The sequence below is a fragment of the Aeromonas sp. CU5 genome, from assembly GCF_002586745.1.
GTDB classification, from domain to species: Bacteria; Pseudomonadota; Gammaproteobacteria; order Enterobacterales; family Aeromonadaceae; genus Aeromonas; species Aeromonas sobria.
This window is the reverse complement of sequence record NZ_CP023817.1, coordinates 3631843-3672500: the sequence shown is the minus strand read 5'-3', so window position 1 is coordinate 3672500 and position 40658 is coordinate 3631843. Positions and strand designations below refer to the sequence as shown.

Here is a 40658-nt window from a genome sequence, read left to right as displayed (position 1 = left end):
GATAGCCCCGTACATGAAAACGACCTTGAAGTGAAATCGAGTAGGGCGGGACACGTGACATCCTGTCTGAATATGGGGGGACCATCCTCCAAGGCTAAATACTCCTGACTGACCGATAGTGAACCAGTACCGTGAGGGAAAGGCGAAAAGAACCCCTGTGAGGGGAGTGAAATAGAACCTGAAACCGTGTACGTACAAGCAGTGGGAGCCCTTCGGGGTGACTGCGTACCTTTTGTATAATGGGTCAGCGACTTACATTTTGTAGCGAGGTTAACCGTATAGGGGAGCCGTAGGGAAACCGAGTCTTAACTGGGCGTCTAGTTGCAAGGTGTAGACCCGAAACCGGGTGATCTAGCCATGGGCAGGTTGAAGGTTGAGTAACATCAACTGGAGGACCGAACCCACTAACGTTGCAAAGTTAGGGGATGACCTGTGGCTGGGGGTGAAAGGCCAATCAAACTCGGAGATAGCTGGTTCTCCCCGAAAGCTATTTAGGTAGCGCCTCGGACGAATACTACTGGGGGTAGAGCACTGTTTGGACTAGGGGGTCATCCCGACTTACCAACTCCATGCAAACTCCGAATACCAGTAAGTAATATCCGGGAGACACACGGCGGGTGCTAACGTCCGTCGTGAAGAGGGAAACAACCCAGACCGCCAGCTAAGGTCCCAAAGTTCTGGTTAAGTGGGAAACGATGTGGGAAGGCTCAGACAGCTAGGATGTTGGCTTAGAAGCAGCCATCATTTAAAGAAAGCGTAATAGCTCACTAGTCGAGTCGGCCTGCGCGGAAGATGTAACGGGGCTCAAACCAGGCACCGAAGCTGCGGATTCAATCTTATGATTGAGTGGTAGGGGAGCGTTCTGTAAGTCTGCGAAGGTGTATCGAGAGGTATGCTGGAGATATCAGAAGTGCGAATGCTGACGTAAGTAACGATAAAGGGGGTGAAAAACCTCCTCGCCGGAAGACCAAGGGTTCCTGTCCAACGTTAATCGGGGCAGGGTGAGTCGACCCCTAAGGTGAGGCCGAAAGGCGTAATCGATGGGAAGCAGGTTAATATTCCTGCACGACTTGTAATTGCGATGGGGGGACGGAGAAGGCTAGGTGGGCCAGGCGACGGTTGTCCTGGTGAAAGTGCGTAGGCGGTATTTCTAGGCAAATCCGGAGATACAACGCTGAGACACGAGACGAACGCACTACGGTGCGGAAGCCATTGATGCCATGCTTCCAGGAAAAGCCTCTAAGCTTCAGATTACAAGTCATCGTACCCCAAACCGACACAGGTGGTCGGGTAGAGAATACCAAGGCGCTTGAGAGAACTCGGGTGAAGGAACTAGGCAAAATAGAACCGTAACTTCGGGAGAAGGTTCGCTCTTGACAGTGAAGTCCCTTGCGGATGGAGCAGTTGGGAGTCGCAGTGACCAGATGGCTGGGACTGTTTATCAAAAACACAGCACTCTGCAAACACGAAAGTGGACGTATAGGGTGTGACACCTGCCCGGTGCCGGAAGGTTAATTGATGGGGTTAGCGCAAGCGAAGCTCTTGATCGAAGCCCCGGTAAACGGCGGCCGTAACTATAACGGTCCTAAGGTAGCGAAATTCCTTGTCGGGTAAGTTCCGACCTGCACGAATGGTGTAACCATGGCCATGCTGTCTCCACCCGAGACTCAGTGAAATCGAATTCGCCGTGAAGATGCGGTGTACCCGCGGCTAGACGGAAAGACCCCGTGAACCTTTACTACAGCTTGGCACTGAACATTGAACCTACATGTGTAGGATAGGTGGGAGGCTTTGAAGCGATAACGCTAGTTGTCGTGGAGCCGTCCTTGAAATACCACCCTTGTATGTTTGATGTTCTAACGCAGGGCCCTGAATCGGGCTCGCGGACAGTGCCTGGTGGGTAGTTTGACTGGGGCGGTCTCCTCCCAAAGAGTAACGGAGGAGCACGAAGGTTGGCTAATCCTGGTCGGACATCAGGAGGTTAGTGCAATGGCATAAGCCAGCTTAACTGCGAGACGGACAGGTCGAGCAGGTACGAAAGTAGGTCATAGTGATCCGGTGGTTCTGAATGGAAGGGCCATCGCTCAACGGATAAAAGGTACTCCGGGGATAACAGGCTGATACCGCCCAAGAGTTCATATCGACGGCGGTGTTTGGCACCTCGATGTCGGCTCATCACATCCTGGGGCTGAAGTCGGTCCCAAGGGTATGGCTGTTCGCCATTTAAAGTGGTACGCGAGCTGGGTTCAGAACGTCGTGAGACAGTTCGGTCCCTATCTGCCGTGGGCGTTGGATGATTGAAGGGAGTTGCTCCTAGTACGAGAGGACCGGAGTGAACGAACCTCTGGTGTTCGGGTTGTCACGCCAGTGGCACTGCCCGGTAGCTAAGTTCGGAATCGATAACCGCTGAAAGCATCTAAGCGGGAAGCGAGCCCTGAGATGAGTCATCCCTGACCCCTTGAGGGTCCTAAAGGGCCGTTGGAGACCACAACGTTGATAGGTGGGGTGTGTAAGCGCGGCGACGTGTTGAGCTAACCCATACTAATTACCCGTGAGGCTTAACCATACAACACCCAAGAAGTGTTTCTGGCCTTGTAGCAAGTGCATGAACTACTTAAAAATTCAGTGATAGTGATGAAGCCACGAGCGACATCATTACTCACGTCAGCTTTCTCAGATTGAATTAATTTGCCTGGCGGCCATAGCGCCGTGGAACCACCTGATCCCATGCCGAACTCAGAAGTGAAACGCGGTAGCGCCGATGGTAGTGTGGCATTCGCCATGCGAGAGTAGGACACTGCCAGGCTTTAATTAAGCAACTACAGCGATGTGGTTGGTCGCAATACAACGTCAGGTTGTATTGGACAGAAGATTTAGATAACGCACACAGTGTGTTCTTTACCGGTTAGTGTGCTGATATGGCTCAGTTGGTAGAGCGCATCCTTGGTAAGGATGAGGTCCCCAGTTCGACTCTGGGTATCAGCACCAGTATTAAGTAATAAAGCTTTTGCCTGACGGCAATAGCGCCGTGGAACCACCTGATCCCATGCCGAACTCAGAAGTGAAACGCGGTAGCGCCGATGGTAGTGTGGCATTCGCCATGCGAGAGTAGGACACTGTCAGGCACCTATTTAGAAGAGGCCTCCCATTCGGGAGGCCTTTTTGCATTTGCGCTTTCCCAAATCCGCCCTGCTGCCGGCATTTTAGTAAAAATGCTGGGCTATCAAGGGATTGCCCGTTACTCTTTAGCCGTTACCGATTAACAAGTGATGCTGCCAGAGAGGTATTGATGGCTACGTTGAAGGAAATTGCACAGGAGGCGGGGGTGTCGCTCGCCACGGTATCCCGGGTACTGAACGAGGATCCCAGCCTGAGCGTCAAGGAAGAGACCCGGCAGCGGATCTTCGAGATTGCCGAACGGCTGGAGTACAAGACCAGCAGCGCCCGCAAGGGGGTTCACAAGAGCAAACTGCACTTTCTGGTGGTCTACTCCTACCCGCAGAGTACCGAGGTTAACGATCCCTACTATCTCGCCATTCGTTATGGCATCGAGACCCAGAGTGCCCGCCTCAATATCGAACTGACCCACCTCTACAACTGTGGTGAAGGGCGCGAGCTGGCCGCAGTGGATGGCATCCTGGTGGTGGGGAGTCTCTCTGCCGAGCGTCTGGCGCAGCTGCGAACCTGCTCCAGCATGCTGGTCTTTGTCGATTCCCGTGCCATGGAGGAGTTTGACTCGGTCGATGTGGATCTCGCCCTGATCAGCCAGCAAGTGGTCGATTACTTTATCGCTCAGGGGCACCAGCGCATCGGCTATATCGGTGGTCAGGATGAGAACCCGGATCTGCGTGAGCTGGCCTTTATGGATTATGGCCAGCGGTTGGGGGTAGTGCAGGAGAGCGATCTCTATCGCGGCGACTTCTCCAGTGCTTCCGGCTACCGCTTGGCAAAAGAGATGCTGGCGGGAGATTGGCCCAAGGCGCTGTTCGTCGCCTCCGACTCCATCGCCATCGGGGTGCTGCGTGCCATCCACGAGAAGGGACTGGCCATTCCCCAGCAAATTGAGCTGATCAGCGTTAACGATATTCCGACCGCCAAATTTACCTTTCCGCCGCTCTCTACGGTGCGGATCCACTCCGAGTTGATGGGCTCCCAGGGGGTCAATCTGCTGGTCGAACGGCTGCGTGACGAGCGTGACATTCCCCTGCGGGTACTAGTGCCGAGTCATCTGACTCTGCGTGGCACAACTCGTTAGTTTTACTAAAACCCTGCATTATCTTGGCTACATCATGGCATTCATGATGTAGCCAATCCCGCCTACATTCCCCACACCTATCAAATAAACCCCTTTACAATCAGTCTATTACCATCAGATTTTAGTTAAATACATCAATAACCGTGCCATATCTGTTCTGGTTGGTGCGCTTTAAGTCAGTAATCCGAGATAGCTCACAAAGTGGGTCATCGGATGTGATCTGGTTAAAAGTTTACCAATCATTCGCTGATATTTAGTAAATGTTTATCTAAAGTTTACCCAGTCAAAGTTGCCTTGTTCCGGGAGGACATGTGAATAACTGGGAAAACGTTCAATTCGTTGGTGAAAACAGGCTGGCTCCGCGCGCCTACTTCTTCTCTTATGCTGATCGCGTTGCGGCGGCCACCATGCAGCGCGAGCTGAGCCGCCGCTTTCTCTCCTTGAGCGGTCAGTGGCAGTTCAACTACTTTGCACACCCCCTGCAGGTGCCGGAGGCTTTCTATCACAGCCCCATGAGCGAGTGGGGCCAGATCACAGTGCCAAACATGTGGCAGATGGAAGGGCATGGCCAGCTGCAGTACACCGACGAGGGTTTTCCCTTCCCCATCGACGTGCCCTTCGTGCCGACCAACAACCCGACCGGTGCCTATCAGCGCAGCTTTATGCTGAGCCCGGCCTGGGACGGCGAGCAGGTGATCATCAAGTTTGACGGGGTGGAGACCTATTTCGAGGTCTATGTGAATGGCCACTACGTCGGCTTTAACAAGGGGAGCCGCCTCACTGCCGAGTTCGATATCAGTGCCTACGCCAACACCGGCGAGAACCTGCTGTCGGTGCGGGTGATGCAGTGGGCCGACTCCACCTATATCGAAGATCAGGACATGTGGTGGATGGCGGGGATCTTCCGCGACGTCTATCTGGTGGGCAAACCGGCCGCCCATGTGCAGGACTTCTTCATTCGCACCGCGCTGGCCGATGACAACCAGAGCGCTACCCTGAGCTGCGATATCCAGCTGGAAAATCTGGGGGCTGCTGCCCGTGATCACCGTCTGGTCTGGTCGCTGCTGGATCAGGGCAGCGAGATCGCCAGCGGCTCGCTCGACCATCTCGCCATCGACGGCAAGTGTGATTGCCGCTTCACGCTGGATATGGCCAACCCCCATCTGTGGAGCGCAGAAGACCCTTACCTCTACCAGCTGCAACTTTCCCTCTACAACGGTCAGGGCGAGCTGCTGGAAGTGATCCCGCAGCGGGTCGGGGTGCGTGAAATCAAGGTCAAAGATGGCCTTTTCTACGTCAACGGCCACTACCTCAAGCTGCACGGGGTGAACCGTCACGACAACGACCACCTCAAGAGCCGCGCGGTCGGCATGGACCGTGTTGAACGCGATATCGTGCTGATGAAGCAGCACAACCTCAACTCGGTACGTACCGCCCACTACCCGAATGACCCGCGCTTCTACGAGCTGTGCGACCAGTACGGTCTGTTCGTGATGGCGGAGACTGACGTGGAGACCCACGGTTTTGCCAACGTCGGTGATCTCAGCCGCATCACCGACGACCCCTTCTGGGAGCCGGTGTTCGTGGATCGCATCGAGCGCCATGTTCACGCCCAGAAGAACCACCCCTCTATCATCATCTGGTCGCTGGGCAACGAGTCCGGCTACGGCTGCAACATCAGAGCCATGTACCACCGCTGCAAGGCGATCGACCCGACCCGGCTGGTGCACTACGAAGAGGATCGCGACGCCGAGGTGGTGGATGTGGTGAGCACCATGTACTCCCGCGTCTCCCAGATGAACTGCTTCGGCGAATTCCCGATGGAGAAGCCGCGCATCCTCTGCGAATACGCCCACGCCATGGGCAACGGCCCGGGCGGTCTTAGCGAATATCAGCAGGTGTTTGACCGTCATCCCCACATTCAGGGTCACTACATCTGGGAGTGGTGCGATCACGGCATTCTGGATCAGGACGAGCAGGGCCGCCCCGTCTACAAGTACGGCGGCGACTACGGTGACTACCCCAACAACTACAACTTCTGCATGGATGGCCTCATCTATCCGGATCAGACCCCGGGGCCGGGCCTGCGCGAATACAAGCAGGTGATCTGCCCGGTCAAGGTGCGGGCGCTGGATCTGGCCAGCGGCAAGCTTGAGCTGGAAAACCGCTACTGGTTCTCCAATCTCGACGACATCCGCCTGCTGGTCGAAGTGAAGGCAGAGGGCGAGTTGCTGGCCAGCCAGCAAATCCGGCTGGAAGGGGTGGCTCCCGGTGCCATCACCGAGTTGCAACTCGAGCTGCCCACTCTCGATGGGCGGGAAACCTTTGTCCAGCTGCGGGTCATCAAGGCCAGTGCGACCCGTTACAGCGCGGCGGAACACGAGCTGGGCCAGTACCAGTTCCAGCTGAAAGAGTCGACTCGTCAGCTGCAGCCCTTTGCCAACCCCAACGCCACTGCGTTGCAGATCGCCGACGAGCGCCTCGCACTGACCTTGAGCGGCAGCAGCTTTACCCTGCGCTTCTCGCGCCTCGACGGCAAGCTGGTGAGCTGGCAGCAGGATGGTGTCGAGCTGATTGAGCGCTCGCCGCGCCTCACCTTCTTCAAGCCGATGATCGACAACCACAAGCAGGAGTACGAGAGCCTGTGGCACCCGAATCACCTGCAGATCATGCAGGAGCACTTCCGCACTCTGAGCTGGCGTCAGCTGGGTGAGGCGGTCGAGGTAACGGTAGAGAGTCTGATCGCGCCGCCGGTGTTCGACTTCGGCATGCGTTGCCGCTACGTCTACACCCTGAGCCCGAACGGTCAGCTGCACGTGGCACTGTCCGGTCAGCCCTACGGCGGTTATGACGACATCATCCCCAAGATCGGCTTCGAGCTGGGCATTCGTCAGGATCTCGACCGGGTGCACTACTACGGCATGGGGCCGGGCGAAAACTATCAGGACAGTCGCCAGAGCAACTGGATCGACAGCTTCAACAGCACGGTGGGCGAGATGTGGGAGCACTACCCCTTCCCGCAGGACAACGGCAACCGCCAGCAGGTGCGCTGGGCGACCCTGACCAACCGTTACGGCGCTGGTCTCTACGTGCGGCCCGATGCCCCCATCAACCTGAGCGTCTGGCCCTACAGCTGGGAGCATATCCACGCGGCGCAGCACATCAACGAGCTGGAGCCCTGCGGTTATCTCACCCTCAATCTGGATCACAAGGTACTGGGGCTCGGCTCCAACTCCTGGGGCTCCGAGGTGCTGGACTCTTGGCGGGTGCGCTTCGAGCCGTTCAGCTTTGGCCTGACCCTGCTGCCCATCGCTCGCGGCAACCTCAATCCGGCTGCGCTGGCCGGGCTCGATCTCACCATCAACGGCGGGAGGAACCTCGCATGATCACCCTGGACAACCTGACCCTGTTCAAAAACATCTACCGGGAGGGCAAGAAGTGGGGCCGCTGCGTGGAGGCCATCAACAACTTGCCGAACCTCAAGCCCGGCATCTGTCACTCCATCGGTGACTCCCTCACCTACCGCTTGCAGGAGGGGGCCAGCCCGGCCACTTCCCTGTTCGAGGGGCAGCGTCGCTACTTCGACGTCCACTACTACCTGGAAGGGGCAGAGACGGTGGAGTGGGCTGCCAAGAGCGAGCTGGGAGTCGAGCAGGGCTATGACGACACCACCGACCGCGAGTGGCTGGCTGGCGAGGTGCGTGAGCGCCAGAAGGTCGGCAACGGTGAGGTGGTGATCTTCGAGAACGACGAGGCCTACCGGTTCGTTGGCGATGCGCCGGTGCGCAAGGTGATCATCAAGGTCACCGTCGAAGGCGGCTACTTCAAGAACAAATAACAAGCCGCTGGTTCTGCACTGATAAAAGCCGGAAGGGCGGGGCTCACCCTACAACCCATGCCCCGCTCTTTCGCTGAGATAACTACAGGTCTGGAGATGCACCATGTCTGATTCCAAACGGAATACGATAGGCAAGTTTGGTCTGCTGTCGCTCACCTTCGCGGCGGTATTCAGCTTCAACAACGTCATCAACAACAACATCGAGATCGGTCTGGCCTCGGCCCCGATGTTCTTTCTGGCCACCATTTTTTACTTCATTCCGTTCTGCCTGATCATTGCGGAATTTGTGTCACTGAATAAGAACTCCGAAGCGGGTGTCTATGCCTGGGTGAAGAGCTCCCTCGGCGGTCGCTGGGCCTTTATCTCTGCCTATACCTACTGGTTCGTGAACCTGTTCTTCTTCACCTCGCTGCTGCCGCGGGTGATCGCCTACGCCTCCTATGCCTTTTTGGGCTACGAATACATTTTCACCCCGCTGGCGACCACCTTCTTAAGCATGGTGCTGTTCGCCTTTGCCACCTATGTCTCCACCAACGGTGCCAAGATGCTCGGCCCCATCACCTCGGTGACCTCGTCCCTGATGTTGCTGCTGACCCTCTCCTACATTCTGCTGGCAGGTGTGGCGTTAGTCGGTGGTGTACAACCGGCCGATCCCATCACGGTGGAGGCGATGATCCCCGATTTCAGCTGGGCTTTCCTCGGTATCACCACCTGGATCTTTATGGCCGCCGGTGGCGCCGAGTCGGTTGCTGTCTACGTCAATGACGTGAAAGGGGGCTCCAAGTCGTTCGTGAAGGTGATCATCATCGCCGGGCTCTTTATCGGGGTGCTCTACTCCATCGCCTCCCTGCTGATCAACGTGTTCGTGCCGAGCGATACCCTGCATTTCACTGGTGGCTCGGTACAGGTGTTCGAGGGGCTGGCGGCCCATTTCGGTCTGCCCGCCGTGTTTATGAACCGCTTCGTCGGTCTGGTCTCCTTTACCGCCATGTTCGGTTCTCTGCTGATGTGGACGGCCACGCCGGTGAAGATCTTCTTCTCCGAGATCCCGGCCGGCATCTTCGGCAAGAAGACGGTCGAGCTGAACGAGAACGGCGTGCCTGCCCGCGCAGCCTGGATCCAGTACCTGATCGTATTTCCGCTGATGCTGATCCCGACCCTGGGCTCCAACACCGCGCAAGAGCTGATGAACACCGTCATCAACATGACCGCTGCCGCCTCCATGCTGCCGCCGCTGTTCATCATGCTGGCCTACCTCAATCTGCGCCTGAAGCTGGATCACCTGCCACGGGATTTCAAGATGGGTTCGCGCACTACCGGCATCGCCGTGGTCTCGGTGCTGATCGCCATCTTCTCGGTGGGCTTCCTCGCCTCCACCTTCCCGACCGGCGCCGACATCATGACCATCATCTTCTACAACGTCGGCGGGATCGTGATCTTCCTCGGCTTCGCCTGGTGGAAGTACAACCGCTATGAAGCCTCCCTGAGTGCTGATGCGCGAGTAAAAGAGGCCCAGCCGACCAGCCAGATTTCCGTCCGGGCATCCTGACGATAACCCTGACCAAACCGGCCCCCGTGGCCAAGAGAGATCAACCGGGTGGCTGCGGCCACCCGTTACCGATTGCACCATTGAGCACAAGAACTGAACACAAGGAGAAAGGGATGAGCGAGACGATCGAGTTTGTCGAATTCAAACGGGTCGAGATGAAGGTGGGCAAGGTGCTGGAGGTGGTGCGCCACCCCGGGGCCGACAAACTCTACATCGTCCAGATCGACGTGGGCGGCGAGCGGCCGTTGCAGACCGTCACCAGTCTGGTGCCCTACTACAGCGAAGAGGAGCTGATGGGCAGCGAGGTGGTGGTGCTGACCAACCTCAAGCCCACCAAGATGCGCGGCGAGCGCTCCGAGTGCATGTTGCTCTGCGCCGAGACCCCGGACGAGAGCCAGAGCGTGCTGTTGCAGCCCCGGGTGCCGATGGCGCCGGGTACCCCGATCGTCTAGGCGATCGACTGATTTAACGCCGGGGCAGCAGAGCTGCGCCGGTGTGTGCGAAGGGGCGCTACGAGCGGCCCCTCTGACAATAACAAGAGAGTAAACGGCCCGGCCAGCAGGCAGGCGCCGAACACATTCAGAGTCATAGCGCCCCGTGCGAAGGGGCGTGAATCCACCGGAGGACACCATGTCTGAATCAGTACGCGGCACCATAGGCAAGTTTGCCCTGTTGTCGATGACCTTTGCCGCAGTGTTCAACGTGCGCAACATCGTCAACAACAACATCGAGCTGGGGCTCAGTTCCGCCCCCATTTTCCTGCTGGCGACCCTGGTCTACTTCGTGCCATTCGTCTTCATCATTGCCGAGTTCGTCTCGGCCAACAAAGATTCCGAGTCGGGGATGTACGACTGGCTGAAAAAACCGCTCGGTACCCGGATGGCCTATCTGGGCTCCTTCCTCTACTGGTTCGTTAACCTGTTCTGGTTTATCTCGTTGCTGCCCAACGTCATCGCCTACGCCTCTTACGCCATGCTGGGTTATGAGTACAGCTTCTCGCCCATGGTGACATCGATTATCTCCATCGTGCTGTTTGCGGCGGCGACCCATATCTCCACCAAGGGGGCGACCTGGCTCGGCAAGATTGCCGAGATGGTGGCCTACGGCGTGTTTGCCCTGTTCGCCATCTATGTGTTGGGTGCCCTGACCGCCCTCGGCGGTGACCATGTGGCGGCCCAACCCATCACCATGGCAGCCATGACCCCCACCATCAACTGGGCGACCCTCGGCATCATGTGCTGGATCTTCCAGGCGGCGGGCGGTGCCGAAACCGCGGCGGCCTATCTCAATGACGTGAAGGGCGGCCAGAAGTCCTTTATCAAGGTGATTATCTCTGCTGGTATTCTCATCGGTGCCATGTATGCGCTGGGTTCCCTGTTGGTGAACGTGTTCGTGCCGCGCGAGAGCCTCACCTATGCTGGCGGCATGGTGGAGATCTTCACCGGCATGGCCCAGTACTTCGGGCTTTCCGAGACTCTGGTGGGCCGCGCGGTCGGTATCGTGCTGTTCATCGCCATGTTCGGTTCCATGATGATGTGGACCTCGGCGCCGGTGAAGATCCACTTCTCCGAGATCCCGCAGGGGGTCTACGGCGACAAGACCACCCGCCTCAACAAGCACGGGGTGCCGGTGCGCGCCGCCTGGTGGCAGTTTGTCTTCGTGTTCGTGATGCTGGTGGTCAACGGCTTTGGCTCCGAGTCGGTGCAGCAGATGATGAACACCGCCATCAACCTCACCGCCGGTACCGCCATGTTGCCGCCGATCTTCATCATGGTGGCCTACTTCGTGTTCCGCTGGAAACACGACGACACCCCCCGCGACTTCCGCATGGGATCACGCACCTTCGGTATGGCGGTGGTGTCGGTGCTGATCGCCATCTTCGTGGTGAGCATGAGCGCTTCTGCCTTCCCGAGCGGGGTGGATCTGGTGCGCGCCTTCTTCATCAACGTCTTTATGACCGCGGTCTTCTCGGCGCTGGCCTACTGGTGGATCTCCCGCTTCGAGAAGCGTCAGGCCCGCAAGCAGGGTGGCATTGACAAGAAAAGCGGCAACGGCACGCTGGCCAGCCAGCGCTGATCGGCTGAGCGAAAAAACCGAGACGGGCGGCCTTGGTCGCCCGTTTTTTTATCCATTTATCGCTGGTTTGGCGCTATCTGGCCGCGGGTCGTCCACTTCCGCTATTCGACAAAGCAAAGGCGTTAAGCATTGATGAACAATTAACCGCCACTCAACTTTGCGCCGCTGAGATATCGGGGTAAGCTGGAGGTTCGCTTTAGCGGGAGGTGCCAGACATCTCCCGCTCTGTTTCTTGTCCTCCCCGATCCTGACCTTTTGCCAAGAAGGCAGGATGCGCTCTGATGGAGACCCCCCTGTGCGTCTGGATCCCTTTACTGTTGTGCTGATTGCTGTGGTCACCCTGGCCTCCCTCTTTCCCTGCGAGGGGCAGGTGGCCGTCTGGTTTGGTCTGCTGACCAAGCTGGCGGTGGCACTCTTGTTCTTCATGCATGGCGCCAAGCTGTCGCGCCAGAACCTGCTGGCGGGCCTCGGCCACTGGCGGCTTCATCTGGTGGTGATGCTCAGCACCTTCGTGCTGTTTCCGCTGCTCGGGCTGCTGCTCACCCCGCTGGTACCGAGCTGGCTGAGCCCGGCTATCTACCTCGGCTTCCTCTATCTCTGCGCCCTGCCTGCCACCGTGCAGTCGGCCATTGCCTTCACCTCGATGGCGGGAGGCAATGTGTCGGCGGCGGTGTGCAGTGCCTCGGCCTCCAGCATCCTCGGCATCTTCCTCTCGCCGGTGCTGGTGGGGATGATGATCCACGTGCAGGGGGAGGGGATCGACACCTGGCACTCCATCCAGTCCATCATGATGCAGCTGATGCTGCCGTTCGTGGTCGGCCACCTGTCGCGTCCGCTGATCGGTCGCTGGGTCGATAGCCACCGTCCGCTCATCGGCAAGCTGGATCAGAGTTCCATCCTGCTGGTGGTCTATGTCGCCTTCAGCGAGGCGGTGGTGCAGGGGATTTGGCGTCAAGTAAGTTGGTACGATCTGGCCAGTATCGTGCTGCTGAGCTGCATCTTGCTGGCGCTGGTACTCTGCTGGAACGTCTGGATCAGCCGTCGGCTCGGGTTCAACAAGGCGGACGAGATCACCATCGTCTTCTGCGGCTCCAAGAAGAGTCTCGCCAACGGGGTGCCGATGGCCAACGTCATGTTCCCGGCCGCCAGCGTCGGGGTGATGGTGCTGCCGCTGATGATCTTCCACCAGATCCAGCTGATGGTCTGCGCCGTGCTGGCCCGCCGTTACCACGAGCAGCAGCAAGGCTGAGCTCGCCCGATCACCACAATCCCGACTGAAACAGGCCCGTCACGGGCCTGTGTTGATCAGAGATGGCGGGCGTGAAAGCGCAGGTGCGCCTCGATAAAGCTCGCCACGAAGTAGTAGCTGTGGTCATAGCCCTCGTGGCGGTTGAGCTCGAGCGGCCACTCCTTGCTGGCGGCCGCTTCTGCCAGCGCATCGATATGCAGCTGCTCGGCGAGGAAGGGATCATCCAGCCCCACATCCACCAAGGTCGGCAGCGGCGTGACCGGCTGGTGGCGCAGCAGCTGGCAGGCATCCCACTCCTGCCACAGCAAGGGATTGCTGCCGAGGTAGGCGCCGAGCGCCTTCTGGCCCCAGGGGCAGCGGCTTGGATGGCAGATCGGGCTGAAGGCCGAGACCGAGCGGTAGCGACCCGGTTCCCGCAACGCGGCGATCAGCGCACCGTGACCCCCCATGGAGTGGCCGCTGATGGCGCGTCGGGTCGAGACCGGGAAGTGGGTCTCGATGAGTTCGGGCAACTCGCGGGTGACGTAGTCATACATCTGGTAGTGCGCCTGCCAGGGGCTCTGGCTGGCATTGACGTAAAAACCTGCCCCCATGCCGAGGTCATAACCGGGATCGTCGGCCACGCCGTCGCCGCGGGGGCTGGTGTCCGGCGCCACCAAGGCGATACCGAGCTCGGCGGCGATGCGGTGGGCCCCCGCCTTCTGCATGAAGTTCTCATCGGTGCAGGTGAGGCCGCTGAGCCAGTAGAGCACCGGTACCTTCTGGCCGGTGAGGGCCTGAGGCGGCAGATAGATGGCAAAATTCATCTCGCAGCCGAGCACGCTGGCGTGGTGGCGATAGCGCTTGTGCCAGCCGCCGAAGCTCTTGTTGCTGCTGATAATCTCCAGGTTCATCGAAGGACTCCTGCACCCTGCCCACGAAGGCGGGCGGGGTGATCATGCTCAGTAGTGGATGACGGTGCGGATGCTCTTGCCTTGGTGCATCAGATCGAACGCCTCGTTGATCTGCTCAAGCCCCATGGTGTGGGTGATGAAGTCATCGAGGCGGAACTCACCCTGCATGTAGCGCTGCACATAGCTCGGCAGTTCGCTGCGACCGCGTACCCCGCCGAAGGCGCTGCCGCGCCAGACCCGGCCGGTCACCAGCTGGAACGGACGGGTGCTGATCTCCTGACCCGCTCCGGCGACGCCGATGATGACCGACTCGCCCCAACCCTTGTGGCAACACTCCAGCGCTGCACGCATCACCTTGACGTTGCCGATGCACTCGAAGGAGAAGTCGACGCCGCCATCGGTCAACTCGACGATCACCTCCTGAATCGGTTTGTCGTAGTCGTTCGGGTTGATGCAGTCGGTGGCACCCAGCTTGCGGGCTAGCTCGAACTTGCTCTCGTTGATGTCGATGGCGATGATGCGGCCGGCCTTGGCCAAGCGAGCCCCGATCACCGCCGAGAGGCCGATGCCCCCCAGCCCGAAGATGGCGACGCTCTCACCCTCTTTCACCTTGGCGGTGTTCATCACGGCGCCGATGCCGGTGGTGACGCCGCAGCCGAGCAGGCAGACCTCTTCCAGCGGGGCGGCCGGGTCCACCTTGGCGATGGAGATCTCCGGCAGTACCGTGTATTCGCTGAAGGTGGAGGTGCCCATGTAGTGATAGATGGGCTGGCCATCTTTGGAGAAGCGGGTGGTGCCGTCCGGCATCAGCCCCTTGCCCTGGGTCGCGCGGATCTTCTGACAGAGGTTGGTTTTGCCGGATTTGCAGAACTTGCACTCGCCGCACTCGGGGGTGTAGAGCGGGATCACGTGATCCCCCACCTTGACGCTGGTGACCCCTTCGCCGATGGACTCGACAATGCCGCCCCCCTCATGGCCGAGAATGCAGGGGAAGACCCCTTCCGGATCTTCACCGGAGAGGGTGAAGGCATCGGTGTGGCAGACGCCGGTGGCGACGATGCGCACCCGCACCTCGCCCGCTTGGGGCGGCATGACGTCGATCTCTTCGATGGAGAGGGGCTGACCCGGGCCCCAGGCGATGGCGGCTTTACACTTGATGCTTTGAACCTGTGCCATGAATGACATCCTTCTTGTTGAGCAGGGTGAACAGAGATGAGTTCGGACATTCAGTGTAGTTTCCCGCCGATTTGGTGATAATGAGGGCAAATATCAAATCACTTTTACACACAGGTAATAATGTTCGGCTGGGAAGGGATCTGTGAATTTGTCAGCGTGGCGGAGCAGGGGGGCTTTACCCCAGCGGCGCGCAAGCTGGGGGTGTCGGTGGCGCAAGTGAGCCGGCAGGTGGCACAGCTGGAAGATCGGCTGCAGGCCAAGCTGCTGCTGCGCACCACCCGTCAGGTGCGGCTCACCGAGCTTGGCGAGATCTACTATCGCCACTGCCGTCAGCTGCTCGACAACCTCTATGAGGCGGAGCTGGCAGTGGGGCGCCATCAGGCGGTACCGCAAGGGTCGCTGCGCATCACTGCCCCCGTCTCCTATGGCGAGAGCCGCATCGCCCCGCTGGTGAATGACTTCATGGTGCGTTTCCCCCAGCTGGAGGTGACCCTCAACCTCACCAACCAGCTGCTGGATCTGGTGCACGAAGGCTACGATCTGGCGCTGCGGCTAGGTCATCTCAAGGATTCGACGCTGGTGGCGCGCAAGCTGGCGCAGCGGGTGCCCTATGTCTGCGCCTCACCGGCTTACACCGCTCGCCACGGCATGCCCAATAGCCTCTCCGAGCTAACTCGTCACACCTGTCTGGTGGGCAACGGCGACGAGTGGCACTTCACTCTGGATGGCCGCCCCCACAGCGTGCGGGTGCGCGGTCTGTTGCAGTGCAACAGCGGCCACGCCTTGCTGGATGCGGCGCTCAAGGGAATCGGCATCATCCAACTGCCGGACTACTACGTGAGCGACCATCTGGCCCGTGGCGAACTGATCGAACTGCTGCCCGAACTGCGGGCCCCGGCGGAGGGGATCTGGGCCCTCTATCCCCACAATCGCCACCTCTCCCCCAAGGTGCGGCTGCTGGTGGATTATCTGGCCGAGCGGCTGAGCGACCCGCACCAACCGGCGCTGGTGATGCCGATAGGCTAGGGCGCTCCCCACCCGTTGACTCACTGGCGGCGGGTGACAGGCGTGATGGCCGGAAAATAAAAGAGCCCTTGAGGAATCAAGGGCTCTTTTGCAGGTAACAACCGGAGAGTCAACGACCCATCACTCGATGTTCTGAATTTGCTCGCGCATCTGCTCGATGAGGACTTTCAGCTCGACGGCGGACTGGGTCACTTCAGCGTTGATGGACTTGGAGCCGAGGGTGTTCGACTCGCGGTTGAACTCCTGCATCATAAAGTCGAGACGACGGCCACAGGCGCCACCCTTTTTCATGATCTTGATGGTTTCGCTGATGTGCATCTCCAGACGATCCAGCTCTTCGGCCACGTCGATCTTCTGGGCCAGCATCACGATCTCCTGCTCGATGCGGGCCGGATCCAGCTCGACCTTGGCTTCGGCCAGACGGTCGGTGAGCTTCTGGCGTTGCCATTCGATGATCTGCGGCAGGTGGACGCGCACCTTCTTCACTTCCACCTGAATGCCATCCAGACGCTGCTGGATCAGGTTCTTGAGGTTGGCACCCTCGCTGGCGCGGGAGGCGAGGAAATCTTCCATGGTCTGGTCAAAACCGCCGAGCAGCAGGGTGGCGACCGCGTCCATGTCCTGCTCGGCGGCAGCCATGACACCCGGCCAGCGCAGCACGTCGACCGGATTGAGCTGGCCCTGGCCCGCTTCTTTCATTACCCAGTTGGCGCTGTCGATGATGAGCTTGGCCAGCTCTTCATTGATATGCAGCTGCTTTGCATCGGCTTGAGCGGCTTCGAAACGCAGGTTGCACTCCACCTTGCCGCGTTGCAACTTGGCGCGGAAACGCTCACGCAGAACCGGCTCCAGGCTGCGCAGTTGCTCCGGCAGGCGAATGTAGGTTTCCAGATAGCGCTGGTTTACCGAACGAATTTCCCAAACGGCTGTGCCCCAGTCGCCCTTGAATTCCTTGCGGGCGTAGGCGGTCATGCTGTGAATCATTGATTGTTCCGGGCTTGATGAAGTGTGCGGCCAGTATACTCAGCCCGGCCCTGCTCGTCAGCCGATGCCGTGGTTTTAGCGGCTGATATTTGGGGCGGGATCACTTATAATCCCCCGCCAATTTGAGCCAGCCCAGAGGTCCGTTCCATGTCACGTCCCAGCGATCGCAGTGCCGCGCAACTTCGCCCGGTTACCATTACCCGCAATTTCACCAAACATGCAGAAGGCTCAGTGCTGGTGGAGTTCGGTAACACTCGCGTGCTCTGCACCGCCAGCGTCGACACCAGCGTTCCGCGCTTCCTGAAAGGGAAGGGCCAGGGTTGGGTCACTGCCGAATACGGCATGCTGCCGCGTTCCACCCACTCCCGGATGAACCGCGAAGCGGCCTCCGGCAAGCAGAGTGGCCGTACCCTGGAAATCTCCCGTCTGATCGCCCGCTCCCTGCGCGCGGCGGTAGACCTGACCGCACTGGGCGAGCACTCCATCACCGTTGACTGTGATGTGTTGCAAGCCGATGGCGGCACCCGCACCGCCTCCATTACCGGTGCCTGCGTGGCGCTGGTGGATGCGCTGAACTGGATGGTCGAGAAGGGCATGCTCAAGCAGAGCCCGCTCAAGCAGATGATCGCCGCTGTCTCCGTCGGCATGTATCAGGGCGAAGCCATCTGCGATCTGGAGTACATTGAAGACTCCGCCGCCGAGACTGACATGAACGTGGTGATGACCGAGGATGGTCGCATCATTGAGGTGCAGGGCACCGCGGAGGCCGAGCCCTTCACCCATGAGGAGCTGCTGGCGATGCTGGGGCTCGCCAAGGACGGCATTGCCGAGATCATTGCGCTGCAGAAGCAGTCACTCTCCTGATTTTAAAAACGCGGCATTGGCCGCGTTTTTTTATACCCCCACACAAGACAACGACAAGCCAAGCAAGGAGCCAGAATGAAAGCCTACCAGCGTCAATTTATCGAGTTCGCCCTGGAGAAACAGGTCCTCAAATTCGGTGAATTCACCCTGAAATCCGGTCGTAAAAGCCCCTACTTCTTCAACGCCGGTCTGTTCAACAGCGGCCGCGATCTGGCCCGTCTCGGCCGCTTCTATGCCGCCGCCCTGATGGATGCCGACATCGAGTTTGACGTGCTGTTTGGCCCGGCCTACAAGGGGATCCCCATCGCCTCCGCCACCGCCGTGCAGTTGGTCGAACAGCACGATGTGGATGTGCCCTGGTGCTTCAACCGCAAGGAGGCCAAGGATCACGGCGAAGGCGGCAATCTGGTGGGCAGCCCGCTCAAGGGGCGCATCATGCTGGTGGACGATGTGATCACCGCCGGCACCGCCATCCGCGAATCCATGGATCTGATCCAGGCCAACGGCGCCTCGCTGGCGGGCGTGCTGATTGCGCTGGACCGTCAGGAGAAGGGCAAGGGCGAGCTCTCCGCCATTCAGGAAGTGGAGCGTGACTACGGCGCCCACATCATCGCCATCATCCAGATGAGTGACCTGATCCAGTATCTGGAAGAGAAGCAGTCCGAACAGCCGGAGCTGGCGGCGCAACTGACGGCGATGAAGGCTTACCGCGCCCAGTACGGCATCTGAGTCGCCGTTCATACCTCGCAATAGCTGAATGCGGCGCCCGTTTGCTCTCTGGCAGTAAACGGGCGCCGTTTTTTCATCTGCAAAAAGTGGATCATGTGGCTTGAGCTTGCCCTTACAGTAAAGGTTAGGGTTTGCCAGTCGGCGTTTTTTGGTGCCGACGGGTTCCCGGGAGGAACAGCATGACGACCCAACAGCAACACCCCATTCATCTGCAATTGCCACTCAGTGGCATGAGCTGCGCCAACTGCGCCAGCCGCATCGCGGCCAGCCTCAACAAACTCGACGGGGTATCGGCCACCGTCAACTTCGCGTTGGAGCAGGCGGCCATCGATCTGGCCAGCCCTGACCGTCTGCCTGTGGTGCTCGACAGCATCACTAGTCAGGGTTATGACTACGGCCGCGAAACGCTGTCTTTCCAGATCAGCGGCATGACCTGCGCAGGTTGTTCGGCGCGACTGAACAAAATGCTGGCGGCATTGCCCGGCGTTATCTCCGCCGAGGTCAACTTCTCCATCGAGCAGGCCCGCATAGTGCTGGTGTCGGGGGCCCAGAGCCCCGCCGCATTGCGCGAGCGGATCGCGGCCCTCGGCTTTGGCGCCAAACTGGCGCAGGGTTCGGCCAGCGGCCGTCGCCAGCAGTTGCTGGAGCGGGAAGCGCAGGAGGCTGCCAATGCCCGTCAGGCACAAACCCGGGTCATTGTCTCGGCCCTGCTCACCCTGCCGCTGCTGGTGGGGATGCTGGCCATGGCCGGGTTGTTCCCCTGGCATCTGCCCGCCTGGCTGGAGCTGCTGCTCGCCACCCCGGTGCAGTTCTGGATCGGCGCCCGCTTCTACCGCGGCGCCTGGCTCGCCCTCAAGAACCGCGCGGCGAATATGGATGTGCTGGTGGCCACCGGTACCAGCGCCGCCTACTTCTACAGCCTCTATCTGCTGCTGACGCTGGGGATGGCCGCCAGCGGCAAGCTCTATTTCGAGGCGAGCGCCATCATCATTACCCTGATTTCCCTCGGAAAGTTGCTGGAAGCACGGGCCAGACGCAGCACCCAGTCCGCCATTCGCGAACTGATGGCGCTGCGGCCGGAAACCGCCACAGTCTGGCGCGGTGATACGTGGCAGAGCGTTGCCATCGACGAGGTGCTGCGCGGCGATCGGCTGCGGGTGCTGGTGGGGGAGCGGGTGCCAGTGGACGGCAGAATCGTGAGCGGTGCCAGCGAGCTGGACGAGTCGATCCTCACCGGCGAGAGCCTGCCGGTGCCGCGCAGTGCGGGCGACAAGGTGCTGGGCGGCGCCATCAACCGCTCCGGCGTGCTGGAGATCGAAGCCACTACCGTGGGGGAGGAGTCCAGTCTCAGCAAGATCATCGCGTTGGTAGAGAACGCTCAGATGGGCAAGGCGCCGCTGCAACAGCTGGTGGACAAGGTCTCCGCCGTGTTCGTGCCAGTGGTGATGGCCATCGCCCTGTTTACCCTGCTGGTGTGGTACGCCATCAGCAATGACTTCGGTCAGGCGCTGCTGGCAGCGGTGGCGGTGCTGGTGATCGCCTGTCCCTGCGCCCTCGGCTTGGCGACCCCGGCTGCCATTGTCACCGGCACCGGGGTAGCGGCCCGTCACGGCATTCTGATCAAGGATGTGGATACCCTGCAGAAGGCCCACGCCATCAAGGCGTTGATCTTCGACAAAACCGGCACGCTCACTCAGGGTCGGCCGGTGCTGGCCAGCTGGAGCGGCACTGTCGAGCAGCTGCGTCTGGCCGCCGCTTTGCAGCAGGCGAGCGAACACCCGCTGGCGCTGGCGATGCGCGAGGCGTTCGGCAAAGGGGCGGCGTTGCCTCAGCCGGAAGCGGTCGAGGTGCGGGTCGGGGCCGGTATTGTCGGCCAAGTGGCGGACCACAGGGTCGCCATCGGTAATGGCTCCCTGCTGGCCCAGCTCGGCATTGATCAGCCGCAACAGGATGAACAACCTGCCGATGGGGCAACTCGGGTCTGGGTCGCCATCGACGGCGTGGTGGCAGGCATCGCCGCACTGGCCGATACCCTGCGCCCCGAGAGTGCGGAAGCCATCGTCACCCTACGCCAACGCGGTATCGCCAGCTGGCTGGTGAGCGGCGATGCGCCAGCGCCGGTGGCTCACATCGCTGCCCAGTTGGGGCTGGACGGGGCGTTTGACTCCGTGCTGCCAGCGGGCAAGGTGGAAAAGGTCGAGGCGCTGCGGGCGCAAACCCGCGGGCTGGTGGCCATGGTGGGGGACGGGGTGAACGACGCCCCGGCGCTGGCGGCGGCAGATGTGGGCATCGCCATGGGTTCCGGCTCCGACGTGGCGATGGAGACCGCCTCCATCACGCTCATGCGATCTGACCCGCGGCTGGTGGCCGATGCCATCGATATCTCGGCGGCGACCTGGCGCACCATCCAGCAGAATCTGTTCTGGGCCTTCGTGTTCAATATCATCGGCATTCCGCTGGCGGCACTGGGCTATCTCAGCCCCGAGCTGGCGGGGGCCGCCATGGCCCTGAGCAGCATCACCGTATTGAGCAATTCCCTGTTATTGAAACGCTGGCAGCCCAAGGCGGCGCACGGGCCAGCATCCAACCCGATCAGTAAGGAGGCATAAATGAACATCAGCAAGGTTGCCAAGGCCACGGGGCTGACCGCCAAGACCATCCGTTACTACGAGAGTATCGGCCTCATCAAGGCACCAGTGCGCAGCGACAACGGCTATCGCAGCTATACCGAGGGATCGCTGCGGGAGCTGCGCTTCGTCAAGCGGGCGCGGGAGACCGGCTTTAATCTGGAGGAGTGTCAGGAGCTGCTGGCGCTCTATCGCAACGAGCATCGTACCAGCGCCCAGGTGAAGAAGCTGGCGCAGGAGAAGATCGTCGATCTGCGGGCCCGAATCAGCGGTCTGCAGGCAATGCTCAGCTCGCTGGAAGGGTTGGTCTGCTGCTGCCACGGGGATGAGAATCCGGAATGCCCCATTCTCGACGAGCTGGAGAAGGGCTGAACAAAGACTTGCTGACCAGCTGAGTGAACCCCCCCTTTGATGAGTGACTTCTTAATAAACGGCGCTTTATTGTTGCCTGTCAGGGGCTGATGGTAGACTGCTCGGCTCTTGTACGGGAGTACTCAGTTGACCCAGAGTGTGACACGCCAGGTTAAGCAGGCCATCATGGCCCAGCTCTATACCCACGCATCCTTCAGTCTCCCCTGCCTGGGGGTGTTGGCATTGGGTTGGAGTCTGCTGTTTCATGACTATCTGCCCGCCAGTGAAGCACTTGGCTGGTTGGCAGGGACTTGCCTGTGGCTGCTTGGCCGGGGCTGGCACTTGCGCTGGCGGCAATCCCGCCTGCACCAGACGCCGCTACCGGTGCTGGAGCGCGAGCTCTTTATCGGCGCCACCATCACCTCCATCATCTGGGCCCTCGGGGTACTGCTCTACATGGACAAGCTGCCCGATACCTACCGGGCCGCCATGTTAATGCTCTCCAGCCTCCTTCTTACCGGCAGTGCCATCATGCTGTTTGGTAGCCGTCGAACCCTCTATGGCGCCACCCTGCCGCTGGGGGTAGCCATACTGTTCGAGTTGGGCAATGGCAACGAGCAGGAGCGGATCGTCTCCTGCATGCTGGCGGGTTATCTGTTCGTCTTTCTGCCAACCCTGTTGCGGCGGATGCGGCGGGATCAGATCGCCTCGCTCCATCACCGTTTTTCCAATGCCGAGCTGGCGGCCGAATTGAAGGTGGTCTCCGAGCATCTGCGCCTTACCTCTCGTCTCGATGGCTTGACCGGCATCGCCAATCGCGCCCACCTCGATGACTGTCTGGAGCTGACCTGGCGTCGCTGCCATCGGGCCAAGGTGCCTTTGTCACTGGTGCTGCTGGATGTGGATTACTTCAAACAGTTCAATGACCATTATGGCCATCAAGCGGGCGATGACTGTCTGCAGCAGGTGGCCGCCTTGCTGGCCGAGGTGGAGCGGCGGGAGGACGATCTGGCGGCCCGTTACGGTGGTGAGGAGTTCGCTCTGTTGCTGCCCTGTACCGGCATGCAGGGGGCGTTGCAGGTGGCGGACCATGTGCGGCTGGCTCTCAAGGAGCTTGATATTCCTCATCAGAAGTCGCTGGTCTCCGGTCGGGTCACATGTAGTTTTGGTGTTGCCACACTGATACCGGATAACAGCATGAAAATCGCCGATTTGATCCAGAAAGCGGATGCGGCCCTCTATCAGGCCAAGCATAATGGGCGGGATCGAATCGAAGTAGCCTTGATGGGTAAGGTTGCCTGAGTTTAACGTGACAGATTAAAGAGGTTGTCTATGCAATGTCATCGTATCGAAGAGCTGCTGGAGTTGTTGCAGCCTGCCTGGATCAAGGAACAGGATCTCAGCCTGGTGCAGTTTGTAGCCAAACTGGCCAACGAAGCGGGATTTGAAGGACCTCTGTCCGAGCTGACCGACGACATGCTGATCTATCACCTCAAGATGCGGGAATCCGACAAGCAGGCGATGATCCCCGGTCTGGCCAAGGATCATGTGCCCGATTTCAAAGAGGCACTGCTGAAGGCTCGCGGAATCAAGTGAATCTTTAGTGGAAGCGCATCACCTTGGGGTGATGCGCTTTTTTGTTGCTGAAAATTGCGATCAAACGCCAATGTTAGATACATCTAATCCACACAATTAGCATGCTGTTTAAGATATAATCCGCTCCATAACAAATAAGGGAGCGATGTCTTGCAATGGCCGACCACGACAAAATCGATATCAAGGACGTTACCGACAAGGGCGTAACCGGGACCTACAATCCCAACACGTTCAAAGCCAGCGACGACAGATTCAACCCCGGCAACCGTATCTATGTGCGGGCCCAGACCGGAACATGGCAGCGGGTGCGCAAGGCCATGGGCTGGTTTTTCGTTGCCTTCTTTGTGCTGCTGCCCTGGCTGCGTTATGACGGCCGTCAGGCGGTGCTATTCGATCTTGGCCATCAGCAGTTCCATATCTTTGGCGCCACCATCTGGCCGCAGGATCTGACCCTGCTCGCCTGGCTCTTCATGATTGCCGCCTTCGCCCTCTTCTTCGTGACCACCTTCCTCGGCCGGGTCTGGTGCGGCTATCTCTGCCCGCAGACGGTCTGGACCTTCATGTTCATATGGTTTGAAGAGAAGCTGGAAGGGCCCGCCAACAAGCGGCGCAAGCTGGATGCCGGACCCTGGTCGGCAGAGAAGCTGGCCCGCAAGGGGGTCAAGCATCTGGCCTGGCTGGTCATCTCGCTGGTAACCGGTCTGACCTTCGTCGCCTATTTCCAGGATGTCACTGAACTGGTGCCGGACTTCTTCACCCTGCAGGCCAGCGGTTGGGTGCTGTTCTGGGTGCTCTTCTTCACCATCATCACCTACGGCAACGCGGGCTGGATGCGCGCCATCATGTGCATCCATATGTGCCCCTACGCCCGTTTCCAGTCCGCCATGTTCGACAAAGACACCTTCATCGTCGGGTATGACACCAAGCGTGGCGAGACCCGCGGTGCCCGCTCCCGCAAGGCTGACCACAAGGCGCTGGGGCTGGGAGACTGTATCGACTGCGACCTCTGCGTGCAGGTCTGTCCGACCGGCATCGATATCCGCGATGGCCTGCAGTACGAGTGCATCAACTGTGGCGCCTGCGTCGATGCCTGCGACCAGACCATGGAGCGGATGGGCTACCCGAAAGGGCTCATCAGCTACACCACAGAGCACAAGCTGGCCCACGACTCCACCCATGTGGCACGGCCCAAGCTGATTGGCTACGGGCTGGTGATGGCGGTGATGCTGGGGGTATTTGTCTACAACGCCATGTCCATCATGCCGATGGGGCTCGATATCCTGCGGGATCGCAACCAGCTGTTCCGTGAGAACAGCGAGGGGCTGATCGAGAACACTTATACCCTCAAGATCCTCAACAAGACCCTGCAACCCCAGACCTACCAGCTGGATGTGGAGGGCTTGCCCGAGTATCAGTGGTTCGGCCCACGCCAAGTGACCCTGAAGGCGGGCGAGATCTACACCCTGCCGGTCAGTCTGGCGGTTGACCCCTACAACCTGAAACGGCCGACGCTGGACATCAAGTTTGTGCTGAAACGGGAGGGGGCGGCGCCCGATGACAGCAAGGGCAACCTGCGTCAGGGCAGCAAGTTTATCAGCCGGTTGTAACTACAGCTTGCGGATAGAGATTAGATGAGGAGGCCAACGGCGGTATTCGTTGGCTATCTCGGATAGAATGGGGCGCAACGGCGCCCCTTTCTTATGGTGGATGACATGCGTTTCAACTATTCCGATCTCACACCCGACCTCATCATGGATGCGCTCGATCTCAGCGGTCTGCGGCTCGACTCCGGCCTTATCGAACTCAACAGCTATGAGAACCGGGTCTACCAGTTTCAGGATGAGGAGCGTCGCCGCTATGTGGTGAAGTTCTACCGTCCTGGTCGCTGGAGCCGGGCCCAGATCCTCGAAGAGCATGAGTATGCTGCCCGGCTTTGTGATGCAGAGATCCCGGTGGCCGCCCCGATCGCCTTCGCGGGCGAAACCCTGCTGGAGCATCAGGGCTATCCGTTCGCCATCTGGCAGAGCGTCGGTGGTCGCCAGTTTGAGGTGGATAATCTCGATCAGCTGGAGTGGGTCGGGCGCTATCTTGGCCGCATCCATCAGATTGGTGCCAGCAAGCCGTTTCATCACCGTGTTCGGCTTGACGTCGAGAGCATGCTGCACGAACCGCGTCAGCTGCTGGCGTCTGGCGAGTGGCTGCCGAGCGGCTTGGCCAAGCAATTTTTCGGGGTGCTCGACGAGCTGATCAAACACGTCTGCGATGCCATGACCCTGGATGTGGCGCAGATCTCGCTGCATGGTGACTGCCACCCGGGCAACATTTTGTGGCGCGACGGCCCCATGTTTGTCGATCTCGATGACTGCCGTACCGGCCCTGCCATTCAGGATCTCTGGATGATGCTGAGCGGCGAGCGTCACGAGCAGCAGATCCAGCTCGATACCCTGCTGGCAGGCTACGAGGAGTTCATGGAGTTTGATTCGCGGGAATTGGCGCTGATTGAGCCGCTGCGGGCGATGCGCATCGTCCACTACATGGCATGGCTGGCGCGACGCTGGGAAGACCCCGCGTTCCCCCGTCACTTTCCCTGGTTCAATACCGATCACTACTGGCGTCAGCAGATTGCGACCCTACATGATCAGCTGGCGGCACTGAAGGCACCACCGTTGAGCCTGATGCCAAACTGGTGAAATTGAAGGGATCTTGCGTGGCAAGCGTGACTCGATCTCTGGCCCTGACCATTGACGTCAGCATGGCGAAACAATAGGCTTGGCACTGCTTCGGTTCGCCGGGCGTGCCTCACAGTGATCCCTTAACAGGAAACATCATGAAAAAAGTTTTATTTTTCCTCGCAGCCATGCTGATGGTCCCCATGGTTCACGCCGCCCCCGAATTCAAGGAAGGCGTTAACTACGATGTGGTCAAGCAGACTGCCTCTGCCAAGCCTGAAGTGATGGAGTTTTTCTCTTACTTCTGCCCGCATTGCGCGACGTTTGAACCCATCGTTGAGCAACTGCAGGCTGGTTTGCCAAAAGATGTGCCCCTCAAGAAGAACCCGGTGAACTTCATGGGTGGCGAGATGGGGCCAGAGATGCAGCGTGCCTACGCGGTTGCCACTTTGCTCAATGCAGAGAGCAAGGTCACTCCTGCCATCTTTAGCAAGATGCAACAGCGCCAGTATCCGACCAGCCGTGACGATGTGAAGAAAATTTTTGTCGACAACGGTGTTCCGGCCGAAGAGTTTGACGGTGCCGTCGACAGCTTCGCGGTTTCCGGCATGGTCTCCCAGTTCGATCGCAACATGCAGAGCTACAACATTCGTGGTGTGCCTGCGTTTCTGGTGAACGGCAAGTACATGGTGAAGATTGAATCCATCACCTCTCAAGAGCAGTTCAACAAACTGGTGCAGTTCCTGCTGACCAAGAAAGACTGATTACCCTTGAGTCGATAAAAAGCCCGCCGGTGTGAACCGGCGGGCTTTTTGTTTTCTGGCGCTCTGGAAGATCAAACCCCGACGTGGAAAGCCTGCTTGAGGTTACGGATAAACTCCGCATCCCGACAGAGAGTCTTGCCCGGGCTGTCGGAGATCTTGGCAACCGGGCCGCCGTTGCACTCCATCAGCTTGAAGACGATGTTCATCGGGCTGACACCGGGCAGGTCGCAGGTGAGCTTGGTGCCGATACCGAAACTGGTATTGATGCGGCCGCGGAAGTGACGCAGCAGCTGTACTGCTTTGTCGAGATTGAGCCCGTCGGAGAAGACCAGGGTCTTGTCGGTGGGGTCGATACCGAGGCGCTGATAGTGGCTGATGGCCTTCTCACCCCACACCACGGGATCGCCAGAGTCATGGCGCAGCCCCTGATAGCGGCTGGCCAGCTCGAAATCGAAATCACGCAGGAAGGCATCCATGGTGATGCAGTCGGTGAGGGCGATGCCGAGATGGTCGGTGAACTCGTCCAGCCAGCTGGTGAGGGCGGCGCGCTGGCTGTGCTCCAGCGGGAAACCGAGCTGCTGGTGCGCCTGGAACCACTCGTGGGCCTGAGTGCCCACGGCGGATAACTGGTACTTCTGGGCCAGCAGGTAGTTGCTGGTGCCGCGAAATGCTGGCAGCCGCTCCTTGAGCCGGCCTACCACCGCATCTTGCACCCCATGGGAGAAGCGGCGGCGGGTGCCAAAATCGATGAGGTTGAACTCGCTCATCTCTTCCGGACTCAGTTCCCGCTCCAGCTTGTCGAGCTTCTGGTCGAGTCGATCCAGCGCATGGCTGACGCCAAACTGGGGGTAGCGGAAGCGGTTACGCATCTCGCTGATGATGGCGAGCACCGGGATCTCCCACAGGATCACATCCTGCCAGGCCCCTTCGACCCGCACATTGATGCGGCCATCCTGCTCGAACACCTTGAGCAGGGAGGCATCGAGCGGCTTGCGGCGCAGGTGGTCGAGATAGTCAGGGGTGAAGAAGGGGCGCTCGGCCAGAAAATCGAGCTCGGGTTTGGTCAGTCGCAGGGAGCCAGCGAGGCGCAGTTGCTCCTCGATCTGCCCCATCATGGGCAGCAGGTCCTCTTCATTGCGGCTGTGGAATTCGGCCACCACCTCGGCATCCGGATAGCGATGGAACACCGCCTGCTGCATATGCAGCTTGTAGGCATCGGTGTCGAGCAGGCTGGTGAGGATTGGGGGCATATCAGGCTCCTCGCAGACTGGTGAGCACGATGGAGCTCCCCTGCCGCATATGTAACGTGCAGGCATCGGTGTCGAGCAGGCTGGTTAGTATGGGTGGCATATCAGGCGTCCAGCAGGCGTTGTACATCGATCAGGGTCTGGGCCAGTTCGGCACCAGCCTCGATCATCTGGGTGTGGGCGCTGGCAACCGTCGCGGGAGCAATGCCACGGCAGGCATCGAGATGGACGATCACCCGGAAACCGGCGCGGCGCAGTTGCAGCACGCTGGTTTTGACGCAGTAGTCGGTGGCGAGGCCGCCGACCAGTACTGTGTCGACCTTGCGGGCTTGCAGAAATTCGATGAGTCCGGTGCTGCGCCGTTCGGCCAGGTCGTGGAAGCAGGTGCCGTAGGGATGCAGATCCGGCTCGACCCCTTTCCAGACGAAGAAGTCATAGTCGATGGGGGCGGGCAGGCCGTCGAGCAGTTCGAAGCCCTTGCTGCCCGGCACGCAGTGCACCGGCCAGGTGAGGTCGGCGTTGGGCAGATCCAGCGGCAGCAGCATGCCAGAGGGGTCACTGACGGCCCAGTCGGCATTGGCAGGGTGAGCGTCCTTGCTGCCGATCCGCAGCGTGGCGAGGGTGGCCTGAGCGTTGAGCGCGGCCACAATATCATCACCGCCCACGACGGGCAGTTCGTTCGGGCAGAGAGGGGTAAAGCCCTTCTGCGCATCAATATCCAGGCTGGCGACGGTTCCCATGATTGGCTCCTGCACATACTATTCGTGTGATATTATCTACCAAACATTAATGGAAGGCGAGCAGGGCGATCGGCATGCTGAGAATGAGTCTGGATATGGTGGTGCTGCGGTTGCATGACGAGCGGCTCGAGCTGCTGCTCGAGACCCGTGATCGCCCCCCCTTTGCCCACAGTTGGCAGCTACCCGGCTTGCGCATCGACGAGGCACTGGATCGGGATCTCGATGCCGCCCAGCGCCGCTTGCTGGCGGAGTGGGGGCTCGGTCACTGTTACAGCGAGCAGGTCTGCACCCTCGGCAATCTGGAGCGGGATCCCCGCGGCTGGTCCACGACCCTGGTCTATCTCTGTCTGGTGGATCCGGAAGTGGCAGCGATCCACGGTTGCTGGCATCCGCTCTCCAACCTGCCGGGGCTGAGCCTCGCCTTCGACCATGTCCAGCTCATCGCCAAGGGGCTGGAGCGGCTGCGGATCAAGAGCCGCTACAGCACCTTGCCGCTGCAACTGCTGGGGCCCGAGTTCACCCTCTCCGAGGTGCAGCGCGCCTTCGAAATCATCCTGCAAACCCCCATGAACACTGCGGCGTTTCGCAAGCGGATCCATCGTGCCGACATTCTGGTGGATACCGGCCGCAAGCGTACCGGCAAACAGCGTCCCGCCATCCTCTACCGGCTGGAGAGTCCTTGCTGCGTGATGTTCGATCAGGTGATGCACGGGGTGGAAGCGTGAGCACGCTCCCCGTTCGGGTGCTGGTGAGTGCCTGTTTGCTGGGTCAGCCAGTGCGTTACGACGGTCAAAGCAAGGGGATTGTCAGCGACTGGCTGAGTGAGCTGGGTGCCGAAGGGCGGGCGCTGGCGTTTTGTCCCGAAGTCGCTGGCGGTTTGCCGACCCCGCGCCCTCCTGCCGAGCGGCAGGGCGAGCGGGTGGTGACGGCGAGCGGACTGGATGTGACTGCCGAGTTTGATCGCGGCGCCGAGCTGGCCCTCGCGCTCTGTCAGGCGCAGGGTATTCGCTTCGCCCTGCTGAAAGAGGGGAGCCCCTCATGTGGCAGCGGCCGTATCTATAACGGCCGCTTTGAAGGGGTCTCTGTGACGGGCGAGGGTAAGACCACTGCGCTGCTGCGCCGCCACGGCATAGCGGTCTTTTCCGAAGATCAGTTGGCCGAGTTGGCCTCAGCGCTCTCTTTGGATTCTTCTTTGGCTTTGGCAGCAACCGGCAGCGGCGCCTGACTGTTCTGCCACCCCTCCAGCACCTCGTCCTTCTCCTGCCAGCGCTGGTTTAGCCACTCCTGAAAACCGCGCTTGAACTGCTTGTCATTGAAGTAGTCGCCAACCAGCGCCTCATCCACCGGCAGCTCCTCAATTCGCACCTGAATGCGCTTTACCCGTCCCATCAGGAAGTCCTTGAACGGGGTCTCGGCGTTGTCCGGATAGCAGATGGTGACGTTGATCAGGCTGTCAAACTGCTCCCCCATGGCCGCCAGCGTAAAGGCCAGCCCCGCCGCTTTGGGCGGCATCAGATGGCGGTAGCGGGAGCGGGAAGCGTCCCGTTTCTGCTCGGTGAAGCGGGTCCCTTCCACGAAGTTGATGACGGTGGTGGGAATGTGGCGAAACTTCTCGCAGGCATTGCGGGTGGTCTCGATATCCTTGCCGCGCAGGTGCGGATTTCTTAACAGAAACTCTCTCGAATAACGGCGCATAAAGGGCATGTCGAGCCCCCAGCAGGCAAGCCCCAGCAGCGGGATATAGATCAGCTCGTGCTTCATGAAGAACTTGGGCACCGGCAGCCGCTCCCGGAACAGGTGACCCAGCACCACGATATCGGTCCAGCTCATGTGGTTGCTGATGATCAGATACCAGCCATCCTTGCGCAGTCGGGTATTGTCCTCCACCTGCCAGTCGATGCGCATCGTGAGACGGATCACCAGCGCGTTGCAGGCTAACCACAGGCGCATGAAGCGGTTATTGAGGCGGCTGCAGGCACGGCCAAACGCCGGAACAGGCAGCAGCAGCTTGGCCAGCGACACCAGCAGGATCAGGCTGGCGCACAAGGCGGTGAAAAGGATGGTCAGGCCCGCGCTGATGATCAGCACCAGCGGGCCGGGAAGCAGGGATAGCATGGATGTTTACTGCGCCTTGGTTGCCAGCAGTTGGCTCAGGGTCTGGTCCTTCTCGTGCCAGATCCCGTTCAACCACTGTTGAAACTCTTGTTGGAACTCGGGGTCATTGAAGTAATCCCCCACCAGCTTGCGGTCGATCGGCAAATAGCGGACCTGAACCTTGATTTGCCCGACCCGGCCGCACATGAAGTCCCAGTAGCTGGGAATGCCGTCCGGATAGGCGATGGTGACATCCACCAGTTGCTGCAACTGGTCACCCATGGCCGCCAGTGTGAAGGCGATGCCCCCCGCTTTCGGGAGCAGCAAGTGGCGATAGGGCGAGCCCTGCTTCTGATGCTTGCTGCCGGTGAAACGGGTGCCTTCGACAAAGTTCATCACACTCACCGGAATGTGGCGGAATTTGGCACAGGCCTGGCGCGTTGTTTCTATGTCCTTTCCCTTCAGATGTGGCCTTTTTTCCAGAAATTTACGGGAATATCGCCGCATGAAGGGGAAGTCGAGCGCCCACCATGCCAGCCCGAGAAAAGGTACCCAAATCAGCTCTTTCTTGAGGAAAAACTTCAGGAAGGGGATTTTTTGGTTAAAAACCCGCTGCAATACCAGTATGTCGACCCAGGATTGATGGTTGGCAATCACCATATACCACTCATTCCGGTGCCCTTTGTCCACTCCGACCACCTCGAAAGGGGTCTGGATGATGGTTTTCTGGATCAGATTGTTGAAACCGATCCAGCAGCTGGCACAGCCATCCAGCAGGGTGTTGCAGAGGGTTCGCCACCCCTTGAACGGTAGCGGCAGCTTGAGCAAACCCAGCAAGAAGATGGGGATAAACCAGAAGAGGGTATTGAAAAAATAGAGCAGGGTGGAGAGGCTGCCGCGCAGTCGCTCTGTCAGCTTGTTGGGCATGAGTAAGGGTCCGTCTTGCTGTCGATAAAGGGCCATCAAGTGGTCAGATCTGTGGCCATAATATCAGCCGACGGCGCGCTAGACCATGCAGAGGGCGTTTGGCAGCAGGAAACCCTCGTTTCGCCATCTTGCAGATTCAGCCGTTACGTAGCCGCGACAGCAGCCGATCCATGGCGCGATAACCGAGCGCCTCGATAAGATGCTCCTTGCCGATGGCCGGTTGCCCGGCCAAGTCGGCGATGGTGCGCGATACCCGCAAAATGCGGTGCCAGGCCCTTATGCTGAGCCCCAGCTTCTGGATCGCATTTTCCAAAAATTCGGCATCTTGCGGTGATAGTCGGCAAATATCCTCTATCTCGCGACTATCCAGCAGATTGTTGAGTTTGCCATTGCGGCCGAGCATGCGCTCGCGCGCCGCCAGTACCCGATCGCGGATCTGCTGGCTTGACTCTCCCCGCTCCGCCTTGCCGGTCAGGCTCCCCTTGGGCAGTAGCGGCACCTCTACCGTCAGGTCGAAGCGGTCGAGAAAGGGGCCGGAGAGTTTGCCGAGGTAGCGCAGGATCTGATCCGGGCTGGAGCGGGTCTGGCCGTCACCATAGTGGCCGCAGGGGCTAGGATTCATGGCGCCCACCAGCTGGAAGCGGGCGGGAAAATCCACCTGACGGGCGGCCCGGCTGATGGTGATGTGGCCCGTCTCCAGCGGTTCGCGCAGGGAGTCGAGCACCTTGCGCTCAAATTCGGGCAGCTCGTCGAGAAACAGCACCCCGTTGTGGGCCAACGATATTTCGCCGGGGCGTGGGTGGCTGCCACCGCCAACCAGCGCTACCGCCGAGGCGCTGTGGTGGGGTGTGCGATAGGGTCTGTGGTGCCAGCGTCCGGCGCGCGGAGTGAGGCCGCCGATGGAGTGGATGGCGGCGGTCTGCTGCGCCTCCTGTTCGCTAAGGGGCGGCAGAATGCCGGGCAATCGGCTGGCCAGCATGCTCTTGCCGGTGCCGGGCGGGCCGATGAACAGCAGGTTGTGGCTGCCAGCGGCGGCGATCTCCAGCGCCCGCTTGGCCTGTGACTGGCCGATCACATCCTGCAGATCCGGTACATCGGGCAGGCTCTCCGCGCTTTGGGGATCCGGTAGTGGCAGTTCGTACTGGCCTGCTAGCCAGGCGGTGACGGCCAGCAACTGGTGGGCGGTGCGCACCTCGGCATCCTGGATCAGCGAGGCTTCTGGGCCATTTTCTCGCGGTACAAGCAGGGTGCGTCCCGCATCGCGGCAGGCGATTACGGCGGGCAGCACCCCGAGCACGGGACGGATCTCGCCGGTCAGGGCCAACTCCCCCAAAAATTCGTGATCGAGCAGGTATTTTGCCGGTATCTGCTTGGAAGCGGCGAGAATGCCGATGGCGATGGCCAGATCGAAACGACCTCCCTCCTTGGGCAGATCGGCGGGGGCCAGATTGACGGTGATGTGTTTACTCGGGAACTCGAAATTGCCGTTGAGCAGGGCGCTGCGCACCCGATCCCGCGACTCTTTCACCGAGGTTTCCGGCAGGCCGACCATGTTGAAGGCGGGCAGGCCGTTGGAGAGGTGAACTTCCACTGTAACTTGCGGGGCCGCGATCCCGAGGCTGGCACGGCTATAAACCACAGCTAATGACATAAATCCCGTCCTTGAGTTGATATATGTTCTGACTAACTGCTTGTTGTTGGTTTTTTATTCCAGAGTTCCGGCTGGGGAATAGCCAAAATCAGTGGGTTGTCACAGAAAAAATCCTTGCCCAATAAAAATCACCGTGCTAGTTCTAATAGCCATTCGCGGTGCAAACCGCCCCAATTTCACAGGATTTCCGGTTGTAACTATGAACATGGCCTCCCGTTTCGTCAGCATTATTGTGGTCCTAGTGGTGATTATTATCTCACCGCTCGGGGCTCGTTTAGCTGCACGGAACAAGGGATAGACCCACCACCGGACAGAACGAAACAAGCGACCCCCGAGCCTCATAGCTCGGGGGTTTTTTTTCGACCAAAGGACAGGATTCTCCACATGAACGGCGCGCAGTTTTTGGTACAGGCTCTCAAGAAACAGGGTGTGACCCAGGTGTTTGGTTACCCGGGCGGGGCCATCATGCCGGTCTACGATGCCCTGTATGACGGTGGTCTGGCCCATCAGCTCTGCCGCCACGAGCAGGGCGCCGCCATGGCGGCGGTGGGCTATGCCCGCGCCTCCGGTCTGGTGGGGGTCTGTATCGCCACCTCCGGCCCCGGCGCCACCAATCTGGTGACCGGTCTGGCGGAGGCGCTGCTCGATTCTGTGCCGCTGGTGGCCATCAGCGGTCAGGTGCCCTGCTCCGCCATCGGCACCGATGCGTTTCAGGAGGTCGATGTGCTCGGCATGTCCCTCTCCTGCACCAAGCACTCCTTCATGGTGACCGATGCCGCCGATCTGGGGCGCGTACTGGCAGAGGCTTTCGCCATCGCCACCGAAGGGCGCCCGGGTCCGGTACTCATCGACTTTCCCAAGGATGTGCAGCTCGCCGCCGTGCCAACCCAGAGCCCGCTGTTTGCGGTGGAGGAACCAGAGCCCCTCAATCCGGCCGAGCTGACGCTGGCCCGTACCCTGCTGGCCGCTGCCGAGCGCCCGGTGCTCTACGTTGGTGGCGGGGTGGGCATGGCCAATGCCGAGCAGCAGTTGCGCGACTTTGCCGCCGTCACCGGCATGCCTGCGGTCACTACCCTCAAGGGGATTGGCGCGCTCGACCCCGACAGCCCCGTCTACCTCGGTATGCTCGGTATGCACGGCACCAAGGCCGCCAACTACGCGGTGCAGCAGTGCGACTTGCTGCTGGTAGTGGGCGCCCGTTTCGATGATCGGGTGACCGGCAAGCTGGAGGAGTTTGCCCCCGAGGCCAAGGTCATCCATCTTGATGTGGACGCTGCCGAGTTCGGCAAGCGCCGCGCCGCCGAGGTGGGTATCACCACGGATCTCAAGCGGGTGTTGCCCGCCCTTGCTATGTCCCTCTCCATCGACCCCTGGCGTGAACACTGCGCCGCCATGGCCCGCGAATATGCGTTTCGCTACGACCACCCGGGGCAGGCCATTTACGCTCCGGCGCTGCTCAAGCAGCTTTCTGCCCGGCTACCGGAGAGCAGCGTGGTCGCCTGCGACGTGGGTCAGCACCAGATGTGGGTAGCCCAGCACATGCGCTTCACCAGCCCGCGCAACCATCTTTCCAGTGCCGGTCTCGGTACCATGGGGTTCGGTCTGCCCGCCGCCATCGGCGCCAAGATGTCGCGTCCAGATGACGAGGTGGTGCTGGTGAGCGGTGACGGCTCTTTCATGATGAACGTGCAGGAGCTCGGCACCATCCGCCGCGCCCAGCTCAAGGTGAAGATGGTGCTGCTGGACAACCAGCGCCTCGGCATGGTGCGCCAGTGGCAGGAGCTGTTCTTCGACGGCCGCTACAGCGAGACCATCCTCTCCGACAACCCCGATTTCGTCGCCCTGGCTGCCGCTTTCGGCATTCCGGGCGAGACCATCACATGTAAGGAGCAGATAGCTGGAGCCCTCGATCGCCTGCTTGAGAGCGAAAGCGCTTATCTGCTGCATGTGGCTATTTCAGAGGAAGAAAACGTCTGGCCCCTGGTTCCGCCGGGAGTCGCCAACCACAAGATGATGGAGCAACGCCCATGAACCCGCACACCCTTGCCCAGCCAGCATTTGCACAGCACACCCTGCATATCCACGCCCAGCCCAGACCCGAAGTGATGGAGCGGGTGCTGCGGGTGGTGCGTCACCGCGGCTTCGCTCTCTGCGCTCTGAACATGGAGCAGGATTGCCAACAGCTGCGGATCACGGTTACTGTCGAGTCGGTGCGTCCCATCCAGCAGTTGTGGAGCCAGCTGGTGAAGCTGGTGGACGTTTCCCGGGTCGATGCACTGGAACAGCAACCCCGGATCAGAGCTTAAGGAGCAAAGCCAATGTCACAGCCTTCCCAATCTGCCTCTCAACCCAAGTACATCTGGTTTAACGGCACACTGGTGCCCTGGCAAGATGCCCAGGTGCACGTCATGAGTCACGCCCTGCATTACGGCTCCTCGGTGTTCGAGGGTGTGCGCGCCTACGATACCCCCAAGGGCACCTGCATTTTCCGGCTGCAGGAGCACACCCGCCGCCTGTTCGACTCCGCCAAAATCTACTGGATGGACGTCCCCTACAGCGAGGCCGAAGTGAATGAAGCCTGCCGCACTGTGGTGCGCGAGAACGGCCTGAAGAGCGGCTACCTGCGCCCGCTGGCCTTTGTCGGCAACGTGGGGCTGGGGCTGCATCCGCCGCTGGATGCCAAGGCCGACCTGATGGTGGCCGCCCTGCCGTGGGGCGCCTATCTGGGGGAAGAGGGGCTGAAAAACGGGGTGGATGTCTGCGTCACCTCCTGGAACCGGCTCGCGCCCAACACCATTCCCACCGGTGCCAAGGCGGGTGGCAACTATTTGTCATCCCAGCTGATCAGCCGCGAAGCCAAACGCAACGGCTATGCCGAAGGGCTGGCACTGGATGTGAACGGCTACCTGAGCGAAGGGGCGGGGGAGAACCTGTTCCTGGTGAAGAACGGTGTGCTGTTCACCCCGCCCGCTACCGCCGCCATCCTGCCCGGCATCACTCGCGACACCATCATGACGCTGGCACGAGAGCTGGGTTACGAGGTGCGCGAGCAGGCGCTGCCCCGTGAGGCGCTCTATGTGGCGGACGAGATCTTTATGACCGGCACCGCCGCCGAGGTGACCCCGGTTCGCTCCGTCGATCGGATGAAGGTGGGCGCTGGCAGTCGTGGCCCGGTGACCGAGCAGCTGCAGAGCGCCTTCTTTGGCCTGTTCAACGGCCAGACCGAAGACAAGTGGGGCTGGCTGACGCCAGTCAACGACTGATAAGAGAGGGGAGGCGTCATGCTTCCCCGAGTCGCTTCCGGTGAGCGCTTCCCAGAGGAGTTCTCATCAGGATCGATTCCGATCCACTCGTATCATCACCGCATAACGCATCGAGCCCATATGGGCATTCAGGGAGTAGAGACATGCCGAAGTTGAGATCCGCCACCACCACCCACGGACGTAACATGGCCGGGGCCCGCGCCCTCTGGCGTGCCACCGGCATGACCGATCAGGATTTCGGCAAGCCCATCATCGCCGTGGTCAACTCCTTCACCCAGTTTGTACCGGGCCACGTCCACCTCAAGGATCTGGGCCAGCTGGTGGCACGAGAGATCGAAGCCGCGGGCGGCGTTGCCAAGGAGTTCAACACCATCGCCGTGGATGACGGCATCGCCATGGGCCACGGCGGCATGCTTTATTCCCTGCCATCGCGGGAGCTGATCGCCGACTCGGTGGAGTACATGGTCAACGCCCACTGTGCCGACGCCATGGTCTGCATCTCCAACTGCGACAAGATCACCCCGGGGATGCTGATGGCCGCCCTGCGTATCAATATCCCGGTTATTTTCGTCTCCGGCGGCCCGATGGAAGCGGGCAAGACCAAGCTGTCGGATCAGATCATCAAGCTGGATCTGGTGGATGCCATGATCCAGGGGGCTGACCCCAAGGTCTCCGATGCCCAGAGCGATCAGATCGAGCGCAGCGCTTGCCCCACCTGCGGCTCCTGCTCCGGCATGTTTACCGCCAATTCCATGAACTGCCTGACCGAGGCGCTCGGTCTCTCCCAGCCGGGCAACGGCTCCATGCTGGCGACCCACAGCGATCGCGAGCAGCTGTTCAAGCTGGCGGGTCAGCGCATCGTGACCCTGGCCAAGCGCTGGTATGAGCAAGATGACGAGAGCGCGCTGCCGCGCAATATCGCCAACAAGGCGGCGTTCGAAAACGCCATGGCGCTGGATATCGCCATGGGCGGCTCCACCAATACCGTGCTGCATTTGCTGGCGGCGGCGCAGGAGGCCGGCGTCGACTTCACCATGGCCGATATCGACCGCATGTCCCGCAAGGTGCCGCAGCTGTGCAAGGTGGCGCCCTCTACCCAGAAGTACCATATGGAAGATGTGCACCGTGCCGGTGGCGTGGTGGCCATTTTGGGTCAGCTGGAAAAAGCGGGTCTGGTGCACGGCGATACCCGCACCGTGCTGGGTTGTTCCCTGACCGAGCAGCTCGATGAATATGATGTCAGCCGCCAGCCGAGTCAGGCGGTGGTGGACTTCTACCGCGCCGGGCCAGCTGGTATCCGCACCACCAAGGCCTTCAGCCAGAATTGCCGTTGGGACGAGCTGGATGTGGATCGCGCCGGGGGGTGCATCCGCTCGCTGGAGCACGCTTACAGTCTGGAAGGGGGCCTTGCGGTACTTTCCGGCAATCTGGCCCTTGATGGCGCCATCGTCAAGACCGCCGGGGTGGATGACGAGAACCTCACCTTCCGCGGCCCGGCCCGGGTGTTCGAGAGTCAGGACACCGCCGTCGCCGGCATTTTGGACGGCACCGTGAAAGCGGGCGAGGTGGTGGTGATCCGCTACGAAGGGCCAAAAGGGGGCCCGGGCATGCAGGAGATGCTCTATCCCACCACTTATCTGAAATCCATGGGATTGGGCAAGCAGTGCGCCCTGATCACCGACGGCCGCTTCTCCGGCGGTACCTCGGGTCTCTCTATCGGCCACGTCTCGCCAGAAGCTGCCTCCGGCGGCACCATAGGTCTGGTGGAGGATGGCGACATCATCAACATCAACATCCCGGCCCGCAGCATGGTGCTGGAGGTGGCCGACAGCGTGCTGGCCGCCCGCCGTGTTGCCGTGGAAGCCCGTGGCTGGAAGCCGCTCGACCGTCAGCGTCAGGTCTCCTTTGCCCTGCGCGCCTACGCCATGCTCGCCACCAGCGCTGACAAGGGCGCTGTGCGTGACCGCAGCAAGCTGGAGGAGTAAACCATGGTCTCTGCGGCTGATTATCTGCGCAAGGTGTTGCTCTCCCCCGTCTATGAGGCGGCGCGGGTGACCCCGTTGCAAACGTTGAAAAAACTCTCCGAGCGGCTCGGCAACCATGTCAGCCTGAAGCGGGAGGACCTGCAACCGGTTCACTCCTTCAAGTTGCGCGGTGCCTATCACAAGATCGCCACCCTGACTCAGGAACAGAAGGATCACGGCGTTATCGCCGCCTCTGCCGGTAACCATGCGCAGGGAGTCGCCCTGTCGGCGGCCAAGCTTGGCATCAAGGCCATCATAGTGATGCCCAACACCACGCCGGACATCAAGATCGACGCGGTGCGCCGTCAGGGCGGCAACGTCATGCTGTTTGGCAACAGCTTCGACGAGGCCTATGCCGAGAGCCGCCGCCTCGCCGAACTGGAGGGCTATACCCTGATCCCTCCATTCGACGATGTCGAGGTGATCGCCGGGCAGGGCACCATCGGCAAGGAGCTACTGGATCAGGACATTCACCTCACCCACGTCTTCGTGCCGGTGGGCGGTGGCGGTCTGGCCGCCGGGGTGGCGGTTTACATCAAACAGCTGCTGCCGGATGTGAAGGTGATCGGGGTGGAGGCGGAGGGCTCTGCCTGCCTCAAGGCGGCCATGGCGGCGGGCGAGCCGGTCAATCTGGAGCGAGTCTCGCTGTTTGCCGACGGGGTGGCGGTCAGGCGCATCGGCGAGGAGACCTTCCGCCTGTGCAACCAGTATCTGGACGAGGTGGTGACCGTCTCCAACGATCAGATCTGCGCCGCGCTGAAAGACATCTTCGATGACTGCCGCGCCATCGCCGAGCCGTCGGGAGCCCTGTCGCTGGCGGGTCTGAAAGCCTACAGCGAGCGGGAGCAGGTGAAAGGGGGGCGGATGGCGGCCATTCTGTCGGGTGCCAACGTCAACTTCCACAGCCTGCGTTATGTGTCGGAGCGCTGCGAGATCGGCGAAAAGCGCGAGGGCATGCTGGCGGTGACCATCCCCGAGCGCAAAGGGGCCTTCCTCGACTTCTGCCGTCAGCTCGGCCCGCGCATGGTGACCGAGTTCAACTACCGCTACTCGGATGCCGCTCAAGCTTCGCTGTTCGTCTCGGTGCGTCTCACCGGTGGCGACCAGGAGCTGGGCCAGATCATCGATCAGCTCGGCGGCAACGGCTATCCGGTGGTCAACATGACCGAGAGCGAGCTGGCCAAGAACCACGTGCGCTACATGATTGGCGGCCGCCCGGCCCGGCCTTTGGGCGAGCGTCTCTACAGCTTCAAGTTTCCGGAGCAACCGGGCGCCCTGATGCGCTTCCTCGAGACCCTCGGCTGTCGCTGGAACATCAGTCTGTTCCACTACCGCAACCATGGCGCCGACTACGGCCGGGTGCTGTGCGCCTTCGAGCTGCCGGACGAGGACGTTGTCGCATTCCACGACTACCTGAGGGAGATTGGCTACCGTTGGAAAGAGGTGAGTGACGACCCCGCCTACCGGCTATTTTTGGCCAGTTGACGGCGCGATGAAGAGAGAGGGAGGCGTTGGCCTCCCTCTGTTTTTCAGGCTGTTGCTAGCCACCTTCGTCTGAGCCATTGAAATCCGTAGGCCAGCGCCATCAGCAGCAGGGTGCCGGGCAGTACCGTCTGCCACAGGAACGCCGGCTCTTGTCCTGTCATCAGGATCAGCAAGGGATTGGCGCCTGCCGGAGGGTGGATGACATTCAGTCCCTGCATCAGGGCGATGGCTAGCCCAGTTGCCAGGGCCATCTGCACTTCAGCGGGGAGGGGAAGCAAGCCAATGAGCAGCCCGATGCTGGCCGTCAGCAGGTGACCACCCAGCACGTTTTTGGGGCGCGCCAGCGGACTATCGGGCAGGGAAAACAGCAACACGCAGCTGGCTCCGAAAGGTGCCATTATCAGCGCCACCTGCCAGCTCAGATTGAGCCATTCCAATATGCCTATGGTGATTGCAGCGCCCACGCCTGCCCATAACGGGCCATACCATTTCGTCATCATGTTTTCCTCTTGGTTTGCCAGCACTGATTAGGCACATTAGGTAGACAGATCGGTGTACTTCAAGAGGCAAATGATGAGCGA

Annotated in this window: 34 protein-coding genes, 1 tRNA gene and 3 rRNA genes (2 of these 38 only partly in view); 29 read left to right on the top strand and 9 right to left on the bottom strand. The window is 60.3% G+C overall.

Going from position 1 to position 40658, the window contains the following annotated elements:
• The 11 genes from CK911_RS16475 to CK911_RS16425 all read left to right on the top strand — a co-directional run.
• Positions 1 to 2566 (top strand): 23S ribosomal RNA (locus tag CK911_RS16475) (it extends 324 nt beyond the left edge of the window).
• A gap of 125 nt (positions 2567 to 2691) precedes the next feature.
• A 5S ribosomal RNA gene (rrf, locus tag CK911_RS16470) occupies positions 2692 to 2806 on the top strand.
• Between the two features lie 106 nt (positions 2807 to 2912).
• A tRNA-Thr gene (locus CK911_RS16465) sits at positions 2913 to 2988 on the top strand.
• A 22-nt stretch (positions 2989 to 3010) separates the two neighbouring features.
• Positions 3011 to 3125: ribosomal RNA gene (gene rrf, locus CK911_RS16460) — 5S ribosomal RNA — on the top strand.
• Between the two features lie 164 nt (positions 3126 to 3289).
• Positions 3290 to 4255, top strand: coding sequence for a transcriptional regulator EbgR (ebgR, locus tag CK911_RS16455; protein WP_098971302.1), 966 nt, complete (start codon positions 3290 to 3292; stop codon positions 4253 to 4255).
• Positions 4256 to 4566: 311 nt separating this feature from the next.
• Positions 4567 to 7641, top strand: coding sequence for a beta-galactosidase subunit alpha (gene ebgA, locus CK911_RS16450; protein ID WP_098971300.1), 3075 nt, complete (start codon positions 4567 to 4569; stop codon positions 7639 to 7641).
• Entirely contained in the window at positions 7638 to 8093 is a 456-nt protein-coding gene (locus CK911_RS16445; RefSeq protein ID WP_098971298.1) for a beta-galactosidase subunit beta, read from the top strand. The genes ebgA and CK911_RS16445 overlap by 4 nt, the downstream gene beginning before the upstream one ends.
• 103 nt (positions 8094 to 8196) lie before the next feature.
• The gene (locus CK911_RS16440) at positions 8197 to 9642 is read left to right on the top strand and encodes an amino acid permease (protein WP_098971296.1); all 1446 of its coding nucleotides are present in this window, start codon (positions 8197 to 8199) and stop codon (positions 9640 to 9642) included.
• Between the two features lie 113 nt (positions 9643 to 9755).
• Positions 9756 to 10094: a tRNA-binding protein gene (locus tag CK911_RS16435; RefSeq protein WP_098971294.1), complete on the top strand. Its 339-nt coding sequence runs from the start codon at positions 9756 to 9758 to the stop codon at positions 10092 to 10094.
• A 178-nt stretch (positions 10095 to 10272) separates the two neighbouring features.
• Positions 10273 to 11718: an amino acid permease gene (locus CK911_RS16430; protein ID WP_098971292.1), complete on the top strand. Its 1446-nt coding sequence runs from the start codon at positions 10273 to 10275 to the stop codon at positions 11716 to 11718.
• A 295-nt stretch (positions 11719 to 12013) separates the two neighbouring features.
• Entirely contained in the window at positions 12014 to 12967 is a 954-nt protein-coding gene (locus CK911_RS16425; RefSeq protein ID WP_098972739.1) for a bile acid:sodium symporter family protein, read from the top strand.
• Positions 12968 to 13023: 56 nt separating this feature from the next.
• On the opposite strand, the gene fghA is transcribed toward CK911_RS16425, so the two are convergent.
• Complete coding sequence (gene fghA / locus CK911_RS16420) at positions 13024 to 13860, bottom strand: S-formylglutathione hydrolase (protein ID WP_098971290.1); 837 nt, start codon at positions 13858 to 13860, stop codon at positions 13024 to 13026.
• Between the two features lie 48 nt (positions 13861 to 13908).
• Positions 13909 to 15036, bottom strand: coding sequence for an S-(hydroxymethyl)glutathione dehydrogenase/class III alcohol dehydrogenase (locus CK911_RS16415; protein WP_098971287.1), 1128 nt, complete (start codon positions 15034 to 15036; stop codon positions 13909 to 13911).
• 120 nt (positions 15037 to 15156) lie between these two features.
• Here CK911_RS16415 and CK911_RS16410 point away from each other — a divergent pair, with 120 nt between their 5' ends.
• Positions 15157 to 16062, top strand: a complete 906-nt coding sequence (locus tag CK911_RS16410) for a LysR substrate-binding domain-containing protein (RefSeq protein ID WP_098971285.1) — start codon at positions 15157 to 15159, stop codon at positions 16060 to 16062.
• Positions 16063 to 16182: 120 nt separating this feature from the next.
• Here the strand turns inward: CK911_RS16410 and CK911_RS16405 are convergent, their stop codons facing one another.
• Positions 16183 to 17046, bottom strand: a complete 864-nt coding sequence (locus tag CK911_RS16405; RefSeq protein ID WP_098971283.1) for a YicC/YloC family endoribonuclease — start codon at positions 17044 to 17046, stop codon at positions 16183 to 16185.
• Between the two features lie 147 nt (positions 17047 to 17193).
• Here CK911_RS16405 and rph point away from each other — a divergent pair, with 147 nt between their 5' ends.
• The 9 genes from rph to CK911_RS16360 all read left to right on the top strand — a co-directional run bounded on the left by rph (position 17194) and on the right by CK911_RS16360 (position 26646).
• The gene (gene rph, locus CK911_RS16400) at positions 17194 to 17910 is read left to right on the top strand and encodes a ribonuclease PH (protein ID WP_098971280.1); all 717 of its coding nucleotides are present in this window, start codon (positions 17194 to 17196) and stop codon (positions 17908 to 17910) included.
• Between the two features lie 75 nt (positions 17911 to 17985).
• Positions 17986 to 18639: an orotate phosphoribosyltransferase gene (gene pyrE, locus CK911_RS16395; RefSeq protein WP_098971278.1), complete on the top strand. Its 654-nt coding sequence runs from the start codon at positions 17986 to 17988 to the stop codon at positions 18637 to 18639.
• 179 nt (positions 18640 to 18818) lie between these two features.
• Positions 18819 to 21248, top strand: a complete 2430-nt coding sequence (locus tag CK911_RS16390; protein WP_098971275.1) for a heavy metal translocating P-type ATPase — start codon at positions 18819 to 18821, stop codon at positions 21246 to 21248.
• On the top strand, positions 21249 to 21638 hold the full coding sequence (cueR, locus tag CK911_RS16385; protein ID WP_098971273.1) for a Cu(I)-responsive transcriptional regulator: 390 nt from the start codon (positions 21249 to 21251) through the stop codon (positions 21636 to 21638).
• A gap of 126 nt (positions 21639 to 21764) precedes the next feature.
• Positions 21765 to 22919, top strand: coding sequence for a diguanylate cyclase (locus CK911_RS16380; RefSeq protein ID WP_172954039.1), 1155 nt, complete (start codon positions 21765 to 21767; stop codon positions 22917 to 22919).
• A 30-nt stretch (positions 22920 to 22949) separates the two neighbouring features.
• Positions 22950 to 23213, top strand: a complete 264-nt coding sequence (locus CK911_RS16375) for a YihD family protein (RefSeq protein WP_033135400.1) — start codon at positions 22950 to 22952, stop codon at positions 23211 to 23213.
• A gap of 155 nt (positions 23214 to 23368) precedes the next feature.
• On the top strand, positions 23369 to 24820 hold the full coding sequence (gene ccoG, locus CK911_RS16370) for a cytochrome c oxidase accessory protein CcoG (protein ID WP_098971271.1): 1452 nt from the start codon (positions 23369 to 23371) through the stop codon (positions 24818 to 24820).
• Positions 24821 to 24913: 93 nt separating this feature from the next.
• On the top strand, positions 24914 to 25903 hold the full coding sequence (locus CK911_RS16365) for a serine/threonine protein kinase (RefSeq protein ID WP_042018046.1): 990 nt from the start codon (positions 24914 to 24916) through the stop codon (positions 25901 to 25903).
• Positions 25904 to 26040: 137 nt separating this feature from the next.
• Positions 26041 to 26646 carry a thiol:disulfide interchange protein DsbA/DsbL gene (locus tag CK911_RS16360; RefSeq protein ID WP_042018045.1) on the top strand — a complete coding sequence of 202 codons (606 nt, stop codon included), beginning with the start codon at positions 26041 to 26043 and terminating at the stop codon, positions 26644 to 26646.
• A gap of 71 nt (positions 26647 to 26717) precedes the next feature.
• On the opposite strand, the gene pncB is transcribed toward CK911_RS16360, so the two are convergent.
• The gene (gene pncB, locus CK911_RS16355) at positions 26718 to 27896 is read right to left on the bottom strand and encodes a nicotinate phosphoribosyltransferase (protein WP_042018044.1); all 1179 of its coding nucleotides are present in this window, start codon (positions 27894 to 27896) and stop codon (positions 26718 to 26720) included.
• A gap of 101 nt (positions 27897 to 27997) precedes the next feature.
• Complete coding sequence (locus CK911_RS16350; RefSeq protein WP_098971268.1) at positions 27998 to 28633, bottom strand: nicotinamidase; 636 nt, start codon at positions 28631 to 28633, stop codon at positions 27998 to 28000.
• 74 nt (positions 28634 to 28707) lie between these two features.
• Between CK911_RS16350 and CK911_RS16345 the strand changes: the two genes are divergently transcribed.
• Entirely contained in the window at positions 28708 to 29358 is a 651-nt protein-coding gene (locus tag CK911_RS16345; protein ID WP_098971266.1) for a DNA mismatch repair protein MutT, read from the top strand.
• Positions 29355 to 29858 (top strand): DUF523 domain-containing protein, encoded by a 504-nt coding sequence (locus CK911_RS16340; RefSeq protein ID WP_098971264.1) that lies wholly within the window; start codon positions 29355 to 29357, stop codon positions 29856 to 29858. Before CK911_RS16345 ends, CK911_RS16340 begins: the two co-directional genes overlap by 4 nt.
• On the opposite strand, the gene CK911_RS16335 is transcribed toward CK911_RS16340, so the two are convergent.
• The 3 genes from CK911_RS16335 to CK911_RS16325 all read right to left on the bottom strand — a co-directional run bounded on the left by CK911_RS16335 (position 29783) and on the right by CK911_RS16325 (position 33305).
• The gene (locus CK911_RS16335) at positions 29783 to 30748 is read right to left on the bottom strand and encodes an acyltransferase (protein WP_068978243.1); all 966 of its coding nucleotides are present in this window, start codon (positions 30746 to 30748) and stop codon (positions 29783 to 29785) included. The two genes, CK911_RS16340 and CK911_RS16335, sit on opposite strands and share 76 nt — an antisense overlap.
• Positions 30749 to 30754: 6 nt before the next feature.
• Positions 30755 to 31654 carry an acyltransferase gene (locus CK911_RS16330; RefSeq protein ID WP_098971261.1) on the bottom strand — a complete coding sequence of 300 codons (900 nt, stop codon included), beginning with the start codon at positions 31652 to 31654 and terminating at the stop codon, positions 30755 to 30757.
• A 136-nt stretch (positions 31655 to 31790) separates the two neighbouring features.
• Positions 31791 to 33305 carry a YifB family Mg chelatase-like AAA ATPase gene (locus CK911_RS16325; RefSeq protein ID WP_098971259.1) on the bottom strand — a complete coding sequence of 505 codons (1515 nt, stop codon included), beginning with the start codon at positions 33303 to 33305 and terminating at the stop codon, positions 31791 to 31793.
• 384 nt (positions 33306 to 33689) lie between these two features.
• Between CK911_RS16325 and ilvG the strand changes: the two genes are divergently transcribed.
• The 5 genes from ilvG (at position 33690) to ilvA (ending at position 40077) form a co-directional block, all read left to right on the top strand.
• Complete coding sequence (gene ilvG, locus CK911_RS16320; protein WP_098971257.1) at positions 33690 to 35336, top strand: acetolactate synthase 2 catalytic subunit; 1647 nt, start codon at positions 33690 to 33692, stop codon at positions 35334 to 35336.
• Positions 35333 to 35611 (top strand): acetolactate synthase 2 small subunit, encoded by a 279-nt coding sequence (gene ilvM / locus CK911_RS16315; RefSeq protein ID WP_005339613.1) that lies wholly within the window; start codon positions 35333 to 35335, stop codon positions 35609 to 35611. The genes ilvG and ilvM overlap by 4 nt, the downstream gene beginning before the upstream one ends.
• A gap of 12 nt (positions 35612 to 35623) precedes the next feature.
• Positions 35624 to 36568 carry a branched-chain amino acid transaminase gene (locus CK911_RS16310; RefSeq protein ID WP_098971254.1) on the top strand — a complete coding sequence of 315 codons (945 nt, stop codon included), beginning with the start codon at positions 35624 to 35626 and terminating at the stop codon, positions 36566 to 36568.
• Between the two features lie 143 nt (positions 36569 to 36711).
• A complete protein-coding gene (gene ilvD, locus CK911_RS16305; RefSeq protein ID WP_098971252.1) occupies positions 36712 to 38553 on the top strand; it encodes a dihydroxy-acid dehydratase in 1842 nt (613 codons plus the stop codon).
• Positions 38554 to 38556: 3 nt separating this feature from the next.
• Positions 38557 to 40077 carry a threonine ammonia-lyase, biosynthetic gene (gene ilvA / locus CK911_RS16300; protein ID WP_098971250.1) on the top strand — a complete coding sequence of 507 codons (1521 nt, stop codon included), beginning with the start codon at positions 38557 to 38559 and terminating at the stop codon, positions 40075 to 40077.
• A 44-nt stretch (positions 40078 to 40121) separates the two neighbouring features.
• Here ilvA and CK911_RS16295 read toward each other — a convergent pair whose 3' ends face one another.
• Positions 40122 to 40574 carry an HPP family protein gene (locus CK911_RS16295; RefSeq protein WP_098972735.1) on the bottom strand — a complete coding sequence of 151 codons (453 nt, stop codon included), beginning with the start codon at positions 40572 to 40574 and terminating at the stop codon, positions 40122 to 40124.
• A gap of 76 nt (positions 40575 to 40650) precedes the next feature.
• On the opposite strand from CK911_RS16295, the gene CK911_RS16290 reads away from it, so the two are divergent.
• Positions 40651 to 40658 carry the 5' portion of a TetR/AcrR family transcriptional regulator gene (locus CK911_RS16290; RefSeq protein ID WP_098971249.1) on the top strand. It continues 559 nt past the right edge of the window, so 8 of the gene's 567 nt are visible here — the first part of the coding sequence; the start codon lies at positions 40651 to 40653; the stop codon falls past the right edge of the window.

Coding starts and splice junctions, on each gene's coding strand:
- cueR (WP_098971273.1), top strand. CDS start 21,249: ATGAACATCAGCAAGGTTGCCAAGGCCACGGGGCTGACCGCCAAGACC.
- CK911_RS16330 (WP_098971261.1), bottom strand. CDS start 31,654: ATGCCCAACAAGCTGACAGAGCGACTGCGCGGCAGCCTCTCCACCCTG.
- fghA (WP_098971290.1), bottom strand. CDS start 13,860: ATGAACCTGGAGATTATCAGCAGCAACAAGAGCTTCGGCGGCTGGCAC.
- CK911_RS16375 (WP_033135400.1), top strand. CDS start 22,950: ATGCAATGTCATCGTATCGAAGAGCTGCTGGAGTTGTTGCAGCCTGCC.
- CK911_RS16295 (WP_098972735.1), bottom strand. CDS start 40,574: ATGACGAAATGGTATGGCCCGTTATGGGCAGGCGTGGGCGCTGCAATC.
- CK911_RS16345 (WP_098971266.1), top strand. CDS start 28,708: ATGCTGAGAATGAGTCTGGATATGGTGGTGCTGCGGTTGCATGACGAG.
- CK911_RS16360 (WP_042018045.1), top strand. CDS start 26,041: ATGAAAAAAGTTTTATTTTTCCTCGCAGCCATGCTGATGGTCCCCATG.
- CK911_RS16430 (WP_098971292.1), top strand. CDS start 10,273: ATGTCTGAATCAGTACGCGGCACCATAGGCAAGTTTGCCCTGTTGTCG.
- ebgR (WP_098971302.1), top strand. CDS start 3,290: ATGGCTACGTTGAAGGAAATTGCACAGGAGGCGGGGGTGTCGCTCGCC.
- CK911_RS16390 (WP_098971275.1), top strand. CDS start 18,819: ATGACGACCCAACAGCAACACCCCATTCATCTGCAATTGCCACTCAGT.
- CK911_RS16435 (WP_098971294.1), top strand. CDS start 9,756: ATGAGCGAGACGATCGAGTTTGTCGAATTCAAACGGGTCGAGATGAAG.
- CK911_RS16365 (WP_042018046.1), top strand. CDS start 24,914: ATGGTGGATGACATGCGTTTCAACTATTCCGATCTCACACCCGACCTC.
- CK911_RS16350 (WP_098971268.1), bottom strand. CDS start 28,633: ATGGGAACCGTCGCCAGCCTGGATATTGATGCGCAGAAGGGCTTTACC.
- CK911_RS16440 (WP_098971296.1), top strand. CDS start 8,197: ATGTCTGATTCCAAACGGAATACGATAGGCAAGTTTGGTCTGCTGTCG.
- CK911_RS16410 (WP_098971285.1), top strand. CDS start 15,157: ATGTTCGGCTGGGAAGGGATCTGTGAATTTGTCAGCGTGGCGGAGCAG.
- rph (WP_098971280.1), top strand. CDS start 17,194: ATGTCACGTCCCAGCGATCGCAGTGCCGCGCAACTTCGCCCGGTTACC.
- CK911_RS16415 (WP_098971287.1), bottom strand. CDS start 15,036: ATGGCACAGGTTCAAAGCATCAAGTGTAAAGCCGCCATCGCCTGGGGC.
- pncB (WP_042018044.1), bottom strand. CDS start 27,896: ATGCCCCCAATCCTCACCAGCCTGCTCGACACCGATGCCTACAAGCTG.
- CK911_RS16335 (WP_068978243.1), bottom strand. CDS start 30,748: ATGCTATCCCTGCTTCCCGGCCCGCTGGTGCTGATCATCAGCGCGGGC.
- CK911_RS16405 (WP_098971283.1), bottom strand. CDS start 17,046: ATGATTCACAGCATGACCGCCTACGCCCGCAAGGAATTCAAGGGCGAC.
- CK911_RS16325 (WP_098971259.1), bottom strand. CDS start 33,305: ATGTCATTAGCTGTGGTTTATAGCCGTGCCAGCCTCGGGATCGCGGCC.
- pyrE (WP_098971278.1), top strand. CDS start 17,986: ATGAAAGCCTACCAGCGTCAATTTATCGAGTTCGCCCTGGAGAAACAG.
- ilvG (WP_098971257.1), top strand. CDS start 33,690: ATGAACGGCGCGCAGTTTTTGGTACAGGCTCTCAAGAAACAGGGTGTG.
- ilvD (WP_098971252.1), top strand. CDS start 36,712: ATGCCGAAGTTGAGATCCGCCACCACCACCCACGGACGTAACATGGCC.
- CK911_RS16445 (WP_098971298.1), top strand. CDS start 7,638: ATGATCACCCTGGACAACCTGACCCTGTTCAAAAACATCTACCGGGAG.
- ilvA (WP_098971250.1), top strand. CDS start 38,557: ATGGTCTCTGCGGCTGATTATCTGCGCAAGGTGTTGCTCTCCCCCGTC.
- ilvM (WP_005339613.1), top strand. CDS start 35,333: ATGAACCCGCACACCCTTGCCCAGCCAGCATTTGCACAGCACACCCTG.
- ccoG (WP_098971271.1), top strand. CDS start 23,369: ATGGCCGACCACGACAAAATCGATATCAAGGACGTTACCGACAAGGGC.
- CK911_RS16310 (WP_098971254.1), top strand. CDS start 35,624: ATGTCACAGCCTTCCCAATCTGCCTCTCAACCCAAGTACATCTGGTTT.